Genomic DNA, 55,812 nt, shown 5'->3' with positions numbered 1-55,812 from the left:
CCCTTGTCGGCCAGCGCGCGGAAGGCGGTAGCGGCGACGCCCGCATGGCTGCGCATGCCGATACCGATGACCGAGACCTTGACCAGCCCTGCTTCCGACTGGATGGCATCGAAACCGACTTCCGGCTTTACTTTTTCGAGGACGGCGACAGCCTTGTCGAGATCGCCGGTCGGCACGGTGAAGGTCATATCCGTCTTAGACCCGTCCTCGGAGATGTTCTGCACGATCATGTCGACATTGATGTGCGACTCGGCGAGCGGCCCGAAGATCGCCGCCGATACGCCAGGCCTGTCGGCAACGCGCCGCAGAGAAACCTGCGCTTCGTCCTTCGCATAGGCTATACCGGTGACAACCTGCTGTTCCACAATTTCCTCCTCGTCGCAAATAAGCGTTCCGGGCGGATTGATCAGATCACCCATGCCCGGCGCATCAGGGTCTTCGAAACTGGAGCGTACGAAGGTACGCACCTTGTGTACCATGGCAAGCTCGACGGAGCGAACCTGCAGCACCTTGGCGCCGAGCGAGGCCATTTCCAGCATTTCCTCGAAGGAAATCTTGGCAAGCCGCCGAGCCTTCGGTTCGACACGCGGATCGGTGGTATAGACACCATCGACATCCGTATAGATATCGCAGCGATCCGCCTTCACGGCCGCCGCGATCGCCACGGCGCTGGTGTCAGAGCCGCCACGCCCGAGCGTCGCGATGCGGTTGTCCGGCCCAAGCCCCTGGAATCCCGCGATGACCGCAACCTGGCCTTCGCCGAAGCGTTTGATCAGGAAGGAGCCATCGATCTCGGTGATGCGCGCCGCGCCATGCGCGTTGTCGGTGCGGATCGGGATCTGCCAACCCTGCCAGGAGCGGGCATGGATGCCCATCGACTGCAGTGTGATCGCGAGCAGCCCCGCCGTCACCTGCTCGCCGGAAGCCACCACGGCGTCATATTCGCGTGCATCGTGCATCGGCGATGCCGCACGGGTCCACCCCACCAGCTCATTGGTCTTTCCAGCCATTGCCGAGACGACGACGGCCACCTCATGACCTGCCTCGACCTCGCGTTTGACGTGACGCGCCACATTCCTGATGCGGTCGATATCGGCCACCGAAGTGCCGCCGAATTTCATCACGATGCGCGCCATTTGAGGATTTGTCCCGAGAGGCTTGAGAATTGCTACCTATCTCTGCCAGATCGCCAGCAGAGGAACCGCGCGTCACATAGCCAAAATGCGATCAAACCGCAAGCAGACGCGATGATTTGCATCTTGACTTTGCCACGGGCTCGGTGAACTCCAGAAGCGACAGGAAGGAAACCGCCATGTCCGAGACCGCCCGCACCACCGTCGATGCCGCCGATGTCGAACGTTTTTCGCGGATCGCCGCCGAATGGTGGAACCCGCAAGGCAAGTTCCGGCCGCTGCACAAATTCAATCCGACCCGCCTCGCCTATATCAAGGAAGAGATCTGTGCCGCATTCGCGCGCGATCCGCTGGCGCCGCGCCCGTTCGAGGGATTGCGCATACTGGACATAGGCTGCGGCGGCGGGCTCCTGTGTGAACCCATGGCCCGGCTTGGCGCAACCGTGATCGGCGCCGACGCGTCCCAGACCAACATCGAGGTGGCCAAAGTACACGCCGCCGAAAGCGGTCTGGCCATAGACTATCGCTCCACCACGGCCGAAGCACTGGCTGAGGCGGGCGAGAGGTTCGATATCGTCCTCAACATGGAAGTGGTCGAGCATGTCGCCGACGTTGACCTCTTCATCTCCGCCTGCGGTGCAATGGTGAAGCCAGGAGGCCTGATGTTCGTCGCCACGATCAATCGCACCCTGAAAGCGCTCGGCCTTGCCATCATCGGTGCGGAATACCTCCTCCGCTGGCTGCCCCGCGGCACGCATCAATATGAAAAGCTGGTGCGTCCGGAGGAGCTGGAAAAGGCGCTGCAGACTGCCGGGCTGAAGATCATCGACCGCCAAGGCGTTACCTACAATCCGTTGATGGACAGTTGGAGCCGCTCGCGCGATATGGACGTCAACTACATGGTGTTGGCGAAGAAGGGGTGACTGGAGTCTTTTTCGGCAAAGCCTCAAGCGCCCTCGCGCTTCACCGGAAAAAGGATCAGTTCCGGTCTTCCGGAAACTGAGGCAGCGGCATGATCGCGACCCCGTCCTCGACCAGCGTGGTCACTTCCTCTCGCGTCGCCTCGCCATAGATGCCGCGCGAGTCGGCTTCGCCGAAATGGATCTTGCGCGCCTCCTCGGCGAATTTGTCGCCGACATAATCAGCGTTCTCGCGCACCTTGCGGCTCAATTCCCGCATCTCTTCGATGAGCTTGCGCTGCGCCTCCCCCATGCCGACGGCGATCTTCTCCTTGGCTCGCGACGTCGAAACGGAAGGCGCCATCAAGGCCTTCTCGACCTTCAACGAACCGCAGACTGGGCAGGACACGAGCTCGCGCGTCTTCTGGGCATCGAAATCCTCGTTGTTGCGGAACCAGCCCTCGAATTCATGTTCCTGATCGCAATGAAGCGTGAAGTGAATCATGACGACGCAATGTTCTCCTTCTTCATGTCCCCCTGCGACTCAGCGATACGGAGGAGGCCGAAGAGGCGGGCATTCTTCAGATTGGGCACCTTTCGCCGCGCCGCCGCGCTTTCTGACGTGTCGATATCGGCGACAATCACCGCCGGTTCGTCATGATCGGCCTCGGCCAGGATCTCGCCCCATGGAGAAACGATCAGCGAATGACCATAGGTCTCGCGCCCGTCCTCATGCAGGCCGCCTTGCGCGGCGGAGATGACGAATGCGCCATTTTCGATGGCGCGGGCGCGCTGCAGGACATGCCAATGAGCCTCGCCTGTCTGTCGGGTGAAGGCCGCCGGCGCGGTCAGGACTGACGCGCCAGCCTCCGCCTGTGCCCGGAAAAGCTGCGGGAAGCGGATATCATAGCAGATCGCAAACCCCATCCGCCCGAAAGGCAGATCGGCCAGCACGGTATCGTTCCCCGCCGCATAAACCGCCGATTCGCGCCAGCTTTCGCCATTGTCGAGATCGACATCGAACATGTGGATCTTGTCATAGCTGACGATCTTCTTTCCATCGGGCCCGAATAGGAATGCGCGGTTGGCGATCTTGCCGCCACCGACCGCGATCGCCGTCGAGCCGATATGCAGATAGATGCCGTGCTTGGCCGAAAGCCCCGATGCCGCCTTGACAATCAGGTCGTTCTCCTCGTCGCGCAGCGCGGCGGCAAGTCCCTCGCGGTTGCGCTGAACGGCGCCGGTCATCTCGGGCGTCTGTACATAATGCGCTCCTTGGGCAGCGGCCTCCCCGACAAGCCGCTCAAGGGTAGCGACATTGGCTTGCGTATCCGTGCCGGAGCGCATCTGGATGGCGGCAGCGCGAAAAATGCTCATGGTCGGTTCCTTCAAAGCGCGTCCGGGACACGTAGAAACGTTTTTCCACCGGACTTGCGTTTCACAATAATCAGCCGAGCTGGCCGGTGCCCTTATTCAGCAGATTGTCGAGCCGGCCCTCGCGTTCCAGCGCATGCAGATCATCGCAACCGCCGACATGCAAATCGCCGACGAATATCTGCGGAAACGTCGTCCGCCCCGAGCGCTGTATCATTTCTTGGCGGAACTCCGGCTTCACCGTCGCATCATGCTCCGTGTAGGCCACGCCCTTCTTGTCGAGCAGGCTCTTGGCCCTGGTGCAGAAGCCGCACATCTGGCGCGTATAGATCGTCACATCAACCATGAAGCTCTCCAAACTCTCTGGAGCCTATATAAGCTCGGGAAGGCTTTGCCGGAAGCCCCGGCTAACAAGTTCAGTGAAGATCGCTCTCCATTTCGCGGTTATATTTCCGGCAGAACCCGGCTGAAGGTGAGCACGTCGACCGAAGCCGCATGAGCCCGCAGAAGAGCCCGCGTCGCCGCCTTCACCGTCGCGCCCGTCGTATAGACGTCATCGACCAGCAATATGGACCGGCCCCTGATCTTGATTTCCTGATCGTTCGGAACGCGAAACGCCCCGCTCACATTGCGCTGGCGTTCCGTGGCGGCAAGACCGACTTGCTGGCGCGTACGCTTGACGCGCTTCAGCGCCTCCGGCTCGAAGGGCTTGTCTGCAAGCGCGGCCACCGCGCGGGCAAGCTCCGCCGCCTGGTTGAAACGGCGCGACCAGAAGCGGAACGCATGGAGCGGCACGGGCAGGATGACATCGCAATCCGCGATCAGTTCACCACCGGCACGCAGCATCCATTGCGCCATCCATGGCGCCAGATTGGTCTGGTCGTGATATTTGAGCCCGACGATCATTCGCCGGGGAATGCCGTCATGGCCCACCGCCGCCCGCGCACGCTGGAAAGGCGGCGGATCGGCAATCGCCTCGGCGGAGAGGAAATTCTCACCGAGATCATGCGCGAACGGCGTCCCCATCACCGCGCAATAGGGACGCTCGATGAAGCGCAGGCGCGACCAGCACCGGCCGCAGACCGTTCCGGGATTGGACACCTCGCGGCCGCAACCGGCGCATTGCGGCGGAAACAGCAACCCCGCCACGTGCTCCGCCAGGCGCCCCGCAAGTCCGCGCGCGCCGTTCATATCTTCCTGCCCCCTTCATGCATTGCATTCGCCCCCGTTCGGACGCATTTAGTGCATGTCATGCACGCAAAAGCGTTCCCACATCTTGTCGGAACACACGAACGAAGGAAAGGCTGGCAATCTCATGCAGGAAAACGGCCTGTTCGACCGCAAGCTTATCCAGTGGCACCGCAGGCGCGCCATGGCGAAATTCGCGCCCGGCACGGATTTCCTGCTGGCGCGCGCGGTTGACGATCTCGAAGATCGTCTTGCCACGGTCGAGCGCCGCTTCCCCCTCGCTGTCGATCTGGGTGGCCATACGGGACTTGGCGCCCAGGCAATCGCGCGATCAGGCAAAGCGGATGACATTATTCGCGTCGAGCAGGATGCCGCCTTTCTCGGCAGCCCCTTCCCGGCCATCGTCGCTGATGACGAAGCGCTGCCGCTTGCAGTAGCGAGCGCCGACCTGATCGTTTCGCTGCTCTCCCTGCAACTGACCAACGATACCCCCGGCGCGCTTTTTCAGATCCGCCATGCGCTGAAGCCGGACGGGCTTTTCCTCGGCGCGATGGCCGGCGGTGGCACGCTAGGCGAACTACGCGAAAGCCTGCTTGCGGCGGAAGTGGAGTTGGCCGGCGGTGCATCGCCGCGCGTCGCGCCGTTCGCCGATGTGCGCGATGGGGGTGCACTTCTGCAGCGGGCGGGTTTCGCCCTGCCGGTCACCGATGTTGAAAGCTTCACTGTGCGCTATGATAACATGTTCGCGCTCATCGCCGATCTGCGCGCCATGGGCATGCAGAACAGCCTCATCGGCCGTTCGCGCAAACCGGTATCGCGCCGCTTCTTCCTGCGCGCAGCCGAAATCTATGCCGAACGCTTCAGCGATCCCGACGGGCGCATCCGCGCCACCTTCTCCATCATCTGGATGTCCGGCTGGGCGCCACACGCCTCGCAGCAGAAACCACTGAAGCCGGGTTCCGCGAAAGCATCGCTGGCTGCGGCTCTGGAAAAAGCGGAAAAAACCAACCAGAATTCCTGAATTGGCGGTATATTCCTCGAATATTCAGCAGAAAATGCGGAGGATTGTAGCCCGATTCTCAACATTCGCCCTTTTTGGTGCCATCAGGATGGATGATGCAAACACCTTGTGGCGAAGACTGCAGCACGCTTTTGCGCACCGTATAGGCTTTTGAACTCCGAATCGATCCTGTCGACATAGTATCGATGCCGTTCGGGAACAGCGATTGCGACGCGACCTTATTGGAGCGGTTGTTAAGAATGGGAACCACGATCAGCGCCAGTGCGATCGCGGCGGAGCCGAATAGCAGCGCGATCCGCAAAGCGCCTGAGCGCGCCCCTGCGATAGAGCTGGAATAATAGTCGCTATAGTCCTTTTTGAAGGAAGGATCGTCAAAACGCATACTGATAAACTCCGGCACGTCCCCGCACTGAAGATGCCCGATCGAGGTGAAAGATCGATTAACGGAATTGGGCCCTGAGCCGGCTATTTCAGGCCGAAACAGCCAGAGATATCGCAGAATTAGAGCAGATCGATCAGGAACGGGATAAGCGGCTCGTCGGCCGGCGGCATCGGGTAGTCGCGCATGTCGCGCGGCCTGACCCATTTCAGCGCCTGGCCCTCCAGCCCGCGCGCGATTCCCTCATAGCGCCGGCAGATATAAAGCGGCATCAGGAGATGGAAATCGTCATAGGAATGGCTGGCGAAGGTGAGCGGCGCCAGGCAGGCAGGCTTGGTGATGATGCCGATCTCTTCCTTGAGTTCGCGGATCAGCGTTTCCTCGGGTGTCTCGCCCTGCTCGACCTTGCCTCCCGGGAATTCCCAAAGTCCGGCAAGCGATTTGCCCTCGGGGCGCTGCGCCAAGAGCACGCGGCCATCCGCATCGACAAGCGCGCAGGCGGCGACAAGAAGAATACGGCGCAACGGGTTTTCGTTGTTCATGATTCGGAATTCATGATTCTGGGCTTTCCCGATAGGCATAGCGATAGGCCTCCGCGAAGCCGAAGCTCTCGTAGAGTGCCCGTCCGGCCGCGTTGGCCGTCTCAATCTGCAGCCATGCCGTCTTCGCGCCATGCTTGCTCGCCCATTTGAGCGCTGAGGCGACGATGGCGCGCCCATGGCCGTGCCTGCGGTTTTTCTGCGCGGTGGCAATATCGAACAACCCGGCCATCGCCCCATCCTGAACGCAGAGCGCCACCGAAACCGGCCGCCCGGCCTCCTCGATCACGAACATGCCCTTGGCCGGGCGTATTCCGTTGAGCAGTTCCGAAAATCCGGGACGCAGCACCGTGTCGCGTTCGTGCACCTTGAGCGAGGCATCGACGAACCGCCCAATGTCGCGCAGCGGGATCTGGTCGATCGTGCCGGTGAAGTCCATCGCGGTCAGATCGGCGGTCATCACGATCGTTTCGTCGAAACGCCCCCAGCCCTCGGCTGCGAGATAATCGTCAAGCTCCGGCGGCGCCAGCGGCGACTGCCTGAAAACGGGCCGCCGCCCATAGGCACGGAACCGCTGAGCGGCACGCTCGACACGCACCGGGATATCGCGGATATCGGCCGGGTCGAGCGGATTGATCGAATTGAGCCGTTTGGAAGGGTGCGCGGCGGTCATCCGGATCGCCCATGTACCGTCATAATGCACCGATGTCGCCGGCCATGCCCGGAAGCCGACAGCTTCGATCTGCCGGATCATTGCCAGGCCCGGCATCAGCGGATACCCCCAGCGCCCACCTTAGCTGCGGTAATCGCCATTGATCGCCACATATTCTTTGGTGAGGTCGCAGGTCCATACCGTCGCCTTGCCGTCGCCAAGCCCGATATCGACTCGAATCGTTATGTCTTCTTTCTCCATATAGGCTGAGGTATCGGCCTCGGAATAGGCCGGATCGCGTTCGCCCTGATGCGCCACGCGGATATCTCCGAACCAGATCGCCAGAAGATCGCGGTCCGCCGGTTCACCGGCCTTGCCGACCGCCATGACGACCCGACCCCAATTGGCGTCCTCGCCGGCGACCGCCGTTTTTACGAGAGGTGAATTGGCTATCGACAACGCGATGCGCTTGGCCGACGCCGCCGATGTGGCGCCCGTCACCTGAACCTCGACCATCTTGCGGGCGCCCTCGCCGTCACGCACCACCTGCAGCGCCAGCGAGTGAAGGACCCGGTCGAGCGCCTTGGCGAAATCGGCAATTCTGCTATCGCCGAGTTCCGTCACAGACGGCGCGCCGCGTTCCGCCGCCCGTCCGGTCGAAAACAACATCAGCGTGTCGGATGTCGAGGTATCGCTGTCCACCGTCACGGAATTGAAGCTTTCGCCGACCGCTTTATCGAGAAGGGCTTGCAAAACCTTTGCCGCGATCGGTGCGTCAGTCACGACAAAGGACAGCATCGTCGCCATGTCGGGCGCGATCATTCCCGCGCCCTTGGCAATGCCGTTGATCGTCACCGGCACGCCGCTCAAGAGCACGGTTTCTGTCGCCACCTTCGGAAAGGTATCCGTGGTCATGATCGCCTTTGCGGCATCGAGCCAACGGTCTGCGTCGGCTTCCTTCGCCATCCCGTCGAGAAGATGCGAGAATTTGCCCGCATCGAGCGGTTCGCCGATCACGCCCGTTGACGCCAGGAATATCTCACCCGAGGTACAGCCGACCGCAGCCGATGCCGCGGCGGCGGTCATGGCAGTCGTTTCTCGACCCTTCTTGCCGGTGAAGGCATTGGCGTTTCCCGAATTGACCACGACAGCGCGCGCCTTGCCTGCCCCAAGGTTCTGCCGGCAGAAGTCCACCGGCGCCGAAGGACATTTCGAGCGGGTGAACACACCCGCGGCTTCGACCGGCTGGTCGAATACGAGGAGCAGCACATCGGTGCGCCCCTTGTATTTGATGCCCGCCTCGGCGGTAGCGATGCGCACCCCGTCGATGACGGGCATTGCCGGATAATGCTTCGGAGCAAGTGGAGAAACGGACGCCGACATGAATCCCCCTGGTCAGGCTGACTTCGCGAACAACTGGCACGAATCATGGATTGGCAGAAAGCCGAAGCAGATTACTGCTTCGGCGCTTCTCCGGCAGGCGCGGCCGGAGCTGGAGTTTCCTCGCCGCTTGCCTGCTTCATCGCCTTTTCAATCGCCGGATCGGCATAGCTGACCTTGAGTTCCGTACGCAGCTTCTTCACCAGGTCGACATAGCGTTCGCGCATGATGATCGAACGCACCTGGTCCTTGACCTGGTCAAATGCCGGTGGCTGCTGGGTACGCTTGTCCTCGACCTTGATCACATGGAAGCCGAACTGGGTCTGCACCGGTTCCTTGGTATAAGTACCCGGCTCCAGCGCGAAAGCTGCCTTTTCGAACTCGGGCACCATCTGACCCTGGCCGAAATAGCCTAGATCGCCGCCTTGCGCAGCGGAGCCGTCGGTCGAGCTTTCCTTGGCAAGATCCTCGAATTTTGCGCCGCCGTCGAGCTTCTTGATGATGGCTTCGGCTTCTTCCTTGGTCTTCACCAGGATATGGCGCGCGCGGACTTCATTCTGGGGTGGCGTTGCGGCGATCTCCTTGTCGTAGCGGGCGCGAATATCCGCATCGGTGATCTTGTCGACGATCTCTTTCTTGAAATATTCATTGTGGAGGGCGCGGTCGTTGAGGAAAGCCATCCGCTGCTTGAATTCATCGGTCTGGTCGAGCTTCTCGGCTTTGCCTTCAGTGGCGAGCGCCTTGATGTCGATGAGCGCTGCAAGTGCGGCAAGCCGGCGCTGTTCGTCGGGAAGGCGCGAGAACTGCGGATCGAGATCGTTTGATGCCTGATCGACCTCTCCTTGCGTGATAGCCTGGCCATTAACGGTCGCCAGGACTTTGTTGGGATCGCTCGGAGCCGGTGCTGCCGCCTTTTCCTGAGCGGACGCTCCGAATGTGGCGCTTGCGATCAGGACGGTTGCGGCCAAAGTAGAAAGGGCGTTACGATAATGGGTCATAGGGTCACTCCTTCGAAGGCCTTACGGCCCCATGAATGCGGCGGAATTTTGCCTGGAACCTTCCGTCACGGTCGTCATGACCGGAACGTAAACGTTCCAAAATTGAACTTAAGAGCGCTCTTTTGCTTTGGATCGGATGGGTGTCCGACCCGGGGTGCGCCGAGGGAACATAGTGCGGAGTGGGTTTCCGCCCGATGCTTCAACGTTGACATCGCTCGACCCCCCTCTTATCTGTCCATCGGCTTTGCGTCCAGAGAGCTTGCCGGAAGAAGTGCGCCCGGTTCGGGACCTATCGACATTTATGGTTTGGTGCGTGGCATGCGCGATTATCGTTGAGTTTCAGGAGCAGGATCAACGACAGCGCCGGCCTCTGTTCAGGAATAAAATCCACTCGCACCTTTTTAAAACCACAAATATCGATTGATCACGGCCTTCCAAGCCTGCACTTTTCTTGCAAAAGCTTCGATGAAAGTGAATAAAGCCTACGATAGTGCCGGATCACCGGCTGAACGGATGAGAAAGGACCAGTGATGGTCAGCTTCGGCGGTCTAGCCCGCAAGATTTTCGGTTCCTCCAATGACCGTCGCGTCAAAGGCCTGCGTCCGCGCGCCGATGAGATTACTGCGCTCGAGAAGAATTATCAGGCGCTGACGGACGAGCAGCTCAAGGCCAAGACGGCGGAATTCCGTGCAGCGCTCGCAAATGGCCAGAAGCTGGACGATCTCCTGCCACATGCATTCGCCACCGTGCGCGAGGCCGCCAAGCGCGTTCTGGAGATGCGCCCCTTCGACGTGCAGCTCATTGGCGGCATGGTGCTGCATAATCGCGGCATCGCCGAAATGCGCACCGGCGAGGGCAAGACACTGATGGCGACCCTGCCCGTCTATCTCAATGCCATTGAAGGCAAGGGCGTCCACGTCGTCACGGTCAACGACTACCTGGCGAGCCGCGACGCGGAATGGATGGGTCGTCTCTACTCATTCCTCGGGCTCACCACCGGCGTCATCGTCCATGGTCTCGATGACGATGAGCGCCGCGAGGCTTATGCCTGCGACATCACCTACGGCACGAACAACGAATTCGGCTTCGACTATCTGCGCGACAACATGAAGTATGACCGCTCGCAGATGGTCCAGCGCGGCCACAACTACGCCATCGTCGACGAAGTAGACTCGATCCTCATCGACGAAGCCCGCACGCCACTCATCATCTCCGGCCCGCTCGAGGACCGTTCCGACTTCTACAATCTCATCGATACCTTCATTCCGCGGCTCGAACCCGAAGATTACGAGATCGACGAAAAGCAGAAGACGGCGACCTTCACCGAGGACGGCACCGAGAAGCTGGAAAACATGCTTCAGGCCGCCGGCCATCTCAAGGGCGACGGGCTCTACGATATCGAGAATGTCGCCGTCGTTCACCATGTCAACAACGCGTTGAGGGCGCACAAGCTCTTCCAGCGCGACAAGGATTATATCGTCCGCAACGACGAGATCGTCATCATCGACGAATTCACCGGCCGCATGATGCCGGGACGGCGCTATTCCGAGGGCCTGCACCAGGCGCTGGAAGCCAAGGAACACGTCACCATCCAGCCGGAAAACCAGACGCTGGCCTCGATCACCTTCCAGAACTACTTCCGCATGTACAAGAAGCTTGCCGGTATGACCGGCACGGCCAACACTGAAGCGGAAGAATTCGGCAACATCTACGGCCTGGAAGTGACCGAGATCCCGACCAACCTTCCCGTCCTCCGTATCGATGAGGATGACGAGGTCTACCGGACCGTCGAGGAAAAATACAAGGCCATAGTCAAGGACATCCGCGAGGCCGCCGCCAAGAACCAGCCCGTACTGGTCGGCACGACCTCGATCGAGAAGTCGGAACATCTGGCCGAGCGGCTACGCAAGGAAGGCATCAAGGGCTTCCAGGTACTGAACGCCCGCTATCACGAGCAGGAAGCCTTCATCGTCGCACAGGCCGGCGTACCCGGCGCCATAACCATCGCCACCAACATGGCCGGCCGCGGTACCGATATCCAGCTCGGCGGCAATGTCGAGATGCGTGTCCGTCAGGAACTGGCCGATATGCCTGATGGACCCGAGCGCGATGCAAAGATCGAGGCCATCAAGGCCGATATCGCCAAGCTGAAAGAACAGGCGCTCGCCGGCGGCGGACTTTACGTTCTTGCCACGGAACGCCACGAAAGCCGCCGTATCGACAATCAGCTGCGTGGCCGTTCGGGCCGCCAGGGCGATCCTGGCCGTTCGAAATTCTTCCTGTCGCTCCAGGACGATCTGATGCGCATCTTCGGTTCCGACCGCATGGATGGCATGCTGCAGAAGCTTGGCCTCAAGGAAGACGAAGCCATCGTCCATCCCTGGATCAACAAGGCGCTGGAAAAAGCGCAGAAAAAGGTCGAGGCGCGCAACTTCGAAATCCGCAAGAACCTGCTCAAATACGATGACGTGATGAACGATCAGCGCAAGGTGATCTTCGAACAGCGCCTGGAACTGATGGATGGCGATAATCTCGGCGAAACGGTCGCGGAGATGCGGCAGGAAGTGGTCGAGGATCTGGTCCGCAAGCATATTCCGGAAAATGCCTATGCGGAACAGTGGGATATCGATGGGTTGAAGGAAGCTATCCGCGAGCAGCTCAATCTCGACCTGCCGGTGCATGAATGGGCCGCGGAAGAAGGCATTGCCGAGGAAGAGATCCTTGCGCGCCTGAGTGAGGCCACCGAAAAGGCCGCTGCCGAGCGGGCCGAGCGATTCGGTCCTCAGGTCATGACCTATGTTGAGAAATCCGTCATCCTGCAGACTATCGATCATCTCTGGCGCGAGCACTTGGTCAATCTCGACCATCTGCGCTCCGTCGTCGGCTTTCGCGGATATGCGCAGCGCGACCCGCTGAACGAGTACAAGACCGAGGCTTTCGAGCTGTTCCAGACCATGCTTGGCAATCTCCGGCAGGCAGTCACCGCCCAGCTGATGCGCGTCGAGATCGTGCGCGAGGCCGCTGAAGCCCCGGAACCGACCCCTCCGCCAATGTTCGGAGCGCATATCGACAGCACCACCGGTGAAAACGACTTCGGTGACGGCGAGCTCCTGGTGCGACATGAGGACACGCAGACCGTCGATCCGGGGGACCGCGACCCAACAGATCCCACCACCTGGGGCAAGGTTGGACGCAACGAAGCCTGTCCCTGCGGATCGGGCAAGAAGTACAAGCATTGCCACGGCGCCTTCGTCTGAGCCGCTGACTGACTAACTGATGCATGCTACGAAAGCCGCGCGGATGCGCGGCTTTTTGCCATGATTGCCCGGTAGATTTCGAGGCAAACGGCGGACTTGGCGAACCGTTTTTAAACATTTGTGCCTTAAGTCTGAATCCGTTCGACAGGCGGAGAATTGAATACCTTGCGCTTTTCTGCGGCTACAGCGGCGGACCGGCTCCTTCCGGAAAAATTCTCGTTGCGACTCCGTCCCCTGACGGAGCGCGTCGACACGCTGCTGACCGCCTCCAACCCCCAGGCAGGCGCACAGCGCTCCTCGCTCGCAGCCTTTTCCATCCGAATCGTCAGTGCGGCGATTGCGCTGATCGCGCAGATCACGCTGGCCCGGTGGATGGGTGGGTTCGAGTACGGCATCTTCGTGCTGGTATGGATCACCGCCGTCATCGTCGGCGACCTGTCCTGCCTCGGCTTCCACACCACCATCATCCGCTACGTCCCCGAATATATCGAGCGCAACCTGTTCGACGAAACGCGCGGCATCCTCTGGACCGGGCGGGTCTTCGGCATCGTCGCCTCGACGCTCATTGCGCTCGCGGGCGCGCTCGGCGTCTTTCTCCTTCGCGACCACATGGAGAATTATTACGTCGTCCCGTTCTATCTGGGACTCGTCTGCATCCCGATGATCGCGCTGGGCAACATGCTCGACGGCACGGCGCGTTCGCGCTCCTGGGTTCTGACGGCACTGACGCCAACCTATATCGTAAGGCCTCTCCTTTCCCTCCTGTTCATGGTGGCGGCAGTGCTGGTGGGCTTTGCACCGACGGCGGTGACCGCGCTCTTCGCCGCGATCCTCGCCACCTATGTGACGACCCTGGGCCAGTTCACCGTCGTCAGGGACAGCCTTGCCAGGGTGATCCCGACCGGCGCGCGCAGCCTGCGCCTGGGCGAGTGGTTCGCCGTTTCCCTGCCCATCTTCCTGGTCGAGGGCTTCTTCTTCCTGCTCATCAATGTCGACGTGCTGATGGTCGGCCACTTCATGGATCCTGACCACGTTGCGGTCTATTTCGCCGCCACCAAGATCCTGGCGCTGGCGCATTTCGTCTATTTCGCCGTCAAGGCCGGAGTCGCCCAGCGCTATTCGCAATTTCTGCATAGCGGTGACCATGACCGATTCGCCCGGTTTGTCGGCGATACAGTCAAATGGACTTTTTGGCCGACACTCGCCATCAGCGTGATCCTGCTGCTCCTCGGCGAACCGCTCCTGTCCCTGTTCGGCCCCTCCTTCACCGAGGGGTATCCGCTGCTCTTCGTGCTGATTATCGGCGTCATCGCGCGCGCCAGCGTCGGGCCGACAGAAAGCCTGCTCAACATGTCGGGCAACCAGAATATCTGCGCCGCTCTTTACGCGGTCGCGCTCTGCATCAATGTCGTGCTGAACATCCTGCTCATTCCGCGCTTCGGCCTGTTCGGCGCGGCGATCGCCACGGCCACGGCCATGGTGTTCGAGGCCTTGTCCCTTTCCCTGACGGTATATCACCGCCTCGGCATTCCCATGTTCGTCTTCGCTCCCGTGGCGAAAATCTCCCGACCGGAGGGCCAGTTCTGATGGTAGCCATTCCCATTCTCGAAGAAGCAGCGGGAGGTTCCGCCGCGCGTCTCGTCTCCGAACTCGCCGAGACAGATGCGATGGGCGAGGTCGCCAAGAAGCTCGAGGAGAGTCTCGGGCCACGCGATATCCCGCGCAAGCTTTCGATCTATGGTGCATCGGCCGGCTTCGAGCTTCTCGAAGAGCTCGAATATTTGACCTACCGCACAATCGAGCCCAATATCTTCTTCAATCCGCGCTTTCTAGCTCCGGCCATGCCGCGCCTCGACGACCGCCAGGTGCGATTCATGGTGATGCGTGACGAGAATGAAGTGAGAAGCCGGCTGCGGTTCCTGATGCCCTATACGATCGAGCGGCCCGGCCTCACCGTTTCAGCGCCGATCATCCGCGCCTGGGCAACGCCCTTCGGGCCGCAGGGCACACCGCTCATTGACCGCGACGATCCCGTCAGCGTACTCGAAGATCTGTTCGACATCCTGTCACGCAAGCATCTCAAGATGCCTGAAGTGCTCGTTCTGCCCAATATGCGCGCCAACGGCACGGTCGCGCAGCTCATCCGCAGCATCGCCATGGGCCGCAATCTGCCCCTCACCTCCATCGAGCGGGTTGAACGCCCTTTCCTGGAAAGCCAGATGGAAGGCGATAGCTATCTGCGTCATGCCATCGGCTCGCATCACCGCCGCGATTACGCCAGGCTATGGCGAAAGCTCGCCGCCCAGGGCACGCTCACCTACAGCGTCGCCCGCAGCCCGGAGGAAATCCGCCGGCGCTTCGAGGATTTCCTGGTGCTCGAGGCAAAGGGCTGGAAGGGAAAGCGCGGCAGCGCCATGGCAGTCGATCGTTACCGAGCCGCCTTTGCCCGCGAAGCAGTCAACCGTCTGGCCGAACGCGACCTCGCCCGCCTCCATACGCTGGAATTCGAAGGCAGGGTTGTCGCCATTCTCATCGTCTTCATCGAATCGGGCGAAGCCTGGACCTGGAAAACCGCCTATGACGAAAGCCTGAGCGCCTATTCGCCCGGCACATTGCTGATGATCGAGGTGGTAAAGAACCATCTGGAAGATCCCAACATCGCACGCACCGATTCCTGCGCCGTCCCCGACCATCCGGTCATGTCGCGCCTGTTCCGCGAGCGCGAAACCATCGAAACGCTGGTCATCGGCCTCAACCCCGGCGCCGACCGCGCAACACAGCAGGCCGCCTCGCAAATCCATCTCTATCGCCGTACGCTCGACATCGCCCGTATCGTCCGCAATCGCATCCGGAATCTGACGGGGAGGCATTAGAAGCGCTGTGCGTCCAACTGGACGCACAAAGCACGCGGCTTAACTTCTCAATCCCCCATCGCATCTTCTACTGCAGAAATTCGGAGAGTCCCTGACAAGGGCAAACTTGCAACTGCGCAACAGCTCTGGACCAGAGCTCGATTCTGAATGATCAGAAACAGGGCCAGACAAGCAAAAGGCCCCGCGCGGCGGGGCCTTTGATCCTCTAGTTAGCTGGAGCGGGCGAAGGGATTCGAACCCTCGACCCCAACCTTGGCAAGGTTGTGCTCTACCCCTGAGCTACACCCGCTCGCGCCAGCTAGTCGCCTAAGCCGGGCCTATATGGCGCAACAACCTGCCGAATGCAACAGGAAAAATGCAATTGTTTAGGAGGCTGTGGATTCTTCCGGATCACGCAGAACATTGCAGCTCCCGATCTATTCGCAACGCTTACCGGCAATCTCCAACTAGCCCTGTCCCCTGAAAAAATATTCCGTTTTGCCGGATCATGCTGTAGACCGGTTTCATCCACTATTTCCCGAACAAAGACGCTGGTTCCATGCCAAAAACACCCAACGAACTCTTTGCCTTCCTCGATCAACTCGGGATCAAGGTAAAGACGGTGACGCACCCGCCGCTTTTCACCGTCGCCGATTCGCAATCGCTGCGCGGCGAGATCGCCGGCGGCCACACTAAGAATCTTTTCCTCAAGGACAAGAAGGATAATTTCTTCCTCGTCACCGTCGAGGAGGAATCCGTCGTCGACCTGAAGACGGTGCATACGCTGATCGGCGCGGCCAGCCGCGTCTCGTTCGGCAAGCCCGAGAAGCTGATGGAATATCTGGGCCTGCTTCCCGGCGCCGTCAGCGCGCTTGGCGCCATCAACGACACCGGAAACAAGGTGAAGATCATTCTCGATGAGCATCTGATGCGTCACGATATCATCAATGTCCATCCGCTCACCAACGAGGCGACCACCTCGATCCACCGCGACGATCTCGTCCGCTTCCTGTCCGCCACCGGGCACGAGCCGGAAATTCTGGCCATCGCCACATCGGGGGAGACAGTGGCGGAATAATGCTGCAAAGCTGCGAGCCAAGGCTTGAAACGTCGCGACTGAGATACGAACTGATCAGTGACGGATTCAGCGCCGGTGAGGCCGCGGTAGCAGCCGATATCCGGTTCACCCGAACCTAAAGACGAACCTGCAAGGGATGGACCATGAGCAGTGAAAGCAACCCCTTCGCCGGTGTCGGCGGCCAGATGAGTGCAAGCGTTTCCTATGGAAACACACCGAAACCCGGCGATGGGGCAGGCAAAGCCGGCGGGTTGATCAAGGAAACCACGACTGCGTCGTTTCCCGCCGATGTCATTGCCGAATCGCGCAACCAGCCGGTGCTCGTCGATTTCTGGGCACCCTGGTGCGGCCCCTGCAAGCAATTGACGCCGGTTCTGGAAAAGGCCGTCAACGAGGCTGGCGGCAGCGTCAGGCTGGTCAAGATGAACATCGACGATCATCCCTCGATCGCCGGCCAACTCGGCATCCAGTCGATCCCTGCCGTCATCGCCTTCGTCAACGGCCAGCCTGTCGATGGCTTCATGGGCGCCCTGCCGGAATCGAAGGTCAAGGAATTCATCGCCAAGATCGCCGGCCCCGGTGGCGGCAAGGACGCCGCGATCGAAGAGGCGCTTGCCGCCGCAGCCGAGCTTGTCGATCATGCGGATTTCGCCCAGGCCACGGAGCTTTATTCCGCCATCCTGCAGGAAGCGCCCGACAATGTCGCTGCGATCGCCGGGTTGGCGAATTGCCTCTTCGAGACAGGTGACAGCGAAAAGGCCCGCGAGGTGCTAGCCCAGGTGCCTAATGACAAGAAGGACGACGCCGCGATCCGGGCGGCCGAAGCCCGCATCGCATTGGCCGAACAGGTCGCAAAGATAGGCGATCCCACGGCCCTCGAAGCAAGACTGGCAAAGGATCCGGGCGATCATCAGGCACGGTACGATCTTGCCATGATTCGCAACGCGCAAGGCAACCGCACGGAGGCCGCAGACGCGCTGCTGGCTATCATGAAGGCGGACCGCAACTGGAATGATGACGGCGCGCGCAAGCAACTGTTGCAATTCTTCGAGGCTTGGGGCCCGGCCGACGCGGCAACGCTCGCGGCACGCCGCAAGCTGTCCTCGCTGCTTTTTTCCTGACTGGAGAAGGCTGGAAAATGAAGGGACCGCACGGCTTGAGTTCAGGCCGTTGCGCCCCATCTTTTGGAAATGACGGAATATCCCGTCAGACGGCCGAAATGATGGCCGACGGCTTCTGAAGTGGGAGTGGCTTTCGATGCAGGCGGGCAATGCCCATTACCGCACCATGAACGATATTCCGGAAATCATCCCGGTTTTCCCTCTGAAGGCGGCGCTGCTCCTGCCTGGCGGGCAGATGCCGCTCAATATCTTCGAACCGCGCTATCTGGAGATGCTGGATGCCGCGATGGCTGGAAAACGCATAATCGGCATGATCCAGCCTTGCCTTGACGGCGACCAGAAAGCGGCCATGCGGCGGGTTCCCGATCTGTGCGAGGTCGGCTGCATGGGCAGGATTACAACCTATGCCGAGACCGGCGACGGACGTATCTTGATCACGCTGCAGGGCATCTGTCGTTTTCGCGTGCTGGAGGAGGTGACGAGCCGCCTGCCCTTCCGCCAATGCCGCATTGCTCCTTTCCTGGCTGATCTCGAAGAGACGGCGGGAGCCGAGGAAATCAACCGCCAGGCGTTGCTCAAGGCCTTTCGCGATTATCTCGACGCGAACAATCTCGATGCCGACTGGGACAGCATCTCGCGCGCGGGCAATGAGACTTTGGTCAACGCGCTAGCGATGATGTCGCCCTTTGGTGCTGCGGAAAAACAGGCGCTGCTCGAAGCGGCGGACCTCAAGACACGCGCTGAAACGCTCATCGCGCTCACCGAAATTGCACTGGCGAAGGAAAACGACGATTTTGGCTCGAGTCTCCAGTAGTCGACATTCTTCTTGAGGAACATCAGTATGAGCGAAACCAGACGACTTTCCGCCATCGACCCCAAGCTCCTCGATCTCCTTGTCTGCCCCCTGACCAAGGGACGCCTCGTCTATGACAAGGAGCATGGCGAGCTCATTTCGGAAAAGGCCAAGCTTGCCTATCCCGTGCGCGACGGCATCCCCATCATGCTGCCTTCGGAAGCCCGCACCATCGAATAGCCGACACGCAGATACCCAATCTTCTGAGGCCAGGACCGACCAGAGTTGAAATGCCGCGGCCGCTTGTCTAAGACACGCCGGAAATCCTTTTCTCCAGCGAAGGCGCGACACATCATGGCATCCAGAAAACTTCTCCTCCTGCCCGGCGACGGCATCGGCCCGGAAGCAATGGCGGAGGTTCGCAAGATCATTGCCTGTCTCAATGCGGATCTGGGCTTGGGCTTCGAACTCGAGCAGGGGCTGGTCGGCGGCTCTGCCTATGACGCGCACGGCAAGGCGATTTCGGAAGAGGACATGGCCAAGGCGCTCGCCGCCGACGCCGTTCTCTTCGGTGCGGTAGGCGGCCCTAAATGGGACAGCGTTCCCTATGATGTGCGCCCGGAGGCCGGGCTTCTGCGCCTGCGCAAGGACATGGCGCTGTTCGCCAATCTGCGCCCTGCGATCTGCTATCCAGCGCTTGCCGGGTCTTCCTCCCTCAAGCCTGAGATCATCGAGGGTCTCGATATCCTCATCGTCCGCGAACTGACCGGCGGCGTCTATTTCGGCGAGCCGAAGGAGATCATCGATCTCGGCAACGGCCAGAAGCGCGGCATCGACACGCAGGTCTACGACACCTTCGAGATTGAGCGCATCGCCGGCGTCGCCTTCGAGCTTGCCCGGACCCGCGGCAACAATGTCACCTCGATGGAAAAGCGCAACGTCATGAAGTCGGGCGTGCTGTGGAACGAGGTGGTCACCGCAACGCATAAGGCGAAATATTCCGATGTCCAGCTCGACCATATGTTGGCCGATGCCGGGGGCATGCAGCTCGTGCGCTGGCCCAAGCAGTTCGATGTCATCGTCACCGACAACCTGTTCGGCGACATGCTGTCGGATGTGGCGGCCATGCTCACCGGCTCGCTCGGCATGCTGCCCTCCGCATCGCTCGGCGCCCCGGACGCCAAGACCGGCGCCCGCAAGGCGCTTTATGAGCCGGTGCATGGTTCGGCGCCTGATATCACTGGCAAGGGCGTCGCCAACCCGATCGCCATGATCGCCTCGCTCGCCATGTGCCTGCGCTATTCCTTCAACCTTGTCGCCGAGGCTGACCGGCTGGAGGCCGCCATATCAGGCGTGCTCGACGATGGCCTGCGCACCGCCGACATCTGGTCCGAAGGCAAAAGCAAGATTGGCACGGTGGAAATGGGCGATGCGATCCTCGCCAAGTTTAAGACGCTTTCCGCCTGATTTCTCCTATGAGCAGCAAAAGCCCGGCGCGATCGCTCGCGCCGGGCTTTTTCATTTATAGCCGTCCAGCGATCACTTGATCGCGTCGAGATCGACGTTTTTCTTTTCGCGCACGAAAAGCATGCCGATGACAAAGCTCATCGCTGCGATGATGATCGGGTACCAGAGGCCATAATAGATATCGCCCTTGGCGGCACTCAGCGCGAAGACCGTTGCCGGCAGCAGTCCGCCGAACCAGCCATTGCCGATGTGGTACGGCAACGACATTCCGGTGTAGCGGATGCGGGTCGGGAACATCTCGACCAGGATCGCCGCGATCGGGCCGTAGACCATGGTGACATAGATCACCAGCAGGGTCAGGATCGCGATGGTCAGCGTCCAGTTGATGGCAGCCGGATCAGCGACCATCTTGAAGGCGCCGCCATTGGGTATGGTGTAGACCGGCTGGTCAGCACCGCCCAGCGCTTCCGCTTCCGCCGGCGCCAGAAGCTTGTTCTTGATCAGATCTGCCGCTGGCATGGTGGTCTTTTCACCGGCCCGGACCGTGGCTACGTCGAGACCGAGCTCCGGATTGGCGGCAGCAAAGGCGTCAAGCTTGGAATCCGGCACCTGTATCGGATCGCGAACCAGCGGGAAGCCTGCCTTCTGCAGTGCAACGTTCATGTCATGGGCAAGCTTGCCCTGTCTTGCCTTGGCATCCACACCGGCGGCCGCCGCATCATAGGATTCGACGGTCATATCGCCGATCTTGACCGTGGCGGGCGAGCCGGCCGGGCCAGGAACGACCTCATAGGGCACCGACGATCTGGACAGGAACGCCGTGGCGATATCGCAGGAATTGTTGAACTTCGACGTTCCGGTTGGATTGAACTGGAAGGTGCAATCGCCGGGGGCCGCCGTTACCGTCGCCTTGACCGTCTGCTCGGCATGCGCCAATGCCGGATTTGCGGCATAGGTGAGCGCCTTGAACAGCGGGAAATAAGTAAGGACCGCGAGAAGCAGGCCCGCCATGATGATCGGCTTGCGGCCGATCTTGTCCGACAGCCAGCCGAAGAACACGAAAAAGCCGGTGCCGAGAACGAGGGAAGTGGCCACCATGATATTGGCGGACTGGTTTTCCACCTTCAGCACGTTCTGAAGGAAGAACAGCGCGTAGAACTGACCACAATACCAGACCACTGCCTGACCGGCGGTGAGGCCGAAAAGCGCGATCAACGCGACCTTGGCGTTCTTCCACTGGCCGAAGGCTTCAGACAGAGGCGCCTTGGAGCCCTTGCCTTCTTCCTTCATGCGCTTGAAAGCGGGCGATTCGCTCATCTGCAGGCGGATCCAGACGGATATGCCGAGCAGGAGGATCGAAAACAGGAACGGAATGCGCCAGCCCCAAGCGGCGAAATCTTCCTTGCTGAGCAAATTCTGGATCATGAGAATGACGATCAGCGACAGAAACAATCCGAGCGTCGCCGTGGTCTGGATCCATGAGGTGAAGAAACCGCGCCGATTGTTGGGTGCGTGTTCCGCCACGTAGGTAGCGGCACCGCCATATTCGCCGCCGAGGGCCAGACCCTGAAGCATGCGCAGGACGATCAGTATGATCGGCGCCAGAATGCCGAGCGTTGCCGAACCGGGCAGAAGGCCGACCAGGAAGGTCGATGCGCCCATGATCACAATGGTGACGAGGAAGGTGTATTTACGCCCGACGAGATCGCCCAGACGCCCAAACACCAGCGCGCCAAAGGGGCGCACGAGAAAGCCCGCAGCGAAGGCAAGCAGCACGAAGATGTTGCGTGTCGTCTCTGGATATTGGCTGAAGAAGGCCGCGCCGATGAAGCTGGCGAGCGTGCCGTAGAGATAAAAATCGTACCACTCGAAAACGGTGCCGAGCGACGAGGCGAAGATGACTTTCTTCTCCTCGCCCGTCATTTTTTGCGTGCCGATATCGGCACTTGCCGTGACAGTCATTGATGTGTCCTCCCAGACGATTTGAAATGATGCAGCATCTGAAATGCTGAGGCGAAGCACGCGTATCCTCCAGCCGGGTGCCTCGCCTGATACACGCCTATCATGACCTTAAACGCGGAATTTCGGCACTATTCTTTGGGATTATGACTTTAGTCTAAGATGCTCGTGAGGAAATACATTCGGGGCGATCGCATATGCGGTGCATGCACGCGCTGCAGACGCATCAAGATCAGGAATTGACTCTTTTCAGAAACGGGATACAAGCACCATCGGACAAGGAGAACCCGCGTGTATCGCGTATCGGCAACGCCAGCTTCGTCTCATGTTTCCGGCCTTGCCGCCGGATGCGGGCGTATGTTCTCTGTTTCCACCAAATCCACGGCCAAAACCATCACGAAAACGACCGCCAAAACGGTCTGATTTCCCTTGGCCTGCTCGCCCTCTCCCCGGGTCTGGTCCGGGGAAGGAACAACCCGCGTGGCCACCGGGTTCTTTCAAGAAAAAGCGGAGAGGGACAGGAGAAGACAAATGGGTTTCAAGATAGCGGTTGTCGGCGCCACCGGTAATGTGGGCCGCGAAATGCTCAATATCCTCGACGAGCGCGGCTTCCCCGCCGATGAGGTCGTGGCGCTCGCCTCGCGTCGCAGCCAGGGCACGGAAGTCTCCTATGGCGATCGGACGCTAACGGTGAAGGCGCTCGACGCCTACGATTTCTCCGACACGGACATCTGCCTGATGTCGGCGGGCGGATCGATTTCGCTGGAATGGTCGCCAAAAATCGCGGCGCAGGGATGCGTCGTCATCGATAACTCTTCCGCCTGGCGCTACGATCAGGACGTTCCGTTGATCGTGCCGGAAGTAAACCCTGACGCTATCGAGGGCTTCCGCAAGCGCAACATTATCGCCAATCCCAATTGCTCGACGGCGCAACTCGTCGTGGCGCTGAAGCCTCTGCACGATGCAGCGAAGATCAAGCGCGTCGTCGTCGCTACCTACCAGTCGGTCTCGGGCGCCGGCAAGGAAGGTATGGACGAGCTCTTCCAGCAGTCGCGCGCCGTGTTCGTCGCGGATCCGATCACCACAAAGAAGTTCACCAAGCGCATCGCCTTCAACGTCATCCCGCATATCGATGCCTTTATGGAAGATGGCTACACGAAGGAAGAATGGAAGATGGTGGCCGAAACCAAGAAGATGCTCGATCCCAAGATCAAGCTGACGGCGACCGCTGTGCGGGTGCCGGTCTTCATCGGACATTCCGAAGCCGTCAATATCGAGTTCGAGAAGCCGATTTCCGCAGCGGAAGCCCGTGAAATCCTGCGCGATGCGCCTGGATGCCAGGTCATTGATAAACATGAAAACGGCGGCTACATCACCCCCTACGAATCCGCCGGCGAGGACGCAACCTTCATTTCCCGCATCCGCGAGGACATCACGGTTGAAAACGGCCTTGCCATGTGGATCGTGTCGGACAATCTGCGCAAGGGGGCCGCACTTAACACCATCCAGATCGCCGAACTCATGGTGGCCCGCGGACTGGTCAAGCCGAAGGCGCTAGCCGCCTGAGTTTGCAGCATTGCTATTATGGAAAGCGCCGGCATGTCCGGCGCTTTTCTATGTCCCGATTGCTGGGGTGACTGATGCCGGCCAACGGAACAAATAGCTATTCCGTACTCGCCTCGATCTTTTCCATGTCATCGTCGGAGAGGCCGAAATGGTGACCGATCTCGTGGATCAGCACATGGGTGACGATCTCGCCCAGCGCTTCCTCATGTTCGGCCCAATAGTCGAGTATGGCGCGGCGGTAGAGCGTGATCCTGTTCGGCCCATCGCCTGTGGTCATCGAGAAGCGCTCGCCGATGCCCACGCCTTCGAAAAGGCCGAGCAGATCAAACGGCGTCTCCAGCCCCATGTCGTCGACGATCTGGTCTTCGGGGAAATCAGCGAGTTGGATGATGACGTCGCCGCAAAGGCTGCGAAACTGTTCGGGCAGGTGCGCGAACGCCTCGATCGTCAGTGATTCCATTTCGTCGAGCGAGGGTGAATAGCGCTTAGCCCAATCGCCGGTCTGATCCGTGCGGGCCATGTCTTCTCCTTTGTGTCAGGCGCCGCTAGATAGCGGCACCCGGGACGTCGCGATCAACGGCAGAAGGAAATCAATCCGCGATTCAGGCCCAAGGGCGCTTTGCGGCGTTCTCTGCCTCGAACTGGGAAATGCTCGAGGCCTTTTCCATCGTCAGGCCGATATCGTCGAGGCCATTGAGCAGGCAATGCCGCTTGAAATCGTCGAGGTCGAATGGGATCGAACCGCCGTCGGGACCGTGAATTTCCTTGGCTTCCAGATCGACGGTCAGCGTCGCATTGGCTCCGCGCGAGGCATCGTCCATCAGCTTGTCCAGGTCTTCCTGGCTGACCGTGATCGGCAGGATGCCGTTCTTGAAGCAGTTGTTGTAGAAAATGTCGGCGAACGAGGTCGAGATCACGCAACGGATGCCGAAATCGAGCAGCGCCCAGGGCGCATGTTCGCGCGAGGAACCGCAACCGAAATTGTCGCCGGCGACGAGGATCTGTGCGTTACGATAAGCTGGCTTGTTGAGCACGAAATCCGGATTTGCCGAACCGTCCTCCAGATAGCGCATCTCCGCGAAAAGCCCTGTGCCGAGCCCGGTGCGCTTGATCGTCTTCAGATAATCTTTCGGAATGATCATGTCCGTGTCGATATTGATAATCGGCAACGGAGCGGCAACGCCGGTGAGCTTGGTGAACTTGTCCATAATCTGACCTGTCGGCTTGATATTTTTCCAAGCGCAACGCTTTACACCAGCTTGGCGCGGAGTCAAAGACCCGAACGCCCGGCTCCAGCGCCGGCGAGGATCCGCGAGGGCAGGCCTGAACCCGCCCTCGCGCCATATGTGATTATCGCTGCCGCAATGCCATCACGCCCGTTTCGGTGCCGGTCAGGCGGCGCGAACGTCCGTCAGCCCCGACGATCGTGGTCAGCCGCGTGCGGAGCGCCGAAAACAGCGGCGACGTCACCACGTCGACCGGCGGATCGAAAGCCACTGTCACGCGCCACAAATCACGCTTGATCGTCTCTTCCACGCCGATGACCCGGCCGTTGACCGGATTGCCGTTGAACGTTCCCTCGACATCGCTGCCGACAGAGAACGGAGCGGCTTTCATATCGGCCTTTTCTTCAACCGCCGGCTTTGCGGCGGACGTCGCGGCAAGCGTGTTCCAGTCGCGCGCGCCTACCTGGCGGGCGACGAGCTCCAGCGCCCTGGCATGGCTGATCGCGATACCTTCATCGCTCAAAGCCTGACGCAGCCGCTTGGCCTGCTGCTTGAAATCGGGCGGCGGTACCGTCCCGGACATTTTTACCAAAGATTGCATAGTCACGGAGTTCGCTCCTTAATCAGGCGAACGGCTTTTTCATGAACGGGAGCCTGCATTGCCGTTCTGCCGCCGCATGGACAGGAAACGAAAGACCGGAAGCTTTACCATGGCATTTGCCGCAGACGGCGGGCGCTTTCCTGCCCTACGCACAAATAGGCGAACAGGCACATGCATTCAAGAGAGCTGAAGCCACCGGCTCCGCGCTTGCGCGCCGCCACGGATAAAGGCAAAAAGCAGACATGAAGAATATTCCTCGCTCGCGCCGTTCCGTGCTCTATGTCCCAGCTTCCAACCCACGAGCGTTGCAGAAATCGGCAACGCTCGCCGCGGACGCCATTATCTACGATCTTGAGGATTCAGTTGCGCCCGAAGTAAAGGCTGAAGCACGCGAAGCGTTGCGGGCACATTTCCGCGCGCATCCCGCCGCTGGCTGCGAGCGCATCATCCGTATCAATCCGCTGGTCTCGCAATGGGGTGGCGAGGACATCCTTGCCGCACGCGCCTGCAATCCGGATGCGATCCTTCTTCCCAAGGTGGAGCATCCGCGCGATCTGATCGAGGCGGCAACCGCGCTCGACGAAGCCGATGCCGCCGACACATTGGGCCTATGGGCGATGATCGAGACCCCACGCGGCATCCTCAACGCGGATGAGGTGGCGCGGCTCGGCTCTCATTCGTCCGCGCGGCTCGGCTGCTTCGTCGTCGGCCCCAACGACATCGCCCGCGAGACGGGCGTACACCTTGCAGGCGATCGGAAATTCCTGGTTCCCTGGCTGATGCAAATCGTGCTTGCCGCTCGCGCCGGTGGGCTCGATGTCCTCGATGGCGTTTTTAATGATTTCGCAGACCCGGCCGGCTTCGGGCGCGAGTGCCGGCAGGGCGCCGCCATGGGCTTTGACGGCAAGACGCTCATCCACCCCTCCCAGATCGATGAGGCCAACCGATCGTTCTCGCCTGATGAAACGGAGGTCGCCGAAGCCCGCGCCATCGTCGAGCTTTTCATGAGGCCCGAAAATGCCGATAAAGGCGTCCTGTCCCTCAACGGCAGGATGGTCGAGCGGCTGCATCTGGCCATGGCCGAAAAATGTCTCACCAAGGCGAACAGGATCGCAACACCACATAAGGATATCGAGAGAAAATGAAGCTTTTCCGATTTATCACCGGCCCCGACGATGCCCAGTTCTGCCACCGCGTCACGGCGGCCCTGAACAAGGGCTGGCAGCTCCATGGCAGCCCCGCCTACACCTTCAATGCCTTGACCGGCACGCTCCATTGCGGCCAGGCCGTGGTGAAGCAGGTCGAAGGTGTCGATTACACGCCTGACATCAAGCTCGGCGAGTATTGAGCCGGTTTACCCCGCATTTCTCCTCAGCCGTGCGACCCATGGCTGAGAAGCTTGAAAAACTCAGGCAAGCCCACGCTTTTCGATCATTGCATCCGGCGTCGGCATCTTGCCACGGAAGGACTTGTAGAGCACTTCCGGATCTTTCGCCCCGCCGGCTGAATAGATATAGCGTTTGAGCCGTGCGGCGAGGTCGGGATTGAAGGCGTCGCCCGTCTCCTCGAAGGCGCTGAAGGCATCGGCATCGAGCACTTCGGACCACATGTAGGAATAATAGCCCGCTGAATAGCCGCCGCCCGAGAACACATGGGTGAAATGCGGCGTGCGATGGCGCATGATGATCGCCTCTGGCATCGAAAGCCTTTTCAGCGTCTCCGTCTCGAAGGCGAGCGCATCGACAATCGGCTCGCCGCTCGCGTGAAATGCCATATCCACCAAGGCGGATGCCGTGAATTCCACCGTGTCGAAACCGGCATTGACGGTCTTTGCCGCCAGCATCTTGTCGAGAAGCGCCTTCGGCATCGGCTCGCCCGTGCGATAGTGCAGCGCATATTTTTCCAACACCTCCGGCACGGTCAGCCAATGCTCGTAGAGCTGCGACGGCAGTTCAACTAAATCGCGCGACACCGCGGTGCCCGATATCGCCGGCCATGTCACATCAGACAACAGCCCGTGCAGCGCATGGCCGAATTCGTGGAAAAGCGTGCGCGCGCCATCGAGCGACAGCAACGCCGGCTCGCCCTTCGAAGGCTTGGCGAAATTCATCACGTTGTAGATGATCGGCTCCGCGCCACCGTCGAGCTTGTGCTGGGATTGCAGCGCGCTCATCCACGCGCCCGACCGCTTCGACTGCCGGGCGAAATAATCGGCGAGGAACAGTCCTCGGCGACTGCCATCGGGATTCTTTACCTCCCAGACACGCACGTCAGGGTGCCATGTCGGAATGCCTTGCTTCTCCTCGAAATGGATGCCGAACAGGCGGGTGGCGACGGCGAACGATGCCTCAATGATCTTTTCGAGTTGGAGATAAGGCTTCAGCTCCGCCTCGTCGAAGGCGAAGCGTTCGGCCCGCCGCTTTTCCGCGTAATAGCGCCAGTCCCATGGCGCCACCTTGTGATTGCGACCCTCGGCGGCGATCAGCCGTTCGAGTTCCGCCTCCTCCTGTGCGGCGCGCGCCCGTGCTTTTTCCCAGACCGGTTCGAGCAGGCCCATCACCGCTTCAGGCGTCTTCGCCATCGTATCGTCTAGCTTGTAGGCGGCATAGCTTTCATATCCCAGCAGTTTCGCCATTTCCGCCCGCAGTGCGACCGTCTCGGTCACGATGGCGCGGTTATCCGACGAGCCGCCATTCTCGCCACGCTTCGCCCAGGCGTGAAACGCCTTTTCGCGCAAGCTCCGGTTTTCCGAAAACGACAGGAAGGGCTCGATGACCGAGCGCGCCAAGGTCACCGCCCAGGCATCGGGCCGCCCACGCTCCTCCGCCGCGCCGCGCATCGCATGGCGCACGAAATCCGGCAACCCCGCAAGTTCGGCCTCATCCGTGATGAACAGGGCCCAGTCGGCCTCATCCTTCAACACATTTTGCCCGAACTGCGCGCCAAGCGCCGCCAGTTTCTCATTGATGTCGGTCAGCCGCGCCTTGCCGGCTTCGTCGAGCTTCGCGCCGCTGCGCACGAAACGCTTCCAGATCTTCTCCAGGACCCGCAGCGTTTCCTCGTCGAGTCCGAGCGTGTCGCGCGCGGTGTAGAGCGCATCGATGCGGCCAAAGAGCCGGCTGTCCATCATGATCTTCGAATAATGCCGCGACATTTTCGGCGCGATCTCGCGCTCCAGCGCCTGGATGGTGTCGTTGGTATGCGCTCCGGCGCGCAGCCAGAAGATCGCCGAGACGTGTTCGAGCGCCTTGCCGGTAAGCTGCAGCGCCTTCAGCGTGTTGTCGATGGTGGGGGTTTCCGAGGCTGCTGCAATCGCTTCGATCTCCGCCATGTCCCCAGCAAGCGCGGCATCGAATGCAGGCCCGAAATCATCATCGGAAAAGGCGGTGAAATCCGGAAGACCCAGAGGACCCGACCAAACGGACAGGGCAGGATTGACGGCGGCTTTCGTGCTGGACATGGGCGAGGCTCCAATCGGGACGGCGAATACTTGGCACCCCCACATCTAGACCTCCGGAGGCCGCGCCACAAGACAAGCAAGCCGCAAGCCCCTGACTTTGCAAGCCCTTGACTTTGAAGGAACTCGGGAGCACATGAAGCAACATCGTCGCGGATACTACTCAGACAACGCAACGACGATTTTTTAACCGGAGTTCAACTCTCATGCCAAGCGACAGTCCCAGTCGATTGTCCCAGCCGTCATCGGCCGACGTGATCTGATCGCTTGCGATCGGTTTGTCACGATCTGCCATGACGGCGGATCGACGGAAAGGCAAACCGATGACCCAGAACAAATTTCCCCCGGAAGTCTTCAACCCGGAAATCCTTGATGGCTCCGATCTTCCGGCAGCTGTGATTGCACACCGTCTTGCTGGAATGCATCCCGCTGACGCAATCGAAATCCTCAACGACCTCGATATAGACGACGCGATCGCCGCAATCGCCCATTTGCCGCATGAGCAGGCCGTTAACCTGCTCGACCGGCCGGAACTGCGCCGGACCGACGAGATCTTCGAGAACCTGCCGCTCAATCTGGCCGGCGGCTTTCTCGATGCAATGTCGGCGGATAGGGTCACCGATATCTTTCAGGAGTTGGAAGATCCCGCACGCACGCGGCTTTTCGCCATTCTCGACACGGAAACCAAGGCTGCACTGAAAAAGCTGCTCCATTATCCGCCCGATACCGCCGGCAGCCTGATGACGACCGAGCTCATCTCCGTGCCAGCGACATGGACGGTTTCCCGGACTCTGCAACATATCCGCGACGTGGAGCGCTCGCGCGAGACGGTCTACGCCATCTACGTCGTCGATCCCGCGACGAAGGTGCTGCAACGCGTCGTCACGCTACGCCGCCTGATCACCAGCGAACCGGGTACGCCGATCATTTCCGTCGGGCACGACGGCAATCCCGTCACCATTTCGCCGCTGACTGATCGCGAGGACGTCGCCCGGCTCTTCCGCAAGCACGATCTGCTTGCGGTGCCTGTGGTCGATGATGACAGGCACGTCATCGGCATCGTCACTGTCGATGACGTGCTTGACGCCATGACCCATGAAATGACCGAGGATACCTATAAGTTCGGTGGTCTGGAGGCGATCACCAAGCCCTATATGGAGATCGGCTTCCTCGAAATGCTGAGAAAGCGCGGCGGCTGGCTCAGCATCCTTTTCCTCAGCGAGATGCTCACCGCAAGCGCAATGCAGTATTTCGAGGTCGAGCTTGAAAAAGCTGTGGTTCTGGCGCTGTTCATTCCGCTTGTCATGAGCTCGGGCGGCAATTCCGGCTCCCAGGCGACCTCGCTGCTGATCCGCGCACTGGCGCTTCAGGACATCAAATTGCGCGATTGGTGGAAGGTTGCACTGCGTGAGTTGCCGACCGGGTTCGCGCTCGGCTCACTGCTCGGCATCATTTGCCTGATTCGCATCACCACATGGCAGATGCTCGGCCTCTATGATTACGGCCCCCACTGGATGCTGATCGCCGCCACCATCGCCGCCGCATTGGTCGGCATCGTCACCTTCGGCTCTCTCTCCGGATCGATGCTGCCCTTTATCCTGCAAAGGCTCGGTTTCGATCCGGCGAGTGCTTCGGCGCCCTTCGTCGCGACGCTGGTCGACGTCACCGGACTGGTCATCTATTTCAGCGTGGCCTTGATCTTCCTGTCCGGCACATTACTTTAAGGGTCAGGACTGGTATTCCCGGATGCTCTTATGTGTCCGGGAAGTTGCCGGTAACCGATAAATGCGCCTCCCCCTTTCGCAGACGCGGAAAAACCTGTATGCAGCGCGGCAAATGACAGCGGCGTTCGCATGGCGGCGTCCCAACCCCCTTTTACAGAGTGACCCACATGCAATTGCGCAACATCGCGATCATCGCCCACGTCGATCACGGGAAGACCACCCTCGTCGACGAACTTCTGAAACAGTCCGGCTCGTTTCGTGAGAACCAGCGCGTTGCAGAACGCGTCATGGATTCAAACGATCTCGAAAAGGAACGCGGCATCACCATCCTTGCCAAGGCGACATCCGTCGAGTGGAAGGGCGTCCGCATCAACATCGTCGACACCCCGGGCCATGCCGATTTCGGCGGTGAGGTCGAGCGTATCCTTTCGATGGTGGATGGCGCGATCGTTCTGGTCGACGCCTCCGAGGGCCCGATGCCACAGACCAAGTTCGTCGTCGGCAAGGCGCTGAAGGTTGGCCTCAAGCCGATCGTCGCGATCAACAAGATCGACCGCCCGGATGGTCGTCATGAGGAAGTCATCAACGAAGTCTTCGACCTCTTCGCCAATCTCGACGCCACCGATGAGCAGCTCGACTTCCCGATCCTTTACGGTTCTGGCCGCGACGGCTGGATGAACGTCAAGCCGGAAGGCCCGAAGGACCAGGGTCTTGCCCCGCTCCTGGATCTCGTTCTGCAACATGTTCCGGAGCCGAGCGTCGGTGACGCTGACGGCGCGTTCCGGATGATCGGCACGATCCTCGAAGCCAACCCGTTCCTCGGTCGCATCATCACCGGCCGCATCCATTCGGGTTCGATCAAGCCGAACCAGGCCGTCAAGGTGCTTGGCCAGGACGGCAAGCTCATCGAAACGGGCCGTATTTCAAAGATCCTCGCTTTCCGCGGTATCGAGCGTACGCCGATCGAGGAGGCCCATGCAGGCGACATCGTCGCCATCGCCGGCCTCTCCAAAGGCACCGTCGCCGACACGTTCTGCGATCCGTCCGTCACCGAAGCGCTTCATGCGCAGCCCATCGACCCGCCGACGGTCACCATGTCCTTCATCGTCAACGATAGCCCGCTTGCCGGCACCGAGGGTGACAAGGTGACGAGCCGAGTCATCCGCGATCGTCTGCTGAAGGAAGCCGAAGGCAATGTCGCGCTGAAGATCGAGGAAGCCGAGGGCAAGGATTCGTTCTACGTTTCCGGGCGCGGCGAATTGCAGTTGGCTGTTCTCATCGAGACCATGCGCCGCGAGGGCTTCGAGCTCGCCGTCTCGCGCCCGCGTGTCGTCATGCACAAGGACGAGAACGGCACGCTGATGGAGCCGATCGAGGAAGTCGTCATCGACGTCGACGAAGAGCATTCCGGCGTCGTCGTGCAGAAGATGTCCGAGCGAAAGGCCGAAATGGTCGAGCTGCGTCCTTCGGGCGGCAATAGGTTGCGCCTGCGCTTCTACGCGCCGACCCGTGGCCTGATCGGCTATCAGTCGGAGCTTCTAACGGATACGCGCGGCACGGCGATCATGAACCGCCTCTTCCACGATTATCAGCCATTCAAGGGCGTGATCGGTGGCCGGACCAACGGCGTCCTCCTCTCCAACGCTTCCGGCGAGGCCGTCGCTTACGCCATGTTCAATCTGGAAGATCGCGGCCCGATGATCATCGAGCCGGGCGAGAAGGTCTATCAGGGCATGATCATCGGCATCCACTCCAGGGACAATGACCTTGAGGTCAACGTGCTGAAGGGCAAGCAGCTCACCAACATCCGCGCCGCCGGCAAGGACGAGGCGGTCAAGCTCACCCCGCCGATTCGCATGACGCTCGATCGCGCGCTCTCCTGGATCCAGGACGATGAGTTGATGGAAGTGACGCCCAAGAACATCCGCCTGCGCAAGATGTATCTCGACCCGAACGAGCGCAAGCGCTCGGAGAAGAGCCGGACCGTCGCATAAACAAATAGAGTTTCCAAGCAGACCACGGCGCCGGACATCCGGCGCCGTTTTTCTTTTTGCCACCCGCCTGTTGGAAACGGTATCTGCACCATCTTTATCTGCTGCCTGGGGATTGCGCCTCTTTTTCATTGCCGCCGGCATCTGGCTGCGCGTATGTTTAAGAGGCTATGACAACGCTGACCATCGACATCAGGCGAGCTACCATCGAGGACGCAACCGCGATCGCGGATGTGCACCATGAAGCTTGGCGGGGGGCCTATTCCGGGATCATCCCGCACAAGGCGCTCAACGCCATGCTGCAGCGTCGCAGGTCAGAATGGTGGGCCCGCGCCATTCGCAACTCTACGCAGGTATTGGTCGCGGAAGTCGGCGGGGAAGTTGTCGGCTACGCGACGCTCGGCTCCAACAGGGCACGCCAGCTCGCGCAGAAGGGCGAAATCTACGAGCTTTATATCAAGCCCGAATATCAGGGCATCGGCCTCGGCGGCCGGCTGCTGCGCACCGCCCGCCGCTGCCTGGCCGATATGGGGCTCAACGGCACTGTCGTCTGGGCGCTCGAGGACAATAGCCTCGCCCTCTCCTTCTATCGCGGCGCCGGCGGTCGCGACATTGCCGAAGGCATCGAATGCTTCGACGGCAAGACGTTGAAGAAGATCGCCTTCACCTGGAACTGAACCGAAGGTTCGACCCCGTTTTCATCCCATCCTTTGCAGGATAATCCCCCGCGTTCCAGGACGTTTCGTTTTTGTTGCGCCGCGACATGAAACCCGTTATCAGGGCGCGAAACGAAAGGATGTCTCCATGAATATCGATGCCATCTCAATCGGCTCCAATCCTCCCTATGATGTTAATGTTATTGTCGAAGTGCCGGTCGGCGGTCAGCCGATCAAGTATGAGATGGACAAGAAGGCCGGCGCGCTCATCGTCGACCGCTTTCTCTACACGCCGATGACATACCCCGGAAATTACGGCTTCGTGCCGCACACGCTTTCCGAAGACGGCGATCCAATCGACGTGCTTGTCTGCAACACGCGCCAATTGGTGCCGGGCTGCGTCATCAATGTGCGTCCCATCGGCGTGCTCGTCATGGAAGACAATTCCGGCAAGGACGAGAAGATCATCGCCGTCCCCTCGCCGCACCTGACGCGCCGCTATGAAAAGGTGCACAATTATACCGACCTGCCGGAGATCACCCTGCAGCAGATCGCCCACTTCTTTGAGCACTACAAGGATCTCGAGCCCGGCAAATGGGTCAAGATCGGCGATTGGGGCGATGAGGACTATGCCCGCCAGTTCATCACCGAGGCGATCGAGCGCGCCAAGGTCAAGAAGGCCTGAGCTTTTCTTACCGGTTGTTTTGTGAAGCCCGTCCAATGACGGGCTTTTCGCTTTTCAGCCTGTTTGCTTCTCGGCACGGGCCGACTTGACCAGATCAAGCGCCTTGAGTTTACGAACCAACGCCGCGGAATCGCCCGCCACACGCACCTGCTTCGATCTGGAAGTCGCCCCGCCCGTCACCGCGACGCTGCCGCCGGCAACGCCGAACACCTTGGCGAGCAGCTTTTCCAGCGCCTTGTTGGCTTTGCCATCCTCAGGCGCGGCGCGAACCCGCGCAAGCACATGCTGCCGCCCATTCGGGGCTTCGGCTATTCCTTCCACCGCGTCCCTGGAAGATTTCGGCGTCAACCGCACGAAGACGGTGATGCCGTCCTTTTCCGCGCGGAAGAAGCCCTCCGTCAAATGACCATCGGCGCGATCGTCGTCCACAGCAACTGGCGAATGAAGAAGATGATCAGCAGAAGGACGATGGGCGAAATGTCGATGCCGCCCAGATTCGGCAGGAGATTGCGTATTGGCCGGAGCGCTGGCTCGGTCACCCGATAGAGAAAATCGCCGACCGACGCCACGAAGCGGTTGCTGGAATTGATGACGTTGAAGGCGTAGAGCCACGAAAACACCGCGCTGGCGATAATGATCCAGGTATAGATGCTGAGAGCCAGGTCGATGGTGCGGATCAGTGCGAGCATGAATATCTCCTTGAAGTCACCGACATGTAGCGGCTGAAGGTTTCCAGAACAAGGCCAATCGGAGGAAAGGATTATCGGGAAATGAAAGCCTTGGATGAGGGGCGGCAGCGAGTAGTGAAAGAGTGAGTATGCAAAAGGCCCTCCTCATGGTCACTACATTGCTATTCGTCACCCCCGATCTGCACATCATTCTTGACAGCAACCCGCCCCCGCCTCTAAATGCCGCTCGCATCGGTGGACGGGGCTGTAGCTCAGTTGGGAGAGCGCGTCGTTCGCAATGACGAGGTCAGCGGTTCGATCCCGCTCAGCTCCACCAATGCTCCCATGAGGTAATAATTTTCATAACAGCCTTGTTCGTATGTCGTCCCGTACTGCAGCCTGCGTGCCCACGCCCTTGATGAAAACTCTGGCCGTCGCGCGCTGCTTTTGATAGAAGCAGCCGGAAAAATGGGGGCATCCATGGGCCATGAGCGCTATGAGAACATCGACGCCCTGCGGGCCATCGCAGCGACTGCGGTCTTGATTCAGCATTTTTTCGGCGATGTCATTCGCCATGCTGCCGATCCCCTGGCCCCCCTCGTGCCGATCTTCAACGCCTCGGTCGCAAGCTTCGATCTCGGACGTTTCGGAGTCATCCTGTTTTTTCTGATAAGCGGCTTTGTCATCCCCTTCAGCATCCGCGGCGCCCAGCCACTCAAGCGTTTTGCCATATCCCGCTTTTTTCGTTTGTATCCGGCGATGTGGCTGGCCATCCTCGTACTGAGCATATTGTTTTTTGCGGAAGACAATGCCCCTTCGGCGGCGACCATCATTGCCAACATGACCATGCTACCGGGTTTCCTTGGCGAACCATGGCTGTCAGGCATCTACTGGACGCTGTCGATAGAGCTGATCTTCTACTGTTTCTGTGCCCTGCTTTTCTGGAGGGGCGCACTGTTCAACCCCATGGCGATAGCAGTGTTCACTCTGCTGCTGGTCGCGTCCACCGTCGGCCCCATCCTTCTGAGGCTTTTCGGCATGGCGCAACTGCCGGTGCAATATATCGGACTGCACGTGTCGTTCTTGTTTTGCGGATTGCTGGTGCGCATGGCGCTGGTCGACAGGCTGCGTTGGGCTTGGGCGGGAGCGGCGATTGTCACGCTTGTGCAATTCAACGCATTGCTGGTGATCGGCGGCTTTTCGCTGCAAAGAGGCGACAGCTTTTTCATGGTGGGCAAAGCGCCTATCATATTGGCCTATATCGCAGCCTTTGCGCTGTTCATCGCTTCTGTAAAGATCGGCAAGCCCCACTCTAGGACCCTCTCCTTCGTCGGCGCCATAAGCTATTCAATCTATCTCTTCCACGGTCCGATCGCCCTGATCGTCTATCACTATGCCCCGCTCACCGGAGGCTATCAGGACCTGCTGATCGGACTGGCCTGCCTTGTCCTGACCTTCGTGGTTTCGTGGCTGGTTTACCGGCTTCTGGAAACGCCGATGATCGCGCTGGGCAGAAAGGTGGGAAGTTCCTTGCAAGGCCAGCTCGTTCCGCAGAATAGCTGAACCTGTACCGGTCTTCCCATTCGGCCTTTTTCCAGACGGGCCATCTTTTGGTTTTTTATTCCAAAGGATTGTCTATCGGCGAACAGCGGAAACTAGGTTTTTCTGCTCGTTCGCCCTACTATCGGCGCAGAAAATCAGGGAGACGAACTCATGAGCAAGCCCGCAGTATCAAAGTCCGTGCCGGGTCGCGGCCGCATTTATAATTCCATTCTCGATACGATCGGCGACACGCCGCTTGTCCGCATCGACAAGTTCGCCAAGGAAAAGGGCGTCGAGGCCAATCTGCTGGCCAAGCTCGAATTCTTCAATCCGCTGGCAAGCGTCAAGGATCGCATCGGCCTGGCGATGATCGAAGCGCTCGAGGACGCCGGCAAGGCAATTCCCGGCAAGACGACGCTGATCGAGCCGACATCGGGCAACACCGGCATCGCGCTCGCCTTCGCCGCCGCCGCCAAGGGTTATCATCTGATCCTGACCATGCCGGAAACGATGTCGATCGAACGACGCAAGCTTCTCAAGCTGCTCGGAGCCGAACTGGTGCTGACCGAAGGTGCGAAGGGCATGAAGGGCGCCATCGCCAAGGCCGAGGAGCTCGTTGCCGAAAATCCTGACGCCATCATCCCGCAACAGTTCGAAAATCCGGCCAACCCTGAGATCCATCGGCGTACCACGGCGGAGGAGATCTGGAACGACACCAATGGCGAAGCCGACATCCTGATTTCCGGCATCGGCACTGGCGGCACGATCACCGGCGTCGGACAGGTGATCAAGGCCCGCAAGCCTTCCTTCCGGGTGGTGGCGGTCGAGCCAAAGGATTCCCCGATTCTCTCTGGCGGCAATCCGGGTCCGCACAAGATCCAAGGCATAGGCGCCGGCTTCGCACCGAAGATTCTGGACACATCGATCTATGACGAGGTCGTGCAAATTTCCAATGAGGATGCCTTCGCCAATGCGAGGCTTCTCGCCCGCCTGGAGGGAATTCCCGTCGGTATTTCCTCCGGCGCGGCGCTGGCAGCGGCCGTGGAGATCGGCAAGCGGCCCGAGAACAAGGGCAAGAATATCGTCATCATCATTCCCTCCTTCGCCGAGCGTTATCTCTCGACCGCGCTGTTCGAAGGACTGGACAGCTGACGCAAAAGCCGGAGCGTCGCCGCTCCGGCTTTTCATTCAGTGAGAATGGATGATTTAGGGCAAGTCCCAAGGAAAACGTGCAGCCGTTTTCCGTCTGGACACGAACCGCTCTTAGTGACGCGTGCGTTGCTCGCAAGCCGGACCCGGGCCGCGCATATAGTGGCGCTCGGGCCGATAGGTCGGCACCAGAAATTCACGAATGAGGGTTGCGCTGTGACGCAGTTGAACAAGAATGCTCATCGGCCTGTACCTGAATTTTTGTAATTTGTTGCCATTCCGGAGAGATTGGCTCCGAAAACTGACTTAAAGACAAATTTAACGGGTAAAGGTGAATACCGCGTGAATGTGAAGGGTTAAGAAATCGTAAATGCTGTCATTTGGCGACCGCCCTATCGCGTTGGCACCGGATGTTCGCCACGATAATCATAAAATCCGCGTCCAGCCTTGCGGCCCAGCCATCCGGCCTCGACATATTTGACCAGGAGCGGACATGGCCGGTATTTGGAATCGGCAAGCCCTTCGTAAAGCACCTGCATGATCGACAGGCAGGTATCGAGCCCGATGAAATCGGCAAGCTGCAAGGGTCCCATGGGATGGTTAGCCCCGAGTTTCATAGCCGTGTCGATGGCATCGACCGAGCCGACGCCCTCATAAAGCGTATAGATCGCCTCGTTGATCATCGGCAGCAGGATGCGATTGACGATGAAGGCCGGGAAATCCTCGGCCACCGTGATCGTCTTGTCGAGGCTGGCGACAAAGGCTCGCGCGGCTTCAAAGGTTACGTCTTCGGTTGCAATGCCGCGCACCAGTTCGACGAGCTTCATCACCGGAACCGGATTCATGAAATGGATACCGATGAAGCGTTCCGGCCGGTCGGTCGTGGAGGCAAGGCGAGTGATCGAAATGGATGAGGTATTGGTGGCTAGAAACGCTTCCGGATTGAGGTTTGGACAAAGCTGCGCGAAGATCTTGCGCTTGACGGTCTCGTCCTCGGTCGCCGCCTCGATAGCAAGATCGACGCCGGCGAGATCCTCCATGCGGTTCGCCATGCGGATGCGCGTCATGGCGTCGCGATGGGCTTTCTCGTCGAGCTTTCCGGAGGAAACCTGGCGCGCCATGTTGCCGTTGATCGTGGCGATGCCATTTTCCAGCCGCTCCGATAAAGCATCGTGCAAGAATACGTCATAGCCTGCAAGCGCACAGACATGGGCGATGCCGCTGCCCATCTGCCCCGCGCCGATGATCCCGATCTTCTTGATTGTCACGCCCATATTCCACCCATGATTTTTTGTTTTGTGCAGTGCAAAGTAAATGGCCGGAGTAGAGTTCGTCTACCCCGGCCATCATAATTTAATCGATCTATTATTAAAGCCTCAAGCAGCCCTTGATTCCGGGAACCGGTTTTCCCGCGATAAGCAGGAACTTCTTTCCCATCGGACTGCTCAAAAACTAATCTAAAGCGCCTTTTCGAGCTGCGGAAGGATTTCGAAGAGATCCCCGACGATGCCGTAATCGGCAACTTGGAAGATGGGCGCTTCCTCGTCCTTGTTGATCGCGACGATAACCTTGGAGTCTTTCATGCCCGCCAGATGCTGGATCGCGCCGGAAATGCCGCAGGCGATATAGAGATCGGGTGCGACCACCTTGCCGGTCTGACCGACCTGCCAATCGTTCGGCGCATAGCCCGCATCGACGGCGGCGCGCGAAGCGCCGACGGCCGCGCCGAGCTTGTCGGCGACGGGCAGGATGACTTCCCTGAACTTCTCCGAAGACCCAAGCGCGCGGCCGCCTGAGATGATGATCTTGGCCGAAGTCAGTTCCGGACGGTCGCCGCCGGAAAGCTTTGCCTCGACGAATTTCGACAGGCCGGGATCGCTGGCCGCACTGGCCGTCTCGATCGACGCCGAGCCACCTTCGCCGGCTGACTGGAAGGACGCCGTGCGTACGGTGATCACCTTCTTGGCGTCGGTTGCCTGCACCGTCTGGATGGCGTTGCCCGCATAGATCGGACGCTTGAAGGTATCTGGCGATACCACTTCGATGACATCGGAAATTTGCATCACATCGAGAAGGGCTGCCACGCGCGGCAGGATGTTCTTCCCGTTGGTCGTCGCCGGCGCTATTATGGTGTCATAATTGCCGGCGAGCGAGACGATAAGCGCCGCGGTCGGCTCTGCCAGGCGGTTTTCCAGTTCTGCGCTGTCGGCGATGAGAACCTTGGTGACACCCTTGAGCTTCGCCGCCTGATCGGCGACAGCTTTCGCGCCTTGACCCGCTACCAGCACATGCACGTCGGAACCGATGGCAAGTGCAGCCGTCAGCGCCTTGGCGGTCTGGTCGGAAAGGTGCTGGTTGTCGTGTTCGGCAACAAGAAGAATAGCCATGATGAATTCCTTTCCGTTAGATCAGAGAACGCCTGCTTCGTTCTTCAGCTTGTCGACCAGCTCGGCCACCGAGGCGACCTTGACGCCCGCCTTGCGGCCGCTCGGCTCCTCGGTCTTCAAGACCTTCAGGCGCGGCGCGGTATCGACGCCATAATCGGCAGCCGTCTTCTCGTCGAGCGGCTTCTTTTTCGCCTTCATGATGTTCGGCAGCGAGGCATAGCGCGGCTGGTTGAGGCGCAGATCGGTCGTGACGATCGCCGGCAGCGTGATCTCGACCGTCTGCAGGCCGCCATCGACTTCGCGGGTGACCTTCGCCGAGCCGTCTGCGATTTCCACCTTGGAAGCAAACGTGCCCTGGCTCCAGCCGAGCAGTGCGGAGAGCATTTGCCCCGTCTGGTTGGCGTCGTCGTCGATCGCCTGCTTGCCCAGGATGACGAGTTGCGGCTGTTCCGCCTCGACCACGCCCTTGAGAATCTTAGCGACCGCCAGCGGCTCGACGATATCGTCGACCTTGACCAGAATACCGCGGTCGGCGCCCATGGCGAGTGCGGTGCGGATCGTCTCCTGCGCCTGCGCCGGCCCGATCGATACCGCCACGATCTCCTCGACCTTCCCGGCTTCCTTCAGGCGGATCGCCTCTTCCACCGCGATCTCGTCGAAGGGGTTCATCGACATCTTCACATTGGCGAGCTCGACGCCCGAGCCGTCGCCCTTCACCCTGATCTTGACGTTGTAATCCACTACACGCTTAACAGCGACGAGCACTTTCATGCGCCTGAACCTCTCGAAATGAACTCTTTGACGGATATATCGTCATGGACAACCGCCCACTTGCCAGAAGCCGACATGAAGGCAATGAAAATGGACCGGGCGGGACCGTAATTGTGATTGACGTGCACGTCAATCACCGTTCTTGGCCGGCATCAGCGGTTCTGGCCGGGCACCCACAAGACGTCGCGCGCGCCATTGTCATTGACCACCCGGGCCGCGACGAAAAGAAAATCCGAAACACGGTTGATATATTGCAGCGCTTCCTTGGTTACCCGTTCGCCGGTGGTCTGCGAGAGCTCCACCATGATGCGTTCGGCTCGCCTGGACACGGTGCGCGCCAGATGCAACGCGGCCGAGGCAGGCGTACCGCCCGGCAGCACGAAGGAACGCAAGGGGCTGAGGCCTGCGTTCAGCTGGTCGATCTCGCGTTCCACCCGCAACACCTGCGCTTCGATAATGCGCAGCGGTTCATAATCAAGGTCAACGCCGTCATCGGGGGTCGAGAGATCCGCCCCGAGATCGAACAGATCGTTCTGGATGCGTGACAGCATGGTGTCGAGCTCCAGACAGCTTTCGCCGGTGTGGAGCCGCGCCAGGCCGACACAGGCATTGGCCTCGTCGATGGTGCCAAAGGCCTCGACGCGCAGGTCGAACTTGGCGCGCCGTTCGCCATTGCCGAGTCCGGTCGTCCCGTCATCGCCGGTGCGCGTATAAATCTTGTTCAATTTGACCATATGCCCTCTACCCCTCGGCGGCTGTTATCATCCAGTGACGTGACGGCCAAAATAGATAGCAGCAACGATCAGCGCCACCGCGATGAACTGCAGGAGCACACGCAGCTGCATCATCTTGTTGGAGAAATTGCCATCGCCGCCACGCATCATATTGCGCAGACCGACAAAGAGCACGCCTGCGACGGCGACCATGGCCACCATTGCCGCGACCTTGAACAGGAAGTCCATTTCCGTTTCCTTTCAGTATTTCCGGCAACTTATGCGCCGCCACTCAGGATTGGTCCGCAAGCATTCGGTAGAACATGCGGGCCGGCATCAGCCGCCGCGCCAGAGCGCCAAATTTCGCCGGCCGCGTCACCAGATAATGGGGCCGGGGACGGGGATGTTCCAGCGCGTCACGCAATACCGCATAAACCGCCTCCGGGCCAAGCTTCGACTTCGATTTCGTGCCGCCGCTTTTCAGTTTGGCCAATTGTCGCTCGTAGTCTGCGCGATGCACGGAATTCGCGATATCGATGTTCTTCTCCACCCATTGCGCCGCATTATAGGTGAAGCGTGATTGGATCGGCCCGGGTTCGATGAGTGAGACATGGACGCCTGACCCCTCCAGTTCCATCCGCTCGACAAGCATCAATCCTTCCAGCGCAAACTTCGAAGCGACATAAGCGCCGCGCCATTTCATCGGCACCAGCCCCAATATGGAGGAACAATGGACAATCCGCCCATGCCCCTGTGCCCGCATGATGGGAATGACTCGCTGCGTCAGATCGTGCCAGCCGAAGAAATTGGCCTCGAACTGTTCGCGTAATGCATCGACCGGCAGATCCTCGACCGCCCCCGGCTGCGCATAGGCGCCATTATTGTAGAGCGCGTCCAGCCTGCCGCCCGTCTCGGTCAATACGGTTTTGACCAGCGTCTCGATCGATTCGGGTTGGCGATAATCGAGATAATGCGCTTCCAGCCCGTCGCGTCGCAATGTCTCGATGTCCTCCGGCTTGCGCGCGGTGGCGAAGACCCGCCATCCCGCCGCCTTCAGCGCACGGGCGCAAAACGCCCCGATGCCGGAGGAACATCCGGTGACAATGATTGTTTTGGGAATCGTTTTGGGGATCGCTTTGGGCGTCGATATCGTTTGTTGCACCGGACCCTCTCTTGCATCTCGCGTGGATGGAGTTAATGCAGGCTTCCCATATCGCACCACCCGTTGCAATCTGCATACGGTAAGTCAGAAAAACGAGGCCGCCCTGTCCCCTATCCAAAAGGAAAAAGCCTGCCTATGCGCAAAGTAAGGACGTTCCTGTGGCAGGTTTTGTACGATGCAATCGGCCACTTCTATTCCGATGACGGTTGGGCATTTGCCAGTCATATAGCGCTTTCCGGCCTGATGGCGTTGTTTCCCTTCCTGATCTTCGCAACGTCGCTTGCCAGTTTCCTCGGCGCCAATGCCTTCGCCGACACGGCCGTCCATGTCATTTTCGACACCTGGCCGGAAACCATTGCAAGGCCGATCGCCCGCGAGGTGATGAACGTGCTGACCGTCCAACGCGGCGGCCTTCTGACCGTCAGCGTCATCGCGGCGGCCTATTTCGCCTCCAACGGCATTGAGGCGCTGAGAATCGCGCTCAACCGGGCATATCGCGTTACCGATACCCGCTCGATCATCTTCTGCCGCCTGCAAAGCCTCGGCTTTGTCATTATCGCCACGCTCAGCCTGACCGCGATCAGCGTGCTCCTCGTTCTCGCCCCTCTCGCCGTCAGGCTCGCCGAACAATGGTTTCCAGCCATTGCGCCCTACACCGGCAGCCTCGATATCTGGCGCTATCTGATCGCTGTCGGGGTACTGGTGACGGCACTTCTTGCCGTCCACATCTGGCTGCCCGCCGGCAAGCGCGGCTTCCTTGATATCCTGCCTGGCATCGTCCTGACCCTGTTCGCCTGGCTGGCAGGTTCGATCATTTTCGCCAAATATCTCGAAAGCTTCGCCAATTACGTCTCAACCTATGCCGGTTTAGCGTCGATCATGGTGTCGATCGTCTTCCTCTACATCATTTCGGCTATCTTCATCCTCGGCGCTGAAATCAACGCCGCGATCCTGCGCTATCGCAATCGCAACGCCTGGCGGGCGAAGCGGAAAAACTGAGAATTATCGTTTCGGACGGTGGCCAGCGCCACGCCGAAAGTCGTGATCGCCATGCCGACAAGCTGAACCAAGCTCAGGGTCTCGCCGAAGAGCAGATAAGCCATCAACGCCGTCGTCCCGGGCACGAGATAGAAGAGCGAAGCGACTTTCGACACGGCGCCCTCCCGGATCAGCACCATCAGCAACAGCACGGCGCCAATCGATAGGACCAGCACCAGCCAGCCCATGGCAAAGAAGAGCCATGGCGACCAGATGACCTGATGGTTCTCAAAAAATAACGAGGCGATACCGGTCAAAACGGCCGCCGCCAGATATTGAACGGTCGTGCCGGCTTTCAGGTCGACCTGCCCGACGAAGCGCTTCTGCCACACTGTGCCGGTGCTGATGGCGAGGACCGCCAGGAACACGACACCGATGGTGACGGCATTGATTCCGCCCGAATCGAGCGAGAATTTCGGCCACAGCACCATGATGACGCCGATGAAGCCGATGGCGAGTCCGATCCAGTGCCGCCGCTCGATCTTCTCGCCGAGCGTCGCGCCTGCGATGAGCGTGGTGATGAGCGGCTGCAGCCCGACGACCAGCGCCGACATGCCAGCGGGCAATCCCCTGTGCACGGCCCAGAAGACACCCGAGAGATAGATGCCATGGATGAGGCAGCCGGCAACGGCGGCATGAAAAGCGCCGCGCCAGGTCGGCCATTGACTGCCGCTCATCAGCGCCCAAACGCCCAGAATGGCCGCCGCAATGAAAAACCGTACGGTCATGAAGCCGAACGGTTCGGCATAGGGCATCGCATAGCCCGCGCCAATGAAGCCGGTGGCCCAGAGCAGGACGAAAAGCGCAGGGAAATATTTGACGGGCATGATTTTTTCCGAAGCAGGTCCAGGAAAGTGCGAACCGGTTTCGATCCGGACTTGCGTAAAAAGCAGACGATTTGGCCCCTGCCCTTATTCTCATCGGACGGCGCAGGCTAGTTCAATATTTTGATCGCAGCATTCACCTGGAGAACAGGACGCCTTGCAACGCCCCGATACCTCTGCCATCTGATGACGGCATGAGTGAACAATCCCGCCCCATCATCATCTATGTCGATGCCGATGCCTGTCCGGTGAAGGCCGAAATCTACCGTGTCGCAGAGCGACATGGGGTGAAAGTCTATGTCGTCGCCAATAGTTTCATCGCAATTCCGCGCGATCCGCTGATCGAGCGGGTAATCGTGCCGAGTGGCCTCGACGTAGCCGATGACTGGATCGCCGAACGCGCCGGACCGGGCGCCATCGTCGTCACCGCGGATATCCCGCTGGCGAGCCGGGCCATCAATGCCGGTGCCGCGGCAATCGCCCCCAATGGCCGCGCCTTCACCGAGGCCTCCATCGGCAACGTGCTCGCGACCCGCAATCTCATGGAGGGACTGCGCTCCGCAGGGCAGATCACCGGCGGCCCCCCGCCCTTTGCCGCCCGCGATCGGTCGGCCTTTCTCTCAGCCCTCGAACTCGCCATCATCAGGTGGAAGCGCGGTGGCTTCACCGCCTGATGGATTTCAGGAGGAGCGCATCGTGGCGGTGGCGACGCCCGCGCCGATCAGAAGCGTGCCGCCGGCGCGGTTGAAGATGCCGATGGCGCGCGGACTGCGAAAGAGCCTCCGCGCCCGCGTCGCCGCAAGCGCGTAGCCGAAGGCATTGGCAAAAGCCAGAACCAGGAACGTCGCCTCGAAGATCACCAACTGCGTCATGAAGTCCAGGTGCGGATCGAGGAACTGCGGCAGGAACGCCACGAAGAAGGTGATGCTCTTCGGATTGAGTGCCGTCACTAACCAGGCATGCGCCAGCATCCGCCCAGGCGACGCCGTACCCTGCCGCGCCTCAGCCTCCATTGTGCCGCCGGCGCGGAAAAGCTTGACCCCCAGCCAGATGAGATAGGCGGCACCGATCCATTTGACCGCCGTGAAGACCGTTGCGGACGCCGCCAGCAGCGCGCCGACGCCGAGCATGGACAGCGTCATGGCCGTGAAATCGCCGAGCGCCACGCCAAACGCCATGGGAAACGCCGTGCGCCATCCCTGGCCGAGCGCATAGGAAACGACGAGCAGCACCGTCGGTCCCGGGATGAGTACGAGAATTGCCGATGCCGCGGTAAAGGCAAGCCAGGTTTCAATGGTCATGAACGGCGCTCCTTGAGCATGATCTCGAAAAGATGCAAACTTTTCGGATAAGACCATGCGGCTAAACCCAAGTTTCGGGAGCGAAGCAATCCAGAAAAACCGTCGCCTGTCCAGAGCTGTCAGGGGTTAATTCTACTGGTCTATCTTCCTGGCCGCCGCGATGAGCTTTTTCGCATCGTCTCCCGCCCAGTCGGCGGGGCCGTTCATCGCCGCGATCTGGCAGCCATCCTTGTCGACAAGCATCGTCACCGGCAGGCCGAAGGCAAGGTTCTTCCGCTTCAGTTCGTTGAAGACACCCATCGTTGCGTCCCGGTAGAGGTTAAGGGAGCGAACACCGGTTTCGGAGAGATCGGAGAGAAAAGCCTTCGGTTTGGTATCATCGCCGGTGTCGATATTGATCGCGACCACCTGGAAATCCTCGCCGCCCTCCTCCGCCTGCAGCTTGTCGAGCGCCGGCATCTCCTCGCGGCAAGGCGCACACCACGTTGCCCAGAGATTGACCAAGAGCGTCTTGCTCTTGAAATCGGCAAGCGTCATCCGCCTGCCGTCCGGCCCGGTAAATGCGAGGTTCTGCACCGGCTGCGGCGTTTCGGCGGCGCGCATCGCCGCGACAGAACCGGTCGCCGCCGCGTCGAGCGCCTTCGCGGCGTCGGCCTTCATCGCGCACTGCCCGCCGTCCGCCGCAATGTCGATCGATTGAGCGACATTGCCAGAAGGCCGTTCCATCACGTATACCGCCACGGCACCGGCGATAAGGCCTGCGAGACCGGCAAGAAGAACAATCCTTCCGCTTCCAGGTTTTTCGGCTTTACCGTCTTTGCTGCCTGCTGCCATACCTAGATCTTTCCTGCGTTTCTTTTCCAGAGGCTCGACCATGACCGAACAAAAGTCCAGCAACGAAATGTGGGGCGGCCGCTTCGCATCCGGTCCCGACGCGATCATGGAAGAGATCAACGCCTCGATTGGCTTCGACCGAAAACTCTATGCCCAGGACATCCGCGGCTCGCTCGCCCATGCCGCCATGCTCGCCAAGACCGGCATAATTGCGGCCGATGATCACGACAAGATCGCAGGCGGCCTGAACACGATATTGTCAGAGATCGAGAGCGGCAAATTCGCCTTCTCGCGCAAGCTCGAAGACATTCACATGAATATCGAAGCACGGCTGGCCGAACTGATCGGCCCCGCCGCCGGGCGCCTGCACACGGCCCGCTCGCGTAACGACCAGGTGGCGGTGGACTTCCGCCTCTGGGTCAAGGACGAGCTCGGCAGGATGGCGTCCGCGCTGAAGGCATTGATCGAAGCCTTTCTCGAGCGCGCCGAGGAGCACGCGGCAACGGTGATGCCGGGCTTTACCCATCTCCAGACCGCGCAGCCGGTGACCTTCGGCCATCATTGCATGGCCTATGTCGAAATGTTCGGACGCGACCTCTCCCGCGTGCGCGACGCCATCGAACGCCTCGACGAATCCCCCTTGGGCGCCGCCGCGCTCGCCGGTACCGGCTTCGGCATTGACCGTCACATGACGGCAAAGGCGCTTGGCTTCCGCGAGCCGACGCGCAATTCCATCGACAGTGTTTCGGATCGCGACTATGCGCTGGAATTCCTCAGCCTCGCCGCGATCTCAGCCACGCATCTCTCGCGCCTTGCCGAGGAGATCGTCATCTGGTCGACGCCGCAGTTCAACTTCATCCGGCTCTCCGACGCCTTCTCCACCGGCTCGTCGATCATGCCGCAGAAGAAGAACCCCGACGCAGCCGAACTGGTCCGCGCCAAGACCGGCCGGATTACGGGATCGCTCGTTGGCCTTCTCACGGTGATGAAGGGCCTGCCGCTCGCCTATTCCAAGGACATGCAGGAGGACAAGGAAGCTGTCTTCGACGCTGTCGAAACGCTCGAACTGGCGCTCGCCGCGATGACCGGCATGGTCCGCGACCTGACCGTCAATACGGCTTCGATGAAAAAAGCGGCGGGCTCCGGCTATTCGACTGCCACTGACCTCGCTGACTGGCTCGTGCGCGAACTGGGAATGCCCTTCCGCGAAGCGCACCATGTAACCGGGCGCGCCGTGGCGCTTGCCGAAGCCAGGAAATGCGACCTGGGCAAGCTGTCGCTCGAAGAGCTGCAATCGATCCATCCCGGCATCACCGAGGCCGTGTTCGGCTTCCTTACGGTGGATAAATCGGTCCGCAGCCGCCAGTCCTATGGCGGGACCGCGCCGCAGGAAGTGCGCCGCCAGATCAGGTTCTGGAAAAAGCGCATCGCCAAGGCATGAGGGCGGATCAAGTGGGGGTGCAATGCCTCCATATTTCCGCTAGATAAAGGCAACACCAACACGGGTTCAGGACCAACCGCATGACAGGCCGTTCCTTCATCTCGACCCTTCTCCTTGCCGCAGCCCTCGGCAGCGCCCTTTCAGCCTGCGGTCGTCGCGGCGATCTCGAGCCGCCCCCCTCAGCGGTCATTACCGACGAGAACGGCCACACCAAGCCGAAACCGAAAGAGGATAAGCCCTTCATCCTCGACAAGCTGATCCAGTAGCCGCGCGATCATCCATCGGCTGCGCCACAAGAGCATCAAGACCTTGAACCATTTCGACTATCGCGACGGCGTCCTGCACGCCGAGAATGTCAGCGTCGCGGATATCGCGGCGGCGGTCGGCACACCGTTCTACTGCTATTCCACCGCCACGCTCGCGCGCCACTACCGCGTCTTCTCGGAAGCCTTCGCCGATATGGACGCGCTGGTCTGCTATGCGCTCAAGGCCAATTCCAACCAGGCGGTGCTGAAAACGCTGGCGAAGCTCGGTTCCGGCGCCGATGTCGTCTCGGAAGGCGAATTGCGCCGTGCGCTGGCGGCAGGCATCCCGGCGGACAAGATCGTCTTTTCCGGCGTCGGCAAGAAGGCCGATGAGATGGATTTCGCGCTCGCCGCCGGCATCCGCTGCTTCAATGTCGAATCCGAACCGGAACTGGAACTGCTTTCCGCTCGTGCCGTCGCGGCGGGAAAAATCGCCCCCGTCTCCTTGCGCATCAATCCTGATGTGGATGCGCGGACCCATGCCAAGATCTCCACTGGCAGGGCCGAGAACAAGTTCGGCATTCCGCGCCAGAAAGCGCGCGCGGTCTATGCCAGGGCGGCAAATCTGCGGGGCCTTCGCGTGGCCGGAATCGACATGCATATCGGTAGCCAGATCACCGAACTGCAGCCCTTCGACGATGCCTTCGCCTTGCTCGCCGAATTGGTCGCCCAGTTGAAGGCGGATGGACACGCCATCGAGCATGTCGATCTCGGCGGCGGGCTCGGCATTCCCTACCGCACCGACAACAATCCGCCGCCCTTGCCGGACGCCTATTCGGCCATCGTGCGCAAGCATATCCGCCCTCTCGGCCTTAAGACGATCTTCGAGCCCGGACGGCTGATCGTCGGCAACGCCGGTATCCTGGTTTGCGAAGTCATTTTCGTGAAGGAAGGCGACGCCAAGAATTTCATTATTGTCGATGCCGCGATGAACGACCTGATTCGCCCGACGCTCTACGATGCGTTCCACGATATCCGTCCCATTGCAGCGCCCGGGGACGGGCAGCGCCGCATCCGCGCCGACATTGTCGGTCCGGTCTGCGAGACGGGCGATTATCTCGGCCAGGACCGCGAAATGCCCTATCCCTCGCCCGGCGATCTGGTCGCGATTATGACGGCAGGCGCCTATGGCGCGGTGCAATCCGGCACTTACAACACCAGGCTGCTGATCCCCGAAGTGCTGGTCGACGGCGATCGCTATCACGTGGTGCGTCCGCGCACCGGCTATGACGAGTTGATCGGCCTCGATTCCGTGCCCGACTGGCTCTGCGACGAGCGGTAACGCCCGCCGCGCATATAAAAAACGGCGCCGGAGCGGCTTTTTTCACGCAAAGTCTCGTCTTTGCCACGATGAGTGCTATTCTAAAGATAATATAACGCCGCGTGCGCGCGGCCGGCTTTGAACGAGGCGAGCATGGCAGATCGACGTGACGACATGCCCGGAACCGATACCGTCGAGACGGAGGCACTTGCGGCCATCCGCCGGGTCCGTTTTACCGCCTTCCTTTCGATGACATTCGAGCGGCTGTGGCCGCTCATCCTGCCGCTTGTCATTCTCGCTGCCCTCTTCGCCGCCATTGCTTGGCTCGGTCTGTTTCCGCGCATGCCGGGCTGGCTGCATATCGGCCTGCTTGGCGCCTTCGCCATCGCAGGCCTCGCCGCCCTCTATCTGGCCACGCGCCTGCGCATTCCCACAGGGCCGGAAATCGACCATCGGCTGGAAACGGCCAATCTGCTGGTCCACGAGCCTATTTCAGTCCAGACCGATGCGATGGCCTCCGGCAATCACGATCCCTTCGCCAAGGCGCTGTGGGACGAACATCGCCGCCGCATGGCGGAAAAGCTGAAGGACCTGCACGGCGGTACGCCTCGACCGCGTATTCCGGAGCGTGATCCCTGGGGCCTGCGCGCCGTCGTCGCCCTGCTTTTCGTCACTGCGCTCGCCTACGCGAGCGGCCCGTCCGGGGGCAGCCTTTTCGATGCCCTCCATATCCGCTACGGCGCGGGCGGCATTCCCCCGCGCATCGACGCATGGGTGACACCGCCCCGCTATACCGGTCGCGCCCCAATCTTCCTGACGTCGCAGACCAACAGCAGCGAAACGAGCTTCACGGTCCCGCAGGGCAGCGTCGTAGCCGTGCGGGTCATCGGCGGCAATGGCAATGAAACGCTCACCGCGACCGAGGCGGATGGAGCGGAACAGGAAATCACGCCCGCCGCCACAAAAGACGCTTCCGCGCCGGCAAACGACCAAACTACGGCCCCTGCGGCTGTAACAAACGCCCGCAATTTCCAGTTTCCGCTGGAAAAACAGACGGAAATCAATCTTTCCGGTAGCGGCACACGCGCCAATTGGTCCTTTGCCGTCATTCCCGACAGGCCGCCGCTCGTCCGCTTCACCAAGGATCCGAGCCGCGCGCTGAACGGCACGCTGGAACTTGCCTATTCCATCGACGACGATTACGGCGCCGCCAAGGGACGTGCCGAGATCGTCGAGGCCAAGCCGCCTGCCGCCGGTGCCCGCCCGCTCTTCGAGGCGCCTGATGTGCCGCTCGTCCTGCCACGCCGGGGCGGCGCAGGCCCGAAAGAGGCGATCACGTCCAAAGATATCACCGAGCATCCATGGGCCGGTTCGGAAGTTCGGCTGACCCTGGTGGCCGACGACGATGCCGGGCAGGAAGGCCGGAGCGAGACGAAGACCCTCGTTCTTCCCGAGCGCCCCTTCTCCAACCCGCTGGCGCGTGCCGTCGTCGAACAGCGGCGGATGCTGGCGCTGGACGCCAATCAGCGCGATCGCGTGTTCGACATGCTGAGCGCCATCACCTTGCGCCCCGAGGACACGATCAGGAACGCAACGCACTATCTCGCCCTGCGCAGCGTCTATTCCAGGCTCCAGTTCGCCCGTAATGACGACCAGCTTCGCGATGTCGTCGCCTATATGTGGCAGGTGGCGCGCGGCATTGAGGACGGCCAGCTGACGGACGCGGAAAAACGGCTGCGACAGGCCCAGGAGGCACTGAAGCAGGCGATCCAGAATGGCGCAAGTCCCGAGGAGATCGAAAAGCTGATGGCCGAGCTGCGCCAGGCGATGCAGGATTTCCTGCGTGAATTCGCCCAGCGCCAGCAGCAGAACCCGAATGCCCAGCAGGCGCCCGATCCCAACATGCAGATGCTGACGCAAAAGGATCTCGACCGGATGATGGACCAGATCGAGAACCTTGCGAAGCAGGGCTCCCGCGACCAGGCGCAGCAGCTTCTGTCACAGCTACAAAACATGATGAATAATCTGCAGATGGGCCAGAACCAGCAGGGCCAGCAAGGGCAACAGGGCCAGCAAGGCCAGATGAACCAGCAGATGAACAAGCTAGGCGACCTGATGCGGCGCCAGCAGGAGATGATGAACGAGACCTTCCGACTGGACCAGCAGATGCAGGGGAGCCAGGGACAGCAAGGCGAGGAGGGAGAAGAAGGGCAGGAAGGCCAGAATGGTCAACAGGGCCAGCAGGGCCAGATGACCCACGAACAGCTTGCCGAGGCCATGCGCAAGCTGCAGAAGGGCCAGGGCCAGCTCCAGTCGGAACTCCAGCAGTTGATGGACAGCCTTAAAGGCATGGGCATGGATCCCGGAAAAGAGATGGGCGAAGCCGGGCAATCGATGGGACGTGCCGGCGAGGCGCTGGGGCAGGCCCAGGGCGGAGAAGCCACCGACCAGCAGGGTAATGCGCTCGACGCGTTGCGCCGCGGCGCGCGTGATATGATGCAGCAGATGCAGCAGGCCATGGGCCAGAACGGCCAAAATGGAAACCGTGGCCGGCAACCAGGCGACGATCGTGATCCGCTCGGCCGCCCGCGCGCCAACACCGGTCCGGATTTCGGCGAAGGCACCAAGGTTCCCGGCGAGATCGACATTCAGCGCGCCCGGCAGATCCTCGAAGAGATTCGCCGCCGTCTCGGCAATTCGCTAAGTCCTCAGGTCGAAAAGGACTATCTGGAGCGGCTGCTTAAATTCGACTGAGTAGCGCTCCTGAGGAATGACGGTTAGTCCTTGACCCAGCCCACGAACGGCAATTGCCGGAAGGCGTGGCCGACATCCATTCCATAACCCACGACGAAATAGTCAGGACATTCGAATCCCTTGAAGTCGGCTTCGATGTCGGTCTTGCGGCGCACCGATTTGTCGAGCAGCACGGCAATCGAAACGCTGCGCGCACCTCGCTCCAGCATCAGATCGCGCACGAATTTCAACGTTTTGCCCGATTCGAGAATATCGTCGATCAAAAGCACGTCGCGCCCTGATACATCGCTGTCGATATCGCGCAGGAGCCGCACCTGGCCGCTTTCGGTGCCTGCCCCATAGCTCGAGACGGTGATGAACTCGACATGCGGCTCAACGCCGACATCGTGCATGGCGCGGATCAGGTCGGCAGCGAAGATAAAGGAGCCCTTCAGGATCGAGATCACCAGCAGGTCGTGAAAATGGCCGTCGGAGATCTGCCGCGCCAGATCCAGATTGCGCGCCGCGATGTCTTCCGCGCTGAATAGCGTTTCGATGGTCTTGCCGCCGACTTCGGGCATCGGATGTTCTCCGCCTGTGTGATTGCCGAGTTTTGAAGCTACCGCTTATGCACGACCGGACGAAACCGGAAAAGAGCGAATATTGCCTTGGTGCGGGTTTATCGCGACAGCCTGACACCCACCGTCTTCACCCCGTCCTCAAGCGCGGGCAGGCGGCTGGAAAAGGTGAGGCTTTCGCCCGGCCCTATTGTCAGCCCCCGTGTCCCCAGATAGTGGTCGCGTTTCGCGCCCGTCCGGCCCTCGACGGTCACGGCAATTTCTGGAACCGGATCGGGTCTCAAGCCCTCGTTGCGGACGGTTGCGGCCACGAAGATCACCTCACGGCCGCCATGCGCCTCGATGCGTGTATTGATATGGCTGAGCTTCATGCCGTCAGGGCCAGTCTGACTGGCCAGCAAATACGCCGCGACCACATGGCCGCCGGTCATCCAGAACGCGCCAAAGGCGGTAAGCAGCACCAGAACCCAATAGGCCGCGCCGGGTAATCCCGCCTGATCAGACGCGAAATGATTCCGGGTTCCGGTTTTGAGGATCGAGAGTTGGTTGGGCTGACGCAGGATCGGCGCGAGTGAAACCGGCTTCTCCCGCAGGCCGGCGTCTTGCGATACGACGCTCCAGAATTCAGCGTCCTCCACCGTCCCATCTGTGCCGAAGCCGGATGTTTCGGGAATTCTTTTTCGGGCAATCTCTGCCATCGTGCAGTCACTTTCCCCTGCGCAATTGCACCCAGGCAGCAGCCGAAGACTGAATGAAAATGGTTAATCCTTTCCTTCTCGCCTTGGGGTGAGGCTTCTCCATGAAGCCGAACCTATTTTAACGTGCGGTTAACCATAGCATTGAATGGTCATTCCGGCTTATGAACCATCCATGAAGTCCGGGACTATTGCATCGTGATTCGCTTCGAGAATGTCGGACTGCGCTATGGTATGGGTCCTGAGGTCCTGCGCGACGTCAGCTTTCATATTCCGGCGCGTTCCTTCCAGTTTCTCACCGGCCCCTCTGGCGCCGGCAAGACGTCGCTGCTGCGCCTTTTGTTTATGGCGCTGAAGCCGACGCGCGGGCTGATCAATGTCTTCGGCAAGGATATCGCCACCCTGGACCGTAGCGAACTGCCGCTGTTGCGACGCCGCATCGGCGTGGTGTTCCAGGATTTCCGCCTCCTCGACCACATGACCACGTATGAGAATGTGGCGCTGCCGCTGCGTGTGCGCGGCAAGGAGGAAGCGGCCTATCGCGCTGAAGTCGAGGAACTCCTGCAGTGGGTCGGGCTCGGCGAACGCATGGGCGTGCTGCCACCAGTGCTTTCGGGCGGCGAGAAACAGCGTGCGGCGATCGCGCGCGCCCTGATCGACCAGCCTGAAATCCTGCTCGCGGACGAGCCGACGGGCAATGTCGATCCACCGCTTGCCCGCCGTCTCCTGCGCCTTTTCGCCGAGCTGAACCGTTCGGGTACCGCCGTCATTATCGCCACCCACGACCTGACACTGATGGAGCAGGTCAATGCCCGCCGCATGATTCTCGATCATGGGAGGCTCGACATCTATGAATGAAATCATGCAGCGCCTCGATATAGCTCGTGAGGCGCTTTTCGAGTTGGCCGACCGCTGGCGCAAGCGCCAAGGCCAGACGCCTATCGTGCCGCAGGGCAACGTCGCCGGCACGGCGCTCATCATCGTTATCGCCATCATGACCTTCCTCGCTTGCCTGACGCTTGGCGGCGTCAGCCTCGTCCGGGATTCCGCCGCCACATGGCAGAGCCAGATTTCCAAGGAAGCGACCATCCAGATCAGGCCGGTCGAGGGCCAGGACATGGAAGCGCTTCTGGCGCAGGCCAGCAAGATCGCCCAGGGCTTCGCCGGCGTGACCTCGACGCGCATCATCGACCGGGCAGCCACCGCTCGCTTGCTTGAGCCGTGGCTGGGCACCGGCCTCGACATCGATGAACTGCCCGTGCCGCGACTGGTCGTCGTGTCGATCGATGAGGCCGCGCCACCCGATTTTGAAACGTTACGCGCCGAACTCGTTCGCAGCGTGCCCGGCGCAAGTTTCGATGACCATCGCACATGGGTCGATCGTCTTGTCTCCATGGCGCGTACGACCGTGTTGATCGGCATGAGCGTACTTGTCCTCGTCATCGCCGCGACGGTGCTCACCGTCATCTTCGCCACCCGTGGCGCGATGGCCGGCAACGACCACATCATCGAAGTGCTTCATTTCATCGGCGCCGAAGCGAAATTCGTTGCCCGCGAATTCGAGCGGCACTTCTTCCGCACCGCACTGAAAGGCGCGCTCTGCGGCGGCGGCGCCGCTGTACTGGTGTTCCTGCTTGTTTCCTGGTGGTCGTCGCGCAATCTTGCCACGCCCGAGGCCGATCAGGCAGCAGCGCTTTTCGGCAATTTCGCCATCGGGAGGGATGGCTATTTCGGCGTGGCGATCATCATCCTGCTCGTCAGTGTGCTGACCATGCTGACGACGCGCTTGACCGTCATCACGCAGTTGAAGGAGATGGACAACCGTGGATCGGAATCCATCTGAGGAGATAACTTTCAAGTGAGGAAATCTTTTCATCCTGACATATTGGAAGGCGGAATTTTGTCCCCCAGCCGCAATCAAGGCTATCCTGCGCCGCATTTGCTGGGTACCATAGGGCGATGGAGCCGCATTTCGCCACGGTCGCTCCGGTGGAGGAGAGCCATCAGGGGCAATATGTTGAGGATCTCGTCGTTGTTTCGCGGCCTTCCGTTGCGCCGCGCCGCCGCCTGCTGATCCCGATCATGACCCGCCTGCTTGCCCGACTGCGTAAATTTTTCCAACCCGTCACGCTCCTGTTGTTCGGCCTCGTGCTGGTTTTCGCGGTGGGCTTTCTCGCGTTCAGCGACAAGGTGACCAATATGCGCGAGCCGGCATCCGTTCCGGCGGCTGACGGCATCATCGTGCTGACCGGCGGTCAGTCCCGCATTGAAACGGCCATCGCCCTCCTCAAAGGCCAGCACGGCAAGCGGCTCCTCATCAGCGGCGTGCACCCCTCCACGAAACGCCAGGCGCTGCAGCGCTTCACCCACGCCGATGACGCCCTGTTCAATTGCTGCATCGATATCGACCGTTC

56 protein-coding genes and 2 tRNA genes (2 of these 58 cut by a window edge) are annotated in these 55,812 nt (G+C 60.4%); 29 read left to right on the top strand and 29 right to left on the bottom strand.

The features are described 5' to 3' along the window. Positions 1-1,136, bottom strand: the 5' portion of a protein-coding gene (locus tag DUT91_RS19035) for an aspartate kinase (protein ID WP_114442078.1). The gene continues 118 nt to the left of window position 1, outside the view; only the first 1,136 of its 1,254 coding nucleotides appear in the window; its start codon is at positions 1,134-1,136; its stop codon lies off the left edge, out of view. 176 nt (positions 1,137-1,312) lie between these two features. Here DUT91_RS19035 and ubiG point away from each other — a divergent pair, with 176 nt between their 5' ends. Continuing rightward, positions 1,313-2,056: a bifunctional 2-polyprenyl-6-hydroxyphenol methylase/3-demethylubiquinol 3-O-methyltransferase UbiG gene (gene ubiG / locus DUT91_RS19030; RefSeq protein ID WP_114442077.1), complete on the top strand. Its 744-nt coding sequence runs from the start codon at positions 1,313-1,315 to the stop codon at positions 2,054-2,056. Positions 2,057-2,111: 55 nt separating this feature from the next. Here the strand turns inward: ubiG and DUT91_RS19025 are convergent, their stop codons facing one another. From DUT91_RS19025 to DUT91_RS19010, 4 genes are all read right to left on the bottom strand, one after another. Next, positions 2,112-2,537 (bottom strand): DUF1178 family protein, encoded by a 426-nt coding sequence (locus tag DUT91_RS19025; protein ID WP_114442076.1) that lies wholly within the window; start codon positions 2,535-2,537, stop codon positions 2,112-2,114. Continuing rightward, positions 2,534-3,409 (bottom strand): carbon-nitrogen hydrolase family protein, encoded by an 876-nt coding sequence (locus tag DUT91_RS19020; protein WP_114442105.1) that lies wholly within the window; start codon positions 3,407-3,409, stop codon positions 2,534-2,536. The genes DUT91_RS19025 and DUT91_RS19020 overlap by 4 nt, the downstream gene beginning before the upstream one ends. A 70-nt stretch (positions 3,410-3,479) precedes the next feature. Further along, positions 3,480-3,752 (bottom strand): glutaredoxin 3, encoded by a 273-nt coding sequence (gene grxC, locus DUT91_RS19015; protein WP_114442075.1) that lies wholly within the window; start codon positions 3,750-3,752, stop codon positions 3,480-3,482. A gap of 98 nt (positions 3,753-3,850) precedes the next feature. Beyond that, a complete protein-coding gene (locus DUT91_RS19010) occupies positions 3,851-4,597 on the bottom strand; it encodes a ComF family protein (protein WP_114442074.1) in 747 nt (248 codons plus the stop codon). A 124-nt stretch (positions 4,598-4,721) separates the two neighbouring features. Between DUT91_RS19010 and DUT91_RS19005 the strand changes: the two genes are divergently transcribed. Beyond that, positions 4,722-5,615, top strand: coding sequence for a methyltransferase domain-containing protein (locus DUT91_RS19005; RefSeq protein WP_114442104.1), 894 nt, complete (start codon positions 4,722-4,724; stop codon positions 5,613-5,615). Between the two features lie 58 nt (positions 5,616-5,673). Here DUT91_RS19005 and DUT91_RS19000 read toward each other — a convergent pair whose 3' ends face one another. From DUT91_RS19000 to DUT91_RS18980, 5 genes are all read right to left on the bottom strand, one after another. Then, positions 5,674-6,015 (bottom strand): hypothetical protein, encoded by a 342-nt coding sequence (locus DUT91_RS19000; protein WP_245419797.1) that lies wholly within the window; start codon positions 6,013-6,015, stop codon positions 5,674-5,676. 101 nt (positions 6,016-6,116) lie between these two features. Then, positions 6,117-6,536 carry a (deoxy)nucleoside triphosphate pyrophosphohydrolase gene (locus DUT91_RS18995; RefSeq protein WP_114442072.1) on the bottom strand — a complete coding sequence of 140 codons (420 nt, stop codon included), beginning with the start codon at positions 6,534-6,536 and terminating at the stop codon, positions 6,117-6,119. Positions 6,537-6,546: 10 nt separating this feature from the next. After that, positions 6,547-7,305, bottom strand: a complete 759-nt coding sequence (locus DUT91_RS18990) for a GNAT family N-acetyltransferase (protein ID WP_200835018.1) — start codon at positions 7,303-7,305, stop codon at positions 6,547-6,549. Positions 7,306-7,326: 21 nt separating this feature from the next. Further along, a complete protein-coding gene (gene argJ / locus DUT91_RS18985) occupies positions 7,327-8,568 on the bottom strand; it encodes a bifunctional glutamate N-acetyltransferase/amino-acid acetyltransferase ArgJ (protein WP_114442070.1) in 1,242 nt (413 codons plus the stop codon). Positions 8,569-8,639: 71 nt separating this feature from the next. Then, positions 8,640-9,563: a peptidylprolyl isomerase gene (locus tag DUT91_RS18980; RefSeq protein ID WP_114442069.1), complete on the bottom strand. Its 924-nt coding sequence runs from the start codon at positions 9,561-9,563 to the stop codon at positions 8,640-8,642. A gap of 530 nt (positions 9,564-10,093) precedes the next feature. Between DUT91_RS18980 and secA the strand changes: the two genes are divergently transcribed. From secA to bspF, 3 genes are all read left to right on the top strand, one after another. Then, a complete protein-coding gene (gene secA / locus DUT91_RS18975; protein ID WP_114442068.1) occupies positions 10,094-12,820 on the top strand; it encodes a preprotein translocase subunit SecA in 2,727 nt (908 codons plus the stop codon). Positions 12,821-12,985: 165 nt separating this feature from the next. Next, positions 12,986-14,407, top strand: coding sequence for a lipopolysaccharide biosynthesis protein (locus DUT91_RS18970; protein ID WP_114442067.1), 1,422 nt, complete (start codon positions 12,986-12,988; stop codon positions 14,405-14,407). Next, a complete protein-coding gene (gene bspF, locus DUT91_RS18965; protein WP_114442066.1) occupies positions 14,407-15,693 on the top strand; it encodes a type IV secretion system effector crotonyl transferase BspF in 1,287 nt (428 codons plus the stop codon). The genes DUT91_RS18970 and bspF overlap by 1 nt, the downstream gene beginning before the upstream one ends. 214 nt (positions 15,694-15,907) lie before the next feature. Here bspF and DUT91_RS18960 read toward each other — a convergent pair. Further along, positions 15,908-15,982, bottom strand: a tRNA-Gly gene (locus tag DUT91_RS18960). 249 nt (positions 15,983-16,231) lie between these two features. Between DUT91_RS18960 and DUT91_RS18955 the strand changes: the two genes are divergently transcribed. From DUT91_RS18955 to leuB, 5 genes are all read left to right on the top strand, one after another. Continuing rightward, complete coding sequence (locus tag DUT91_RS18955; protein ID WP_114442065.1) at positions 16,232-16,750, top strand: prolyl-tRNA synthetase associated domain-containing protein; 519 nt, start codon at positions 16,232-16,234, stop codon at positions 16,748-16,750. Positions 16,751-16,893: 143 nt separating this feature from the next. Then, positions 16,894-17,871 (top strand): thioredoxin, encoded by a 978-nt coding sequence (gene trxA, locus DUT91_RS18950; RefSeq protein ID WP_114442064.1) that lies wholly within the window; start codon positions 16,894-16,896, stop codon positions 17,869-17,871. A gap of 136 nt (positions 17,872-18,007) precedes the next feature. After that, entirely contained in the window at positions 18,008-18,685 is a 678-nt protein-coding gene (locus DUT91_RS18945; protein ID WP_114442063.1) for an LON peptidase substrate-binding domain-containing protein, read from the top strand. A gap of 27 nt (positions 18,686-18,712) precedes the next feature. Then, positions 18,713-18,904 (top strand): Trm112 family protein, encoded by a 192-nt coding sequence (locus tag DUT91_RS18940; RefSeq protein WP_114442062.1) that lies wholly within the window; start codon positions 18,713-18,715, stop codon positions 18,902-18,904. Positions 18,905-19,018: 114 nt separating this feature from the next. Beyond that, entirely contained in the window at positions 19,019-20,131 is a 1,113-nt protein-coding gene (gene leuB, locus DUT91_RS18935; protein WP_114442061.1) for a 3-isopropylmalate dehydrogenase, read from the top strand. A gap of 72 nt (positions 20,132-20,203) precedes the next feature. On the opposite strand, the gene DUT91_RS18930 is transcribed toward leuB, so the two are convergent. Further along, a complete protein-coding gene (locus DUT91_RS18930; protein WP_114442060.1) occupies positions 20,204-22,093 on the bottom strand; it encodes an MFS transporter in 1,890 nt (629 codons plus the stop codon). Between the two features lie 528 nt (positions 22,094-22,621). Here DUT91_RS18930 and DUT91_RS18925 point away from each other — a divergent pair. After that, the gene (locus tag DUT91_RS18925) at positions 22,622-23,656 is read left to right on the top strand and encodes an aspartate-semialdehyde dehydrogenase (protein ID WP_114442059.1); all 1,035 of its coding nucleotides are present in this window, start codon (positions 22,622-22,624) and stop codon (positions 23,654-23,656) included. A gap of 97 nt (positions 23,657-23,753) precedes the next feature. Here the strand turns inward: DUT91_RS18925 and DUT91_RS18920 are convergent, their stop codons facing one another. The 3 genes from DUT91_RS18920 to DUT91_RS18910 form a co-directional block, all read right to left on the bottom strand. Next, complete coding sequence (locus DUT91_RS18920; protein ID WP_114442058.1) at positions 23,754-24,176, bottom strand: metallopeptidase family protein; 423 nt, start codon at positions 24,174-24,176, stop codon at positions 23,754-23,756. An 82-nt stretch (positions 24,177-24,258) separates the two neighbouring features. After that, positions 24,259-24,864 carry a 3-isopropylmalate dehydratase small subunit gene (leuD, locus tag DUT91_RS18915; protein ID WP_114442057.1) on the bottom strand — a complete coding sequence of 202 codons (606 nt, stop codon included), beginning with the start codon at positions 24,862-24,864 and terminating at the stop codon, positions 24,259-24,261. A 142-nt stretch (positions 24,865-25,006) separates the two neighbouring features. After that, on the bottom strand, positions 25,007-25,483 hold the full coding sequence (locus DUT91_RS18910) for a glyoxalase superfamily protein (protein WP_245419804.1): 477 nt from the start codon (positions 25,481-25,483) through the stop codon (positions 25,007-25,009). A 242-nt stretch (positions 25,484-25,725) separates the two neighbouring features. On the opposite strand from DUT91_RS18910, the gene DUT91_RS18905 reads away from it, so the two are divergent. Both DUT91_RS18905 and DUT91_RS18900 read left to right on the top strand, forming a co-directional pair. After that, complete coding sequence (locus DUT91_RS18905; RefSeq protein WP_114442055.1) at positions 25,726-26,628, top strand: HpcH/HpaI aldolase/citrate lyase family protein; 903 nt, start codon at positions 25,726-25,728, stop codon at positions 26,626-26,628. Then, positions 26,625-26,831: a DUF1737 domain-containing protein gene (locus DUT91_RS18900; protein ID WP_114442054.1), complete on the top strand. Its 207-nt coding sequence runs from the start codon at positions 26,625-26,627 to the stop codon at positions 26,829-26,831. Before DUT91_RS18905 ends, DUT91_RS18900 begins: the two co-directional genes overlap by 4 nt. Positions 26,832-26,891: 60 nt before the next feature. On the opposite strand, the gene DUT91_RS18895 is transcribed toward DUT91_RS18900, so the two are convergent. Beyond that, the gene (locus DUT91_RS18895; RefSeq protein WP_114442053.1) at positions 26,892-28,943 is read right to left on the bottom strand and encodes a M3 family metallopeptidase; all 2,052 of its coding nucleotides are present in this window, start codon (positions 28,941-28,943) and stop codon (positions 26,892-26,894) included. A gap of 320 nt (positions 28,944-29,263) precedes the next feature. Between DUT91_RS18895 and mgtE the strand changes: the two genes are divergently transcribed. The 4 genes from mgtE (at position 29,264) to ppa (ending at position 33,996) form a co-directional block, all read left to right on the top strand. Continuing rightward, positions 29,264-30,664, top strand: coding sequence for a magnesium transporter (mgtE, locus tag DUT91_RS18890; protein ID WP_114442052.1), 1,401 nt, complete (start codon positions 29,264-29,266; stop codon positions 30,662-30,664). 167 nt (positions 30,665-30,831) lie between these two features. After that, positions 30,832-32,658 carry a translational GTPase TypA gene (gene typA / locus DUT91_RS18885; protein ID WP_114442051.1) on the top strand — a complete coding sequence of 609 codons (1,827 nt, stop codon included), beginning with the start codon at positions 30,832-30,834 and terminating at the stop codon, positions 32,656-32,658. 167 nt (positions 32,659-32,825) lie between these two features. Further along, entirely contained in the window at positions 32,826-33,332 is a 507-nt protein-coding gene (locus DUT91_RS18880) for a GNAT family N-acetyltransferase (RefSeq protein ID WP_114442050.1), read from the top strand. A gap of 127 nt (positions 33,333-33,459) precedes the next feature. Beyond that, on the top strand, positions 33,460-33,996 hold the full coding sequence (gene ppa, locus DUT91_RS18875; RefSeq protein WP_114442049.1) for an inorganic diphosphatase: 537 nt from the start codon (positions 33,460-33,462) through the stop codon (positions 33,994-33,996). Between the two features lie 54 nt (positions 33,997-34,050). Here the strand turns inward: ppa and DUT91_RS18870 are convergent, their stop codons facing one another. Both DUT91_RS18870 and DUT91_RS18865 read right to left on the bottom strand, forming a co-directional pair. Continuing rightward, positions 34,051-34,425: a DUF167 family protein gene (locus DUT91_RS18870; protein WP_245419796.1), complete on the bottom strand. Its 375-nt coding sequence runs from the start codon at positions 34,423-34,425 to the stop codon at positions 34,051-34,053. Further along, positions 34,395-34,685 (bottom strand): YggT family protein, encoded by a 291-nt coding sequence (locus tag DUT91_RS18865; RefSeq protein ID WP_114442047.1) that lies wholly within the window; start codon positions 34,683-34,685, stop codon positions 34,395-34,397. The genes DUT91_RS18870 and DUT91_RS18865 overlap by 31 nt, the downstream gene beginning before the upstream one ends. Before the next feature lie 240 nt (positions 34,686-34,925). On the opposite strand from DUT91_RS18865, the gene DUT91_RS18860 reads away from it, so the two are divergent. From DUT91_RS18860 to cysK, 3 genes are all read left to right on the top strand, one after another. After that, positions 34,926-35,001: transfer RNA gene (locus tag DUT91_RS18860), tRNA-Ala, on the top strand. A 131-nt stretch (positions 35,002-35,132) separates the two neighbouring features. Further along, positions 35,133-36,227 (top strand): acyltransferase family protein, encoded by a 1,095-nt coding sequence (locus DUT91_RS18855; protein ID WP_114442046.1) that lies wholly within the window; start codon positions 35,133-35,135, stop codon positions 36,225-36,227. Between the two features lie 150 nt (positions 36,228-36,377). Continuing rightward, complete coding sequence (cysK, locus tag DUT91_RS18850) at positions 36,378-37,358, top strand: cysteine synthase A (protein ID WP_114442045.1); 981 nt, start codon at positions 36,378-36,380, stop codon at positions 37,356-37,358. Between the two features lie 389 nt (positions 37,359-37,747). Here cysK and DUT91_RS18845 read toward each other — a convergent pair whose 3' ends face one another. The 6 genes from DUT91_RS18845 to DUT91_RS18820 form a co-directional block, all read right to left on the bottom strand. Further along, entirely contained in the window at positions 37,748-38,623 is an 876-nt protein-coding gene (locus DUT91_RS18845) for a 3-hydroxybutyryl-CoA dehydrogenase (protein ID WP_200835016.1), read from the bottom strand. Between the two features lie 189 nt (positions 38,624-38,812). Then, positions 38,813-39,742: an electron transfer flavoprotein subunit alpha/FixB family protein gene (locus tag DUT91_RS18840; RefSeq protein WP_114442043.1), complete on the bottom strand. Its 930-nt coding sequence runs from the start codon at positions 39,740-39,742 to the stop codon at positions 38,813-38,815. 21 nt (positions 39,743-39,763) lie between these two features. Beyond that, complete coding sequence (locus tag DUT91_RS18835) at positions 39,764-40,513, bottom strand: electron transfer flavoprotein subunit beta/FixA family protein (protein WP_114442042.1); 750 nt, start codon at positions 40,511-40,513, stop codon at positions 39,764-39,766. Between the two features lie 152 nt (positions 40,514-40,665). Further along, positions 40,666-41,247: a cob(I)yrinic acid a,c-diamide adenosyltransferase gene (locus DUT91_RS18830; protein ID WP_114442041.1), complete on the bottom strand. Its 582-nt coding sequence runs from the start codon at positions 41,245-41,247 to the stop codon at positions 40,666-40,668. A gap of 27 nt (positions 41,248-41,274) precedes the next feature. After that, positions 41,275-41,475 (bottom strand): twin transmembrane helix small protein, encoded by a 201-nt coding sequence (locus tag DUT91_RS18825; protein ID WP_114442040.1) that lies wholly within the window; start codon positions 41,473-41,475, stop codon positions 41,275-41,277. Positions 41,476-41,518: 43 nt separating this feature from the next. Beyond that, complete coding sequence (locus tag DUT91_RS18820) at positions 41,519-42,388, bottom strand: SDR family oxidoreductase (protein ID WP_245419795.1); 870 nt, start codon at positions 42,386-42,388, stop codon at positions 41,519-41,521. Between the two features lie 135 nt (positions 42,389-42,523). Here DUT91_RS18820 and DUT91_RS18815 point away from each other — a divergent pair, with 135 nt between their 5' ends. Next, a complete protein-coding gene (locus DUT91_RS18815) occupies positions 42,524-43,387 on the top strand; it encodes a YihY/virulence factor BrkB family protein (RefSeq protein ID WP_114442039.1) in 864 nt (287 codons plus the stop codon). Here DUT91_RS18815 and DUT91_RS18810 read toward each other — a convergent pair. Then, on the bottom strand, positions 43,345-44,253 hold the full coding sequence (locus DUT91_RS18810; protein ID WP_114442038.1) for a DMT family transporter: 909 nt from the start codon (positions 44,251-44,253) through the stop codon (positions 43,345-43,347). The genes DUT91_RS18815 and DUT91_RS18810 overlap by 43 nt on opposite strands. A 191-nt stretch (positions 44,254-44,444) precedes the next feature. Between DUT91_RS18810 and DUT91_RS18805 the strand changes: the two genes are divergently transcribed. Further along, positions 44,445-44,924, top strand: a complete 480-nt coding sequence (locus DUT91_RS18805; RefSeq protein ID WP_114442037.1) for a YaiI/YqxD family protein — start codon at positions 44,445-44,447, stop codon at positions 44,922-44,924. Between the two features lie 6 nt (positions 44,925-44,930). Here DUT91_RS18805 and DUT91_RS18800 read toward each other — a convergent pair whose 3' ends face one another. Together DUT91_RS18800 and tlpA are read right to left on the bottom strand one after the other, a co-directional pair. After that, positions 44,931-45,551: a LysE family translocator gene (locus DUT91_RS18800; protein WP_114442036.1), complete on the bottom strand. Its 621-nt coding sequence runs from the start codon at positions 45,549-45,551 to the stop codon at positions 44,931-44,933. A 132-nt stretch (positions 45,552-45,683) separates the two neighbouring features. After that, positions 45,684-46,385 carry a thiol:disulfide interchange protein TlpA gene (gene tlpA, locus DUT91_RS18795; protein WP_114442035.1) on the bottom strand — a complete coding sequence of 234 codons (702 nt, stop codon included), beginning with the start codon at positions 46,383-46,385 and terminating at the stop codon, positions 45,684-45,686. A gap of 40 nt (positions 46,386-46,425) precedes the next feature. Between tlpA and argH the strand changes: the two genes are divergently transcribed. The 4 genes from argH (at position 46,426) to DUT91_RS18775 (ending at position 52,146) form a co-directional block, all read left to right on the top strand. Further along, positions 46,426-47,826, top strand: a complete 1,401-nt coding sequence (gene argH / locus DUT91_RS18790; RefSeq protein WP_114442034.1) for an argininosuccinate lyase — start codon at positions 46,426-46,428, stop codon at positions 47,824-47,826. 80 nt (positions 47,827-47,906) lie between these two features. Beyond that, on the top strand, positions 47,907-48,092 hold the full coding sequence (lptM, locus tag DUT91_RS18785; RefSeq protein WP_114442033.1) for an LPS translocon maturation chaperone LptM: 186 nt from the start codon (positions 47,907-47,909) through the stop codon (positions 48,090-48,092). Between the two features lie 43 nt (positions 48,093-48,135). Further along, the gene (gene lysA, locus DUT91_RS18780) at positions 48,136-49,413 is read left to right on the top strand and encodes a diaminopimelate decarboxylase (RefSeq protein ID WP_114442032.1); all 1,278 of its coding nucleotides are present in this window, start codon (positions 48,136-48,138) and stop codon (positions 49,411-49,413) included. 132 nt (positions 49,414-49,545) lie between these two features. Continuing rightward, on the top strand, positions 49,546-52,146 hold the full coding sequence (locus DUT91_RS18775; protein ID WP_114442031.1) for a TIGR02302 family protein: 2,601 nt from the start codon (positions 49,546-49,548) through the stop codon (positions 52,144-52,146). Between the two features lie 23 nt (positions 52,147-52,169). Here DUT91_RS18775 and hpt read toward each other — a convergent pair whose 3' ends face one another. Then, positions 52,170-52,706, bottom strand: coding sequence for a hypoxanthine phosphoribosyltransferase (gene hpt / locus DUT91_RS18770; protein WP_114442030.1), 537 nt, complete (start codon positions 52,704-52,706; stop codon positions 52,170-52,172). A gap of 98 nt (positions 52,707-52,804) precedes the next feature. Continuing rightward, on the bottom strand, positions 52,805-53,401 hold the full coding sequence (locus DUT91_RS18765) for a hypothetical protein (protein ID WP_114442029.1): 597 nt from the start codon (positions 53,399-53,401) through the stop codon (positions 52,805-52,807). Positions 53,402-53,596: 195 nt separating this feature from the next. On the opposite strand from DUT91_RS18765, the gene ftsE reads away from it, so the two are divergent. From ftsE to DUT91_RS18750, 3 genes are all read left to right on the top strand, one after another. Continuing rightward, on the top strand, positions 53,597-54,256 hold the full coding sequence (gene ftsE / locus DUT91_RS18760; protein WP_114442028.1) for a cell division ATP-binding protein FtsE: 660 nt from the start codon (positions 53,597-53,599) through the stop codon (positions 54,254-54,256). A 4-nt stretch (positions 54,257-54,260) separates the two neighbouring features. Beyond that, positions 54,261-55,241 (top strand): cell division protein FtsX, encoded by a 981-nt coding sequence (locus DUT91_RS18755; RefSeq protein ID WP_245419802.1) that lies wholly within the window; start codon positions 54,261-54,263, stop codon positions 55,239-55,241. Positions 55,242-55,357: 116 nt separating this feature from the next. Next, positions 55,358-55,812, top strand: the 5' portion of a protein-coding gene (locus tag DUT91_RS18750) for a YdcF family protein (RefSeq protein WP_245419794.1). It continues 313 nt past the right edge of the window; only the first 455 of its 768 coding nucleotides appear in the window; the start codon lies at positions 55,358-55,360; the stop codon falls past the right edge of the window.

Source organism: Paramesorhizobium salinisoli (assembly GCF_003335045.1).
GTDB classification, from domain to species: Bacteria; Pseudomonadota; Alphaproteobacteria; order Rhizobiales; family Rhizobiaceae; genus Paramesorhizobium; species Paramesorhizobium salinisoli.
This window is presented reverse-complemented; position numbering and strand designations above follow the sequence as displayed.

What these genes read in the sequence shown, in the direction of transcription:
- ubiG (WP_114442077.1), top strand. Translation starts at nt 1,313, where the DNA reads ATGTCCGAGACCGCCCGCACCACCGTCGATGCCGCCGATGTCGAACGT.
- DUT91_RS19025 (WP_114442076.1), bottom strand. Translation starts at nt 2,537, where the DNA reads ATGATTCACTTCACGCTTCATTGCGATCAGGAACATGAATTCGAGGGC.
- DUT91_RS19020 (WP_114442105.1), bottom strand. Translation starts at nt 3,409, where the DNA reads ATGAGCATTTTTCGCGCTGCCGCCATCCAGATGCGCTCCGGCACGGAT.
- grxC (WP_114442075.1), bottom strand. Translation starts at nt 3,752, where the DNA reads ATGGTTGATGTGACGATCTATACGCGCCAGATGTGCGGCTTCTGCACC.
- DUT91_RS19010 (WP_114442074.1), bottom strand. Translation starts at nt 4,597, where the DNA reads ATGAACGGCGCGCGCGGACTTGCGGGGCGCCTGGCGGAGCACGTGGCG.
- DUT91_RS19005 (WP_114442104.1), top strand. Translation starts at nt 4,722, where the DNA reads ATGCAGGAAAACGGCCTGTTCGACCGCAAGCTTATCCAGTGGCACCGC.
- DUT91_RS18995 (WP_114442072.1), bottom strand. Translation starts at nt 6,536, where the DNA reads ATGAACAACGAAAACCCGTTGCGCCGTATTCTTCTTGTCGCCGCCTGC.
- argJ (WP_114442070.1), bottom strand. Translation starts at nt 8,568, where the DNA reads ATGTCGGCGTCCGTTTCTCCACTTGCTCCGAAGCATTATCCGGCAATG.
- DUT91_RS18980 (WP_114442069.1), bottom strand. Translation starts at nt 9,563, where the DNA reads ATGACCCATTATCGTAACGCCCTTTCTACTTTGGCCGCAACCGTCCTG.
- secA (WP_114442068.1), top strand. Translation starts at nt 10,094, where the DNA reads ATGGTCAGCTTCGGCGGTCTAGCCCGCAAGATTTTCGGTTCCTCCAAT.
- bspF (WP_114442066.1), top strand. Translation starts at nt 14,407, where the DNA reads ATGGTAGCCATTCCCATTCTCGAAGAAGCAGCGGGAGGTTCCGCCGCG.
- DUT91_RS18955 (WP_114442065.1), top strand. Translation starts at nt 16,232, where the DNA reads ATGCCAAAAACACCCAACGAACTCTTTGCCTTCCTCGATCAACTCGGG.
- trxA (WP_114442064.1), top strand. Translation starts at nt 16,894, where the DNA reads ATGAGCAGTGAAAGCAACCCCTTCGCCGGTGTCGGCGGCCAGATGAGT.
- DUT91_RS18945 (WP_114442063.1), top strand. Translation starts at nt 18,008, where the DNA reads ATGCAGGCGGGCAATGCCCATTACCGCACCATGAACGATATTCCGGAA.
- DUT91_RS18940 (WP_114442062.1), top strand. Translation starts at nt 18,713, where the DNA reads ATGAGCGAAACCAGACGACTTTCCGCCATCGACCCCAAGCTCCTCGAT.
- leuB (WP_114442061.1), top strand. Translation starts at nt 19,019, where the DNA reads ATGGCATCCAGAAAACTTCTCCTCCTGCCCGGCGACGGCATCGGCCCG.
- DUT91_RS18930 (WP_114442060.1), bottom strand. Translation starts at nt 22,093, where the DNA reads ATGACTGTCACGGCAAGTGCCGATATCGGCACGCAAAAAATGACGGGC.
- DUT91_RS18925 (WP_114442059.1), top strand. Translation starts at nt 22,622, where the DNA reads ATGGGTTTCAAGATAGCGGTTGTCGGCGCCACCGGTAATGTGGGCCGC.
- DUT91_RS18920 (WP_114442058.1), bottom strand. Translation starts at nt 24,176, where the DNA reads ATGGCCCGCACGGATCAGACCGGCGATTGGGCTAAGCGCTATTCACCC.
- leuD (WP_114442057.1), bottom strand. Translation starts at nt 24,864, where the DNA reads ATGGACAAGTTCACCAAGCTCACCGGCGTTGCCGCTCCGTTGCCGATT.
- DUT91_RS18910 (WP_245419804.1), bottom strand. Translation starts at nt 25,483, where the DNA reads ATGCAATCTTTGGTAAAAATGTCCGGGACGGTACCGCCGCCCGATTTC.
- DUT91_RS18905 (WP_114442055.1), top strand. Translation starts at nt 25,726, where the DNA reads ATGAAGAATATTCCTCGCTCGCGCCGTTCCGTGCTCTATGTCCCAGCT.
- DUT91_RS18900 (WP_114442054.1), top strand. Translation starts at nt 26,625, where the DNA reads ATGAAGCTTTTCCGATTTATCACCGGCCCCGACGATGCCCAGTTCTGC.
- DUT91_RS18895 (WP_114442053.1), bottom strand. Translation starts at nt 28,943, where the DNA reads ATGTCCAGCACGAAAGCCGCCGTCAATCCTGCCCTGTCCGTTTGGTCG.
- mgtE (WP_114442052.1), top strand. Translation starts at nt 29,264, where the DNA reads ATGACCCAGAACAAATTTCCCCCGGAAGTCTTCAACCCGGAAATCCTT.
- typA (WP_114442051.1), top strand. Translation starts at nt 30,832, where the DNA reads ATGCAATTGCGCAACATCGCGATCATCGCCCACGTCGATCACGGGAAG.
- DUT91_RS18880 (WP_114442050.1), top strand. Translation starts at nt 32,826, where the DNA reads ATGACAACGCTGACCATCGACATCAGGCGAGCTACCATCGAGGACGCA.
- ppa (WP_114442049.1), top strand. Translation starts at nt 33,460, where the DNA reads ATGAATATCGATGCCATCTCAATCGGCTCCAATCCTCCCTATGATGTT.
- DUT91_RS18865 (WP_114442047.1), bottom strand. Translation starts at nt 34,685, where the DNA reads ATGCTCGCACTGATCCGCACCATCGACCTGGCTCTCAGCATCTATACC.
- DUT91_RS18855 (WP_114442046.1), top strand. Translation starts at nt 35,133, where the DNA reads ATGGGGGCATCCATGGGCCATGAGCGCTATGAGAACATCGACGCCCTG.
- cysK (WP_114442045.1), top strand. Translation starts at nt 36,378, where the DNA reads ATGAGCAAGCCCGCAGTATCAAAGTCCGTGCCGGGTCGCGGCCGCATT.
- DUT91_RS18840 (WP_114442043.1), bottom strand. Translation starts at nt 39,742, where the DNA reads ATGGCTATTCTTCTTGTTGCCGAACACGACAACCAGCACCTTTCCGAC.
- DUT91_RS18835 (WP_114442042.1), bottom strand. Translation starts at nt 40,513, where the DNA reads ATGAAAGTGCTCGTCGCTGTTAAGCGTGTAGTGGATTACAACGTCAAG.
- DUT91_RS18830 (WP_114442041.1), bottom strand. Translation starts at nt 41,247, where the DNA reads ATGGTCAAATTGAACAAGATTTATACGCGCACCGGCGATGACGGGACG.
- DUT91_RS18825 (WP_114442040.1), bottom strand. Translation starts at nt 41,475, where the DNA reads ATGGACTTCCTGTTCAAGGTCGCGGCAATGGTGGCCATGGTCGCCGTC.
- DUT91_RS18815 (WP_114442039.1), top strand. Translation starts at nt 42,524, where the DNA reads ATGCGCAAAGTAAGGACGTTCCTGTGGCAGGTTTTGTACGATGCAATC.
- DUT91_RS18810 (WP_114442038.1), bottom strand. Translation starts at nt 44,253, where the DNA reads ATGCCCGTCAAATATTTCCCTGCGCTTTTCGTCCTGCTCTGGGCCACC.
- DUT91_RS18805 (WP_114442037.1), top strand. Translation starts at nt 44,445, where the DNA reads ATGAGTGAACAATCCCGCCCCATCATCATCTATGTCGATGCCGATGCC.
- DUT91_RS18800 (WP_114442036.1), bottom strand. Translation starts at nt 45,551, where the DNA reads ATGACCATTGAAACCTGGCTTGCCTTTACCGCGGCATCGGCAATTCTC.
- tlpA (WP_114442035.1), bottom strand. Translation starts at nt 46,385, where the DNA reads ATGGCAGCAGGCAGCAAAGACGGTAAAGCCGAAAAACCTGGAAGCGGA.
- argH (WP_114442034.1), top strand. Translation starts at nt 46,426, where the DNA reads ATGACCGAACAAAAGTCCAGCAACGAAATGTGGGGCGGCCGCTTCGCA.
- lptM (WP_114442033.1), top strand. Translation starts at nt 47,907, where the DNA reads ATGACAGGCCGTTCCTTCATCTCGACCCTTCTCCTTGCCGCAGCCCTC.
- DUT91_RS18775 (WP_114442031.1), top strand. Translation starts at nt 49,546, where the DNA reads ATGGCAGATCGACGTGACGACATGCCCGGAACCGATACCGTCGAGACG.
- hpt (WP_114442030.1), bottom strand. Translation starts at nt 52,706, where the DNA reads ATGCCCGAAGTCGGCGGCAAGACCATCGAAACGCTATTCAGCGCGGAA.
- DUT91_RS18765 (WP_114442029.1), bottom strand. Translation starts at nt 53,401, where the DNA reads ATGGCAGAGATTGCCCGAAAAAGAATTCCCGAAACATCCGGCTTCGGC.
- DUT91_RS18755 (WP_245419802.1), top strand. Translation starts at nt 54,261, where the DNA reads ATGCAGCGCCTCGATATAGCTCGTGAGGCGCTTTTCGAGTTGGCCGAC.